The sequence below is a fragment of the Flavobacterium amnicola genome (assembly GCF_004122165.1).
Classification (GTDB): Bacteria; Bacteroidota; Bacteroidia; order Flavobacteriales; family Flavobacteriaceae; genus Flavobacterium; species Flavobacterium amnicola.
The window spans coordinates 115344-173014 of the sequence record NZ_SBKO01000003.1 but is presented as its reverse complement, the minus strand read 5'-3'; the positions used below and the strand labels follow the sequence as shown (position 1 = coordinate 173014).

Genomic DNA, 57671 nt, shown 5'->3' with positions numbered 1-57671 from the left:
GTTTTTAAACGAAAAATTACGAATGTTTATATCCTCTTTATTTTCTATATTCTTGTAAAAAAAAGTATAAGTATCACCTTCTTTTTGTACATAAATATCGCTCACACCTACTCTACCCAATCTTTCAAGAGGTGTTGTTGGTAAGACTTTAATTTGGCTAAATCCTGTCATCGCACAGAATAAAAACATAATAACGGTCAATCCTTTTTTCATAATACTAATATTTATAGGTTAAGTTCTGAAAGTCGAAAATACTATCTTTTTCATTTCATCAAACATTTTTAACAAAAACATATAAACATTTTTTGTTAAAAAGTCGATTTACAGAGAATTAGCCTTCATTTTCTTACCATTTCATTTTTTATTACTTTAGCCAAATGATTTCAGTGGTAATTATTGGATCCGGAAATGTAGCACAACATTTAATTTCGGCTTTCGTCAAAAGCGAAACTGTTGATGTTATACAAGTGTTTTCTAGAAATTTAGACGCAGACATTAAAAATTTTGAGGCTTCAAAAATCACAAACGATTTTGAACAGCTGAAAGAAGCAGATTTATACATTATATCGGTAACCGACACAGCTGTTCATGCAGTTTCCAATCAAATTCCGTTTGAAAAAAAATTGGTGGTACACACTTCTGGAAGTGTTGCAATTTCGGAATTAAACGAAAAGAACAAACGTGGTGTTTTTTATCCGTTGCAGACATTTTCCAAAAACAAATCGGTCGATTTTAGTGAAATTCCCATTTGTATAGAAGCCGAAAACGAAACCGATTATCAATTATTAGAAAAAGTTGGAAAATCAATATCTGAAAAAATTTTCAATATTAATTCAGAACAACGCAAAGCATTGCATGTTGCCGCTGTATTTTCATGCAACTTTGTGAATCATTTGTATGCAATCGGAAATAAAATTTGTGATGAAAACGAAATTCCTTTTGAAATTTTGCAACCTCTAATCATCGAAACGGCAAACAAAATCAAAACACTCACACCCGTCGAAGCACAAACTGGTCCAGCGAAACGCAACGACACACAAACGATAAACGCGCACTTGAATTTCCTTCAGGAGACAACTCAAAAGGAAATCTATAAAATACTAACCAAATCAATTATTGATAATGGCAAAAAGCTATAAAGAAATTATGAACGACATCACCACTTTTGTTTTTGATGTGGATGGCGTTTTAACCGATGGAACAGTACATATAACTCCAACAGGTGAAATGCTTCGCGAAATGAATATTCGCGACGGATTTGCCATGAAAGCTGCTATTGAAAGTGGGTACCATGTGTGTATCATTTCAGGAGGAAGTAACGAAGGGGTACGAATCCGATTAAAAAACTTAGGTATTAATGATATTCATCTAGGATCACCAGATAAAGTAAAAACCTTCAACGAATATACAAACGCATACAACATCAAACCCGAACAAGTATTATATATGGGTGATGATATCCCAGATTATCACATCATGCAATTGGTAGGCTTGCCAACTTGCCCACAAGATGCCAGCCCGGAAATCAAATCCATTTCAAACTACATTTCCCATATCAATGGAGGAAAGGGTGCTGTTCGCGACGTTATTGAACAAGTCATGAAGGTGCAAGGCAAATGGAATACTTATTTTAACGGAAAGTTTTTTTAAATCAAACACACAAATGAAATACCTCAACCTCATACGTTACAAAAACTTATTACTGCTTGCTTTTATGCAATTAGTCATTCTTTTTGGTTTTTTAAAAATGCAGGATATTCCTTTGGCTTTAGCGCTTTGGCAATACTATTTACTCATCATTTCAACCGTTTGTATTGCCGCTGGCGGGTATATTATTAATGATATTATGGACCAAGATGTTGATGGGATTAATAAACCTAAAAAAGCCATTGTGGGTCATAGCATTTCCGAAAATTTTGCCTACAACTTATATGTAGCCTTTTCTATTATTGGTGTCGGAATTGGTTTTTATTTATCAAAAATAATTGGTCGCCCTAATTTTGTGACTGTTTTCATTCTATGTGCGGCCTTACTGTATATTTATTCAACAAGTTTCAAACAAATAATGATTGTCAAAAATATTGTAGTCGCCTTTTTATTGGCTTTTAGTATTTTAATAATCGATTTGTTTATGATTTTTCCAGCTACAGACATGACCAATAGAGAACAAATGCTTCCCGTTTTTTCTGTTCTAATTGATTTTTCGATTATCGCTTTTATCATTAATCTGTTACGTGAAATGGTGAAAGATTTAGAAGATGTAAACGGTGATTACAACAACGGAATTCAAACATTACCTGTTGCTTTGGGAGTAGCAAGAACCACTAAATTAGTATTCGGATTAAGTTTTATTCCTACGATTTGTATTCTGTATTATATGTACGTCAATTTATTTGAATTACAATTTGCTACCGTTTACATTTTAGGATTTCTAATTGGCCCATTATTGTATTTTTCGATGAAAATCTGGTCGGCAAAAAACAAAAAAGAATATGCTCACTTAAGTGATGTTTTAAAACTCATTATCTTTTTAGGAATTATTGCCATTGCCGTGATCGGAATAAATATGAAATATTATGCTGCGCAATAAATTAAAAAACACCAAAATTATTCTAGCATCGGGGTCGCCTCGTAGACAACAATTTTTTAAAGAATTTGGTTTCGATTTTGAAATTCGATTAAAAGAAATTGAAGAAATTTACCCTGAAAACTTACAGCATCTTGAAATAACCGATTTTTTAGCAGAATTGAAAGCTGCCGCATTCGATAATGAACTACAAGACAACGAACTACTCATCACCAGCGATACCTTGGTCTGGCATAACAATCAAGCGTTGGGAAAACCCAAAGACTATGAAGATGCTTTTCAAATGCTTAAAAGTTTGGCCAATGCTACCCATGAAGTGATTGGATCCGTTTGTTTTAAAACAGCCACTAAAACAGAAATCATCAACGATGTAACCAAAGTTACTTTTGGAGATTTATCGGACGAAGCCATCCATTTTTATTTAGAAAACTACCAACCTTTTGACAAAGCAGGAAGCTACGGAATACAAGACTGGATTGGCCTTATTGGCATTTCAAAAATAGAAGGTTCCTATACAAATGTCGTGGGTTTACCCACTGAAAAAGTCTATCAATATTTGTTAAAATTATAATTTCAACTTTACTCATTCTATTTTTTGGCACAGTAATTGGATACTAATTATCAAACATAAACGTTTATATAGTACCCATAACTAAAAACCAATTAATATGAAAAATTTACAAATTATTATAGGAGCCATGTTGATGTCTTTTACATTGCAATCTAACGCACAAGTTTCTGTTAGTTTAAATATTGGCTCACGTCCTGACTGGTGCGGACACTATTATGAAGACAGAGTTCAGTATGTATATTTACCTGAATTAGAATGCTACTACGATAATTTTGCCGAAGTATACATTTATTATGGACCTCACGGATGGCTACGTTCTCGTTATTTACCAGAATATTGCCACGGATATGATATCAATAGAGCACATCGAGTAGTTATTGATTATAGAGGAAATTCCCCTTGGGCACATTTCAACCATCACAGAAATTATTACTGGAGAGATAACTACAGAAACTACCGTCAAGAATATTATGGCCCAAACTATAATCGAAGAGGTAACTATGTAGCCGTTTCCGACAGAAGAGACTATAGAAATTATGATAATGACCGTTATGAAAAAAGAGGAAATGGAAATGCACATGGTCATTATAAAAAAGACAATGATAACGACAGAGGAAACTCAGGAGGTGGGAACGGTCGTGGTCACGGAAGACGTTAATTCATCTACTTAATTAGAAATTCAGAGAACTTAGGTTCTCTGTTTTTTTTTATTTGAACTAGCAAGGAACAAAGCAATCTTAAATCATTTCTTTATCTTTGCAAAAAGATTTTAAATTGAGATATTTCCTAGAATTTGCATATAACGGGACCCATTACCATGGTTGGCAATACCAACCCAATGCGGTTTCGGTACAAGAAACATTAAACAAAGTCTTTTCAACATTACTGCAAGAAGAAATCGAAATTGTTGGCGCAGGACGTACCGATACTGGTGTTCACGCTTCACAAATGTATGGGCATTTCGATACTGAAAAAGAATTGGACATTGAAAAACTGACCTACAAAGCCAATTCCTTTTTACCAAAAGACATCTCCATTTTTAAAATCATTCCGGTTCACCATGATGCACATGCACGTTTTGATGCGACTTCAAGAACCTACCATTATCATATTGCTACCCAAAAAAATGTTTTTAATACCGAATTGGCTTGGTTTTATCATCATGATTTAGATGTTGATGCGATGAATGCAGCGGCCAAATTATTATTAGATTTTACCGATTTTGAATGTTTTTCCAAGACGAATACTGATGTTTTTACATACAATTGTAAAATAACTGAAGCCTATTGGAAAAAAGAAAACAATACCCTTATCTTTACCATAACTGCCGATAGATTCTTACGAAATATGGTTCGCGCCATTGTGGGAACTTTAGTTAATATTGGCTTACATAAAATTAATACCGACGATTTTATAAAAATAATTGAAAGTAAAAGTCGTAAAAAAGCTGGCTTTTCGGTACCCGCACAAGGATTGTTTTTAACAAAAATTACGTATCCATACATTAAACAAGAATGAAAGCATTTGATACCCGTTTATTCAAACGGATTTTAGAATATACAAAACCCTATAAATGGCGCTATAACAGTGTTATTGCATGGGCTATTTTGCTCTCTATTTTTGCTGCACTTCGCCCCTATTTATTGAAAGATATTATTGATGATTACGTTATCCCTAAAAAAGTAAACGGATTCATTATCATGACGATCATCATGGGAATTACGTTGTTTTTGGAAGTTTTAGCCCAGTTTTATTTTGTGTATTGGGCCAATGTTTTGGGACAAGATATTGTGAAAGACATCCGAATTAAATTATTCAAACATTTAACCAGTTTCAAAATAAGTTATTACGATCACGAACCTGTTGGCAAACTAATCACACGTTCGGTTTCTGATATTGAAGCCATCGCCCGAATTTTTAGTCAAGGATTGTTTATGATTATCTCTGACTTGCTCAAAATGGTCGTCATTCTTGGGTTTATGTTATATATGAATTGGAAATTGACGATGATTGTTGTGGCTGCCATGCCAATTTTGATCTACGCCACTCGTATTTTCCAAGTGAAAATGAAAGATGCTTTCGAAGAAGTTCGTAACCAAGTGGCCAATATGAATACATTCGTACAAGAACGTGTTTCAGGAATGAAAATCGTACAGCTTTTTACACGCGAAGAAACCGAATATAAAAAGTTTAAAGAAATCAATAATTTACACCGAAAAGCCTGGGTAAAAAACGTTTGGTACAACTCCATCTTCTTTCCAATTGCCGATATTATTTCTGCATTAACGTTGAGTTTAATCATTTATTTTGGTTCAATTTTAGTCTTAAAAAGGGATCCTGTAACCGAGTTGGGTGATTTAATGGCATTCAATATGTACATCGCCATCTTTTTTACGCCGTTGCGTCAAATTGCCGATAAATTCAACGAGATGCAAATGGGAATGATTGCAGCCAATCGTGTTTTTGAAGTATTGGATTCTGAAAAACATATCGAAAGCAACGGCACTCAAATGGCTCCAAAATTTGAAGGAAAAATCAACTTCGAAAATGTAACTTTTGGTTACAAACCGGATGAAGAGGTCTTGAAAAGCATCAATCTCTCTGTACATAAAGGGGAAACGATTGCTATAGTTGGAGCTACAGGTGCTGGAAAATCAACTATAATTAATTTACTGAACCGTTTTTACGATATTAAATCGGGAGCCATCTCTATTGATGATAAAAACATTCAAAATTTCACTTTAGACAGTTTACGCAAACAAATCGCCGTCGTGTTACAAGATGTTTTCCTTTTTGCCGACACTATTCACAATAATATTACACTGAATAACGAATCGATTTCAAGAGAAGAAGTCATTAAAGCCGCGAAAGAAATTGGTGCGCACGACTTTATTATGAGCTTGCCCGAAAATTACGATTATAATGTGAAGGAACGAGGCAATATGTTATCCTCTGGACAACGACAGTTAATTGCATTCTTGCGTGCCTATTTGAGTAATCCAAGCATTTTGATTTTAGACGAAGCCACATCCTCAATCGATGCTTATTTGGAAGAAATGATTCAAAAAGCGACGGTAACGTTGACCAAAAACCGTACTTCAATCGTCATTGCTCACCGATTGGCCACCGTAATTAATGCTGATAAAATTGTAGTATTAGACAAAGGAATTGTAGTAGAGGAAGGCAATCATCAAAACTTATTACAAAAAGAAGAAGGCTATTACAGAAAATTGTATGAAGCTCAGTTTATAAATCACGAAGAAGAAGAAGAAGAAATTAACCCTTAAAAAATGGAAAAGTTTTCAATTGAAATGGATGTAAGAGATTACGAATTGGATGTACAAAGCATCGTAAACAATTCGGTTTATCAAAATTATTTAGAGCATGCTCGTCATGAATTCTTACATCACCATGGAATTGATTTTGTTGAATTTGCTCAAAATAATATTTTATTGGTTGTCAAAAACATCGAAATGAATTTTAAAAATTCGTTGGTGAGTCGTGATAAATTCAAAATTGAAGTAGCTGCCGAAAAAGAAGGCAACTTAAAAGTCGTTTTTCACCAAAACATTATTAGAATTGCTGATAACAAAACTATTCTAACTGCAAAAGTAACGGGTGTGGCTATTAAAAAAGGAAGACCCGTAGCACCTGACACTATTCCGCAAATAGAACGTTTTTTAAATTAAAAAGAAGTTAATTTCACACATTCTACTGCTTCCTTCACATCATGAACGCGTAAAATTTTAGCTCCTTTGGTTAAAGCAATTGTGTTTAAAACTGTAGTGCCGTTTAGTGCTTTATCAGCTGTGGTTTCAAGCTTTTTGTAAACCATTGATTTTCTGGAAACACCTACAAGAATGGGCAATTCCGCCATTTGAAGTAACTCCAATTGTTGCATCAAGACAAAGTTTTGCTCGATTGTTTTGGCGAATCCAAATCCAGGATCTAAAATCAAATCATTAATTCCGAATTGTCTTGCTTTGGCGATTTTCTGAGAGAAATAAAATAATACTTCTTTCACAACATCTTCATAATCGGTTAATTGTTGCATGGTTTGTGGTGTGCCACGCATGTGCATCATCACATACGGTACTTGGTGCTTGGCAATCACTTCAAACATTTTTTCATCCAAACTACCAGCAGAAATATCATTGATCATTGCAGCACCATGCTCAATACAAAGGTTTGCTACTTCGCTGTGAAAGGTATCGATGGAAAGTAAAACCTTCGGGAAATTTTTCAAAATTAAATCGACCACAGGCAACACTCTTTTTTGCTCCATATCTGAAGAAAGAAATTCAGAACTTGGTCGACTTGATTGTCCACCGATATCAATAAATGTCGCGCCATCTGTCAGCATTTTTTCCACTTGACTCAAAATCAGTGCTTCCGAAGAAAATTTTCCACCGTCATAAAAAGAATCTGGGGTAATATTCAAAATTCCCATCACTTTGGGAGACGTTAAATCAATTAAATTTCCTTTACAATTTATTGTGGCCATTTGCATTTTATTAACAGCTTATTATTTAAAATTCGTTATTTTTGAACCAATTTGATACAAATATAAGACACTAATGAGTAATACCTCACAACAATACGACGCAATCATTACCACTTGCCGCGATTTATATAGTAAAAAAATGAAAGATTATGGAAGTGCTTGGCGTATATTACGTTTGCCATCACTTACGGATCAAATATTCATAAAAGCCCAACGCATACGCTCTTTACAAGAAAATGACGTTCGAAAAGTAGACGAAGGGGAAGTACCTGAATTTATTGGAATAATTAATTATTCTATCATGGCCTTAATTCAATTGGATAAAGGAGTTGCCGATCAACCCGATTTAGACGTGGAAGAAGCCGTAAAACTGTATGATGAAAAAATCAAATTGACCAAAGATTTGATGGAAAACAAAAATCATGATTATGGTGAGGCATGGCGTGATATGCGTGTGAGTTCGTTAACCGATTTAATTTTGCAAAAAATTCTTCGCGTAAAACAAATTGAAGATAACAAAGGAAAAACAATCGTTTCTGAAGGAATTGACGCCAATTACCAAGACATGATTAATTATGCAGTATTTGCCTTAATACTTTTGGAAGGAAATAATTAAACTATGAAAAAAAATCTATCCATCTTAATTAAAATAGTCATTTCGGCCTTGTTCATTGTTTCGGCAGTAGCCAAAATGTATCCATCTCCCTATTTTGCTATCTCTACTTTTGAAGTAAAACAATTGTATCCCTTAGGATTTTCAGAAGCAATAGCTCCTTGGTTTTCCAGAATATTAATCGGAATTGAATTGGCCCTGGGATTTTTAATTCTACAGAATAACTATCTGAAAAAAATTGTAATTCCGGCTACCATAGCCTTATTAGCCGTTTTTGTGGCACATTTGTCATATGAAACCTTTGTAAATGGTGGCAACTCTGGCAACTGTGGTTGTTTTGGTGAACTAATTCCAATGACACCTATTGAAGCGATTATCAAAAACATCATTGCCATTGGTTTACTGATTTGGTTGTATCTATTGGTGTCCGAAAAAACAGCTTCTAAATTTTGGCCATTAGCCGCGGTTACTTTGGCTACTATTGTCGGAATATTTTTGATAGCACCTATAAAATCGAATACGGAATTAGCGATGCCGATTGAAACTTTACCAACGGATAGCTTGACTACAGAAGTAATCGATTCGGGAGCCGTAAAAATGGATGCCGTTGAAAAACCGATAAAAGATTCTACAGCCAAAGAAACACCAAAAAAAGTGGAAGAAGTAGTCCTTAATGAGCCTGCAAAAAAGAAATCGGGGTATGCACAATTCTTTTCTAAAATCGATACTGGAAGAAAAACGTTATGTTTCTTCGTTCCGGGTTGTGACCATTGTCGATTAGCCGCTAAAGAATTAACCGAAATGAGGAAAATCAACAAAAATTTCCCAGAAGTTGTAATTCTATTTATGAATGAAGAAGCCGATTTAATCCCTGCTTTTTTCAAAGAAGCCGGTGCTGAATATCCATATAAAATCATCGAAATCATTCCGTTTTGGAAATTATTAGGAACTGGAAAAGATACACCTGGTGTAAAATATTTATGGAATGGTAACGAGTACAAATACTATTACGGTATTACCGAAAATCAATTCAATCCAAAAGATTATCAAGAGTTAATTAATAAATCATACAACGAATTAAAAAAATAATAAATCATGAAAAAACTACTTTGCTTACTTGCTGCTTTTGCCTTAAATATTTCGTGTACCAATGCACAAGACAAACAATTTTCAGATGAAGCTTTGGGACACAAACTTACGGATGGAAATGGAAATGAAATCGCTTTCAAAGACATACTTAAAAAACACGAAGGCAAAACTGTTGTTATTGAAGCTTGGGCTTCTTGGTGCAGCGATTGTGTCAAAAATATGCCGAAATTAAAAGAATTGCAGGCCCAAAACCCAAATGTTGCCTTTGTATTTCTTTCTGCCGATAAAACTCCAGAAGCTTGGAAAGTTGGAATTGAAAAACACGCAATTACAGGTGATCATTACTTAATGCCTGGAGGTATGAAAGGTGATTTCGGAAAAGCAATCAATTTAGATTGGATTCCGCGTTATATTATCTTAGACAAAACTGGAAAAATAAAATTATACCGTGCGATAGAAACTGACCATGAAAAAGTAAGCAACTTATTAAAAGAATTGAACTAATGAGACAAAAAATAGTAGCTGGCAATTGGAAAATGAATAAAAATGCCGAGCAAACCGAAGATTTGATCAATGAATTAATCCAAAAGTTACCTACCGATACACAAACTAAAATTATCATTGCACCAACGTTTGTCAATCTTGCCTCTGCGGTTGACCATACTGAATTTACTGCTATTGAAGTAGCCGCACAAAACATGCACCAAGCAGAAGGTGGCGCTTTCACAGGAGAAATTTCGGCCGATATGTTAAAAAGTATTGGAGTAACAACCGTTATTTTAGGACATTCAGAGCGTCGTGCTTATTTTCATGAAACGGATGCTTTGTTAGCCAATAAAGTAGATACCGCTTTAAAACATGATATGAAAGTCATTTTCTGTTTTGGTGAAGAACTAAAAGATAGAAGTACTAACAGTCATTTTAATATCGTTGAATTGCAATTGCGTGACGGTTTGTTTCATTTAACTGAAAGTGCATGGACCAATATTGTCTTGGCTTACGAACCGGTTTGGGCAATTGGTACTGGTGAAACCGCTTCACCAGCGCAAGCCCAAGAAATGCACCAATTTATTCGCGAAACGATTCGCAAACAATACGGAAGCGACATTGCCGAAAACGTTTCTATCCTTTACGGAGGGAGTGTCAAACCCGACAATGCCAAAGAAATTTTTTCACAGCCTGATGTAGACGGTGGATTAATTGGAGGGGCAGCTTTAAAAGCGGATGATTTTGTAGGAATTGTGAATGGCATCTAAATATCAAAAAGCTCATTGGAAATAGTATCTAATGAGCTTTTTTTTCAAACATTCAAAAAAAACAAACTTCACTTAACTAAAAAGTGTATGTTATTTTTCCTTTCATAAAAAAAGGAGTTCCTGGGGTAAAATGAATTTCTTCAACGCTTGTTGCTTCATTTTGCAACCTTGATTCGGTGGCAAACTGTGTTTCATTCCATTTGGTATTAAATAGATTTTCTACCGATATTCCAAAAATGAACTTTTGGTATTTATAATTCAAATTGACATCCGATACCATGTATCCTTTGGCTACAATAGAATTGTCTTCATTCGCTGGGCGTGTTTTCAAATAGCGATAATGAAATCCACCTGAAAACCCTTTGTAATCTGTGACACTAAAACCTCCAGTTCCAGTAAAATCGGGTGCCAACGGAATATAATCTTGACCATTTGGTGCATCATTACTTCTTGCGTAGGTATAATTTGCATCGGCATCAAAAAACAAATAGTTGGTCATCTGATAGCGCAATCCGAAATCAATTCCCATACGTTTTGATCGTCCGCTAGGTTCCACTACTCCAGCGTCACCAACATACACAAATTCTTGCTCCAAATCCAAAAACCACAGTGCTGAATTGACTACCAATCTAGAAAACGGTTTAAAAATCGTTCCTAAATCGGTTCCAAAGGCTGTAGGCAAAATCTTCTTTCCTGTTTGCGCTACCACTACTCTCGTATCATTCGAATGGAAACCCAAACCAGATTTTAAATAGAATTGCAAGTCATTATTTTGTGAAAAGATGAAATTCAATTTGGGAGAGAATTTTACCTTGTCTTCCGATTGTGTTGTATACTTCGCTACTAATTTATCTTGGTAATTAAACTTGAAATAATCCATTCGAATTGCTGGATTTATTTTTAGTTTTCCAAAATCAAATTCGGCATTTAAGTAAGAAAAAACATTCGTTTGATCAATGTCTCCTAACTTTATGTTTTGTAAGGTTTCATTTCGATTTAAGGTATGTGATAATTCGGTATTTTTTGTTTCATCGGCTCGAAAACCAAAACCAGCTTGTACTAAAGCATCGATGCTATTTATTTTTAATCTTTTATTTAGCTCCGAATTCAAACCATAAATATTTCTGTTTTCCTTTTGTTTGATCTGGTCACCATTGATGGGATCTTCTAAGAAAAAGGTAAAATTGGAAAACAATTCAAATTGATAATTAGAATAAAAAGCATTTGCTTTCAAAAAGGTATTCTCACTAATATTTTTAGTCAAAGACGCATTAAAATTGGTTCTGGAAGTGTTCCCTCCTTCGGTGTCATCTACCGCTCCAAATCGTGAAATCATTCCGTTATCAACCAAACGTTGCGGAATTTGTCCCGATGCATCCCATTTGCTTGTAAAACGAGAAGCCATGATGGAAAACTTACTATTTTCTGATATACTGTTGGTATATTTTCCAAAGAGATTCATTCGTTTAAAATTTTGAGGCGAATCGAAAGGACCATCGGTTAGTACATATTCGGTTGCCAAATACGCGCTTTGCTTTTTCTGATTTTCCAACAAATTAAAAATACCAACGGTTCTCATAGTATTAAACTGTCCGGCTTCAACAGACAAACTACTATTTTCAACTTTTTCCTTCGTTAAAAACGAGACATAGCCAGCTGTAGCAAAATCACCTTTGTTGGCATAATACGTTCCTTTTCCAAAATCTATTTTCTCGATCGTTTCAGGAATTACAAAATGTAGATCGGCATACCCTTGACCATGTGCGTGAGAAACCATATTGACAGGCATTCCATCTACAGACAATGCGATATCTGTTCCATGATCAATATCAAAACCTCTCAAAAATATTTGTTCTGCTTTTCCTCCTCCGGCGTGTTGACCAATAAACAAACCAGGTACTTTTCGTAAAATCTCTTGTGAAGAATTAACGGGTTTGGTTTGCAAATCAATTTTAGATAGTTCATTCATAGCTGAAATTTTGGAATGAATGATTACTTGATCTAAGGTATAGATATCAGACTCTAAAATAATTTCAGTAAGACCTTCGCTAACGCTAAAAGTATTTTTTTTATAACCTAAACCAGATACTTCCAAAAGATCACCAACTACAGTTTTGTCTATTGCAAAATTTCCAAATTCATCAGTATGGGCGTGACTTTGAGAATTTGTATTGATGATATAAGCATTATCAATTGGACTTCCGTTAACGTCGTGTATCGTTCCTTTTTTTATTTGAGAATAACTAGTAAACATCCAAAATAAAAAGAGAATTTTGGTATACGTATTCATTATAATTGATCTATTTTTTGTTGAAAACTTGGACCTAGTTCGAAAGTACTCGTTAATAGATCTTCTTTTATAGGTTGAACCAAATTACTCATTTTATTGGATTTGTAAATCATCGCCAAATGATAATTTAATTCGGGTTCAAATGATTTTCCAGCTACATGCTTTTGTGCAATTTCTAATGCTTTTTTATAATCGCCCAAATTATAATACGACCAAGCTAATAAATCGTAAGAATCTGGAGTGGGGCGGTTTTTGATTTCTTGATTTGCAATCGCCAATGCTATTTCTGCCGTGCTTGTATCGTCAGCAAAAATAAGTGCATTGTATTTATTATACATTACTCCATAATTATTTTTCTGAAGCATATTAAAATAATTCGACATGTACTTTTCTTTCTTTTCTTTATTGTTTTCATATTCAGCAATTTCAGATTTCATTAAATAAAAATCGGGTGAATTGTGTTTTTTAGAAATGATATTAATAATGCGGTTGGCTTCAGTGGTATTTTTTTCATGAGAAAAGGCTATCCAAGCAATTCCTTTCAAGGCATAGCTGTTATGAGGTTCTAACGCTAATGTTTTTAAATAATAATTATAGGATTTTTTAATTTGACCGGCATGACCATACATGTCTCCAAGGTTTGAGTAAGCCCATACTTTTAATCCTTCATTTTCATCTTTCTCAGCTCTCTTGGCTGCTTTTTCCATTAGTGAAATAGCTGTAGGTAAATCCCCAAGATGATCATTCCATTTGGCAATTCTAATTAAGAAATCAAATTCATTTGGATCCTGAATCGCCTTTAAATTTTTTTCTGCTTCAGCATAATTACCCAGTTCCATTTGCACATCAAAAAGTAATTTTTGAGTTGCTTTCTTTCCTTCTCCAATAGCTAAAGCTTTATTGGCAAGCACCAAAGCTTCTTTAAAACGATGCTGGGTAATGTAGTTACGAGCCAAAGCTCTAATCGTACCAACTTGAGTATATTTTAAGGCTTCATTCGATTGCAATAATAATTCTTCTGTTTTATAGATATAATTAATGTTACCCGTAATTTCAAATAATTTCGAATAATTGGATGCTATTTGAGATAAATACGAAATTTGATTGGGTGCAGCATCAAACTTTTTTTGCCAAAAATCGATTTCATTTTTAGCAAAATCTATAGATTTCGTTTCTTTTGACGCTAAATAGGCATCGTAGTCTTTTCGGTTTGTAATTTGATTGGATTCTTTTTCACAACTTACCATTAATAAAGTCATAACTAAAATAATCGCTAAATTGAATGTTTTCATTGTACTTGTTTTTTTTGTTTGTTTTTGTTTTGTTTGAAAAAAAAGAGCGCATCAGTAGGTCTGCGCTCTTTTTTAAAATACTTATTACCAAGCAGAAGCTAAGTAAGGAAATGAAGTCGAAAATGCTTTATCGTTAGCATCTACATTATCTGAAGTTAATCCAGGATTTGAACCACCAGTTGGTCCACCAAAAATTAATAATAGTTCCGTATCGATTACGTCGTCAGCAAGTGCACGACCTGTAAGAACGTTTACTCCATCAAAAAATGTAGTTGTTCCTGATTTCGCTACACCAAGCACATCTGTAGCTAAAAGCCCAGTAAATTGCGCCGCAGTTTGTCCTAATGCGTTAGTGGTATACCCAGGATTTAAAGCCAATAATCTTGATTGAAAAACAGATTGATAAGTCGCTCCCATTGTAGAAGGAGTTGTCATGTTAAAGTTATCTTTTGGAGTGCCTGATGCAATAAAAACGGTATTAATTGCGGGTCTAGCCATTTGATCCTTTTGTACATACGTTCCTGAAAAATCAGTTGCAGGAATTACAGGTGTCACAACAACATCATCATCATTATTACAACTCACTAAAACGGCTGTTGTAAGAATAGCAATTGCTAAAAATTTGGTTCTATTTGTTTTCATGTGAAATTTCTTTTAATTAATTATTTAAATTATTGTTTTTGTTTTGTTTCTGCCCAAACATTTATTGTTGAAGAAGAACCTAGCATTGTTTTTGGTACTTCAATAATAGTAGCTAAAACATTTGTTCCTGCGAACGTATCAGTACCTGGATTATTAAATCCACCTGCAGTTCCAGCAAGAATGGCTTTGTACTGATTTAAATCGAAAAAGAAAGGATCATCTCTTGGTCCTGCAAAAAATTTCATTCCATTTGAAGTAACTATATTTGGCGTTTTACCATATTTAGAAATTTCAACACTTCCTGCAGCAGCTGATGTTTTAACAGTACTTGAAGTCCCCGGAGTTCCAGGAGCTGTTGGTCCAAAGAAATACATTTTACTACCTCTTTTTATTGCTTGAATCACTAAATCTTCAATATTGTCTCCATTATTGTCGATATTAATTTCTGTCATTACATTTTCTTTAAATGTAGCACTTCCTGTAGCGCTAGGAGACAGTAATCCTTGAGTGTTCACAACAAATACCATGTTGCTTGTGTTTTCTCCTTGAAAAGCATAAACATCCGTGATGTCATTTCCATTACCTGTTACTGCTGGTGCATCAGCGTGATCGGCAGCAATTAACAATAGACCCGAAATCGCAACAAGCGACAGACCTAAATAAATTCTTGATTTTTTCATTTTGTATATTTTTTAATGATTATAAAGTGATATACGCAGAATTGTTTGGTATGGTTTTAAAAAAGGTTAAAATAATTTAGAAATATTGTTAAACCCTTATTATTCATAGTATTAAATACTTGTAATAGAATTCTTAGATTTATGGAAAAGTTTAATTAGATTTGTATAACTCAAAAAAATCTGATGTATGTCACAAGAAGATGTTTTACTATTAATACAAAAAAAAGACAATCGTGCTTATAATGTCTTATATGATATGTATGCCAAAAGTTTGTTTGCTATCATTTCAAATATAATTAAAGACAGAGAGGAGGCGGAAGATACCTTACAAGAAGTATTTATTAAAATATGGAAAAACATAGATTCTTACAATGAATCAAAAGGGCGATTTTACACCTGGATGTTAAATATTGCTAGAAACTCTAGTATTGATAAAATGCGTTCTAAAAATTTTAACAACTCTAAAAAAAACCTATCCTCCGAAAATTTCGTACATCTATTTGAAGACAATAACAAATTCATTAATAAGATTGATGCTATTGGAATTCAAGAATTTATTAAAAAGTTGAAACCAAAATGTATTGCTTTAATCGATTTATTATTTTTTAAAGGCTATACACAACAAGAAGCTTCTGAGGAATTAGAAATTCCTTTGGGAACGGTTAAAACTAATAATAGAAATTGTATTAACGATTTAAGAAACTTTTTGCAAGTATAATGGAAACAAAAGAATATATAGAATCCGGAATTTTAGAACTCTATGTGTATGGTTTATTAGAAGAAGACCAAAATATGGAGATCGCTGAAATGGCTAAAAAGCACAAAGAAATAGAAGACGAAATTACGTCTATTGAAAAATCTATTCTGGCGCTTTCTACCAGTTTTTCACCTTTTTTATCGGTTGAAAATTTCTCTAAAATTAAGTCCCAATTAGAAATTAAGCATGCGGCTAAGGTTATAGAATTAAAACCAAAATCTACTTCAAATTATATTGGTTGGGCAGCGGCAGCAGTTTTATTACTGGGTATTGGCTATTTATACAACCGACAAATTTCTTTTGAAAATGAAATTGTAACATTGGAAAAGGAAAAATCAAAATTAAATGAAGTGGTAGTGTCGACCGAAACGAAAAACAAACAAACCAACGAGGCGTTGACCGTTATTCGCGACGCCAAAAATACGGTTGTTGCCTTAGCTGGACAAACAGTCTCACCAAGTTCATCAGCAAAAGTATATTGGAACAAGGATACTCAAGTGGTGTATGTAGATGCTTCTGGATTACCAGAACCTCCAAAAGGAATGGTCTATCAAGTTTGGTCATTAAAATTAAAACCTACCTTAACACCAACAAGCATTGGTTTATTGGGTGATTTTAATGAAAATAATAGTCGCTTTTTCGCGGTTAGTAATACAGGAGATGCAGAAGCTTTCGGAATTACCTTAGAACCGGCGGGTGGAAGTAAATCACCAACAATGGAACAATTGTATACATTAGGAGCGGTGTAAAACACAACTCCATTATAAAAGAAAAAGCCAACCTAACGGTTGGCTTTTTTATATCTAATAAAAAGATCTTATTTATTTTTCTGAAACTTGACAAGCGCTAGAATGTACAACACTAAAGCTAGCATATAACAACCCAACTCAAGATATAAATTACTTACCGTTCGTGCTAACAACAAGGCTGAAGTAGCAAATAAAAACAAATGCAGCGGTTTAAAATTTTGTAACATAATTATTTGAAAAATGAATCTACAAATTCGTATTTGTTAAACACTTGTAGGTCATTAATACCTTCACCTACTCCGATATATTTTACAGGAATTTGAAATTGATCTGAAATACCAATTACCACACCACCTTTTGCCGTTCCGTCAAGCTTTGTAACCGCTAGACAGGTAACTTCTGTAGCTGCAGTAAACTCTTTGGCTTGTTCGAAAGCATTTTGACCGGTAGAACCATCTAAAACCAATAGTACATCATGAGGTGCATCTTCTACCACTTTTTGCATGACACGTTTCACTTTAGTCAATTCGTTCATTAAACCAACCTTATTGTGCAAACGTCCCGCAGTATCGATGATAACCACATCGGCATCTTGCGAAACCGCGCTTTGTAAGGTATCAAACGCAACCGAAGCAGGATCACTTCCCATTTGTTGTTTTACGATGGGCACACCTACTCTATCCGCCCAAATTTGCAATTGATCAATCGCGGCCGCACGGAAAGTATCGGCAGCTCCTAACACCACTTTATAACCTGCATTTTTAAATTGATTGGCAAGTTTACCGATGGTTGTTGTTTTACCAACACCATTGACACCTACCACCATAATAACATACGGTTTTTTGTTGGCTGGAATAGTGAATTCTGTTTCTTCCCCGGAATTCGTTTCCGATAATAAACTTGCAATTTCTTCGCGAAGAATTATATTCAATTCTTCCGTTCCTAAATATTTATCTTTCGAAACGCGTTCTTCAATGCGTTCGATGATTTTTAGAGTCGTATTTACACCCACATCAGAAGTTACCAATACTTCTTCTAAATTATCTAAAACATCATCATCTACTTTAGATTTACCGGCAACGGCTTTGGTCAATTTGGATAAAAAGGAGGTGCTTGATTTTTCAAGACCTTTATCTAGTGTTTCTTTTGCCTCATGACTAAGGCTCGAGTCTTTTTTTTCGGAAGAAAATAGTTTTTTAAAAAAGCTCATTTTAAGTTATGAATTATGAGTTATGAGTTTGTTTAATAGCAGCCTAGTGTTTGTAATTAGCCCTGATGGAAGCAAGCTACCGTGTAGCGCGAACAGCAGGAATTACTTTTAAAAAAAGTACTGTTGATTGGCTTCTAAAAATCAGTACAAATATAAAATAAAAAAGCTACTTCCCAAGGAAAGTAGCTTTAGTATATTGAATAGATAAGATTATTTCTTTTGTAAGAAAGTATCTACTTCTTCTGGAGACATGATTGCTTCAACAAATGTGTAAGCACCAGTTTTAGGTGATTTTACCATTTTGATTGCTTTAGATAATCTCTTAGAAGCTGTTTGTAACGTTGCAACGGTTTTCTTTGCCATGACTTATACTATTTTATTTGAAGATAAATACCTTCTAATTATTTAATCTCTTTGTGTACAGTTACTCTCTTTAAGATTGGATTAAATTTTTTAATCTCTAATCTGTCTGGAGTATTCTTTTTGTTTTTAGTCGTGATGTAACGAGACGTTCCAGCTACGCCAGAAGTTTTGTGCTCAGTACATTCTAAAATTACTTGGATTCTATTACCTTTCTTTGCCATCTTGCTATATAGTTATTTAGGAACAGATTATTTGATAAATCCGTCTGCTTGTGCTTTTTTAAGAACCGCAGAAATTCCGTTTTTGTTAATCGTTTTAATTGTAGAAGCAGCTACTCTTAGAGTAATCCATCTGTCTTCTTCAGGAAGGTAAAAACGTTTTTTAACCAAGTTAACAGAGAATTTTCTCTTAGTCTTGTTCATAGCGTGAGAAACGTTATTTCCTACCATCGCTCTTTTTCCTGTAAGGTCACAAACTCTTGACATTATCTTATCTTTTATCGTTATTCAAAATCAGGGTGCAAAGTAACAAAAAAGAAAACGATTACGCAAAATATTTTTATCAGTTTTTTAAAATTTCTTTATAAACCAACTCTAATCCTTTGTTTACCGCTCTATCAATGACTTTTTCACGAGGCTGACCGAAGTTAAATTCTTCGCAAAAAACCCCTTTTGGAGTGGCAATGGCTATAAAAACTGTTCCCACTTCGGCATCAGCATCGCCTTTTGTAGGTCCGGCGTTGCCAGTAGTAGCAATTGCATAGTCTGTTTGCAGTATTTTTTGAGCATTTAAAGCCATTTCAATTGCAACTTGTTCACTCACAACGGAGTAGTTTTTTATAACTTCTTCTGAAACGTGCAAAACGGTATTTTTTACCTCAGTGGCATAACTTACAATACTTCCTTTAAAATAGTTGGAAGCACCCGAAACGGAAGTCAACAGCGAGGCAATTTTACCTCCTGTACAACTTTCAGCAGTCGCAATAGTTTTCGATTGGGAAGTCAGCATTCGACCTAAAACCACTTCCAAAGTATCCTCTTCGTCTAAACCAATGAGACAATCGCTTATTTGTGGTTGTAGCAATTCAATTTGGTATTGAACCGCTTCCAATAAAACATTCTCATCCTTTCCTCTGGCTGTTAAACGCAATCGAACGCGTCCAGGACTAGGTAGATAAGCCAACTTAATAAATTCAGGTAAATTGTCTTCCCAAGATTCTATCCGTTCCGCTAATAGACTCTCCCCTACACCATATGTCAATAACGTTTTATGAACAATATAGGGTCGTTTGTATTTTTTTACAAGTCGTGGAATGACTTCATTTTCTGTTAAGTATTTCATTTCAAATGGAACACCTGGCAAGGAAATAAAAACAGTATTTTCTTTTTCCATCCACATTCCCGGAGCAGTTCCCACTTGATTGAAGAGCACTTCGGATTGAGAAGGAACCAAAGCTTGATCTTTATTTACTTGTGTAATTGGTCGCTTAAAATATTGCTCGATAAGTTGTGTTACATGTGCCAATACTTTTTCATCAGAAACCAAAGTATCCTGCATGTATTCGCACAATGTTTTTTTGGTAATATCATCTTTGGTAGGTCCTAAACCTCCTGTAATGACGACTACTTCCACTTTATTTTGAAGTTTTGAAAGCGTTTCTAAAATATGTTGTTTGTCATCTGAAATGGAAAGCATTTCGTGTACTCTCACTCCAATTTTATCCAACGATTTAGCAATAAATCCCGAATTGGTATCTACAATTTGACCAATTAGAATTTCGTCACCTATAGTTACAATAGCTGCTTTCATTTTTTAACATTTATGAATAAATACTTGGAAACAATAAGCGATAAACCTATTAAATACTGAAATCTTTCTTCACTTCTTCAAGTGCCGCTTCAATTCTAGTTTGTAGGCTTTTATAGACTTCTTTGATTTCTTTCTTTTTACCTTGATCACGAGTCCATTGTTCAATTTGAAGAATTTCTTCTTTAGCAGCATCCATCCCTAACAAATCTAATGTTGGTTTGGTTTTGTGTGCATAACTGTATGCCTGAGCATAATCTTTGGCTTTAATGCCAACCTTAATCTGTTTAACATCTTCAGGTACCTCTTCTACAAAAAGTGTGATAATTTGACGAACAAAATCAGCGTCGTCATCAGAAATTGCATATACTTTTGCTAAATTATAATGTATTGCCATTTATTTTATTTGAATCTTAAACATTTGTCTATTTTCTAAAAACCCTTCTAAAACATCATTTGGATTTATTTTTGCCACACCTGCCGGGGTACCTGTAAAAATAACATCTCCTTTTTTTAACGTAAAATACTGAGACACAACAGATATGATTTCATCTATTTTCCACAGCATTTGATTGGTATTTCCAGACTGAACAATTTGCGAATTGTTCCTTAACTCAAAGTTAATATTTTCTAGCGAATCGAATTCTTTTATCGATAAAAAGTCACTTATTACCGCTGAACCGTCAAAAGCTTTTGCTTTTTCCCATGGCAAACCTTTTTCTTTGAGCTTACTTTGTAAATCACGAGCCGTAAAATCAATCCCTAATCCGATTTCGTCATAATATTTATGAGCGAATTTAGGATCAATATATTTACCCACCTTATTAATTTTGACTAAAACCTCTACTTCATGATGTACATCATCCGAAAATTCAGGGATCACAAAAGGATGTTGTTTTAACAAAATAGAAGAATCCGGCTTCAAAAAGATAACCGGTTCATCTGGGCGTTCATTATTTAATTCCGAAATATGGTCAGCGTAATTACGACCTATACAGATTATTTTCATTCTAGTACAATTCTTTATTAGTTGACTTCGAGAGCCTCAGCCAACCGGTGACTGAGGCTCTCGAAGTCACCTTTTACTGTTTCGTATTTAACTTTCTTAATTTAATTCCTGTTAGCACTTTTTTAGTGTATAATGGAAAATCCGCATTTTGAATCCAACCGAAATAACCGGGCTCTTTATCCAACACTTCATCTACCAAAGCACCCTTATGTTTTCCAAACGTAAATATTTCTTGACCTTCGGCGTTTAAAGCAATAAAACCAGCAAAATCAACCGATTTCTTACGGGTTGTAAATTCAGAAAGCGATTTCATATCATTTTCCAATTCAGGATAACGTTCCAATTGGGCTTTTAGTATTTCATACGTTGCTTCCGTATCAGCTTCGGCGCTATGAGCATTTTCAAGGCTTTGCCCACAATAAAATTTATATGCCGCACTTAGGGTACGTTCTTCCATTTTATGAAAGATAGTTTGGACATCGACAGAAACACGATTTTTCATATCGAAATCGACTTCTGCACGTAACAATTCTTCCGCTAACAATGGAATATCGAATCGGTCCGAATTAAATCCAGCCAAATCCGAATCTTTAATCATATTATGAATTTGCGAGGCTAACTCCTTAAAAGTCGGTTCTCCGGCAACTTTTTCATTGGTAATTCCATGAACGGCTGTTGCGTGAGGTGGAATTGGAATCGTTGGATTGACTAACCAAGTTTTACTTTCTTTGTTTCCGTTGGGAAATATTTTTACTATAGCAATTTCTACAATTCGATCTCTGGCTACATCTATTCCAGTCGTTTCAAGGTCGAAAAAGCAAATTGGTCGATTGAGTTTAAGTTCCATTTTATTTATTTGAATAGCAAAGATAAAAAAACCCGATAGGTTACAACCTATCGGGTTTAATATTATTAATAGGATGTATTAAAAATCTCTATTTACATCAAAAGCTTCAAGATAATCGGCAACGCGTTTCACGAAGCTTCCTCCCAATGCACCATCAACAACTCTGTGATCGTAAGAGTGTGATAAGAACATTTTTTGACGGATTCCGATAAAATCACCTTCTGGAGTTTCAATAACCGCAGGCACTTTTCTAATCGCTCCTAACGCTAAAATACCTACTTGAGGTTGATTGATAATTGGTGTTCCGAAAACAGAACCAAAAGTTCCTACATTCGTTACTGTATAAGTTCCACCTTGCGTATCGTCTGGTTTTAATTTTCCAGCTTTGGCACGGTTTCCTAAATCATTTACTGCTTTTGCCATACCCACCAAGTTCAATTGGTCTGCATTTTTAATTACAGGAACGATTAAGTTTCCGTTTGGTAAAGCCGCCGCCATACCTAAGTTGATATTTTTACGTTTGATGATGAATTCACCATCAACAGAAATGTTCATTCCAGGGAAATCTTTCAAAGCTTTGGCAACAGCTTCCATCATGATTGGTGTAAACGTTAGTTTTTCACCTTCACGCTTTTCGAAAGCCGCTTTCACTTTATCTCTCCATTTCACAATATTCGTAACATCCACTTCGATGAACGATTGTACGTGTGCAGATGTTTGAACCGAAGCCACCATGTAACCAGAAATAAGCTTACGCATTCTGTCCATTTCTACAATTTCATCTCCACCGTTAACCGATACCGGAACTGCAGGTGTGGATGTTTGAACTGGAGCAGCGACTACCGCTGGAGCTGCTACTTTTGTAGCTGGCTGACTTCCTCTATTTTTGATATAATTTAATAAATCTTCTTTATTGACACGACCGTCTTTACCAGAACCTTGAATGGATTCTAATTCAGCCAATGAAATTCCTTCTTCTTTTGCTATATTTTTCACTAATGGAGAGAAAAATTTATCCGAATCAGAGAAATTTGCTGGAGCAACGGCTTCTTTTGCTGCTTCAACTGTTTTAGCCACTTCAGCCACTGGAGCAGCCACTACTTCCGCTTTAGGAGCTTCAGCCACTACAGCACCACCTTCCGTTTCGATGATAGCAATGGTTTGACCCACTTGTACTACGTCATCGGTATTGAAAAGAATTTCAACAAGTGTTCCCGCAACTTCAGAAGGCACTTCACTATCTACTTTATCCGTAGCAATTTCAAGTACTGCTTCATCCATTTCAATTTTATCTCCAACTTGTTTTAACCAGTTGGTAACGGTTGCTTCTGCAACACTTTCTCCCATTTTGGGCAATTTCAATTCAAACTTTGCCATATCTTTAAACTATAGTTGTGTTTTCGTATTTGGTTTGCAAAATTAACAATTTTTCATTCGCAATGTCACGAATCAGTCATTTTTTGTTAAATTAATTACTTGTCCGATATCGTTGGCATGATTACTTCCGATTAAAAATTCCGAATTCGGAATGTAGTTCTTGAAAGTGAGATTGTTAGCTTTGTATTTTTCCATAAAAGCAATTATTTCTTTGTATGAAAATGATTGGATATCGAAAATAATCTCAATATTTTGCTTTGGAATATTTTCGAATTGATTGAAATCATTTTTGATTTCATCGTATTTCAAATTCATGGAATGCTTTTCTTCCTTCGAGAAAAAAATGATTTTATCAGTTTTGCGAATCGTGTTTTTTTGCTGACTTTTCTTAACTATGGAAAAAACAAAAGCGCCTATTTTCATCAAAACATTAAATAGAAACGACCCTCCAAAATGCTTTTTATAAAAAAACTGCATCGCTTCTCGAAAGCGTTGGACATATTTTTCGTCACGAACCGTGCTTTCCCCTTTGTAATGAATGACTGAAGTTTCATGAAAGTAAAAATTCGAGTTACCACTTTTTAAAACCATATAACTCAAATCAATATCATCGGAATACATGAAACAGTTTTCGTCAAAACCACCCACTTCAAGATATAACTCTCGTTTCATAACCATAAAAGCACCGACTAAAATATCTACTTTTCCCGATTCACTTTCGGATAAGTGTTGTGCGTAATATTTATTGAACAAACTAGATTTTGGAAAAAATTGGTACAACCCAAAAATTTTGGTCAAGGCAACCCAAGGAGTGGGCACACCACGCTTGCATTCGGGAAGAAAATTTCCGGTGCCATCGATAAGTTTACAACCGATTATTCCTACACTTGAAGAGATTGCTTCGTACCTCGCAATGACTTTACTAAAAGTATCTTCCGCAACCACCGTATCAGGATTGAGAATACAAATGTATTCGCCTTTGGCTTCTGCCACACCAATATTGTTTCCTTTTGGAAAACCTAAATTTTCTTTATTTTCGATGAGTTTGACATTTGGAAAACGCTGTTTCATCATCGCGCAACTATCATCGGAAGAATTATTATCGACCACAATAATTTCACCATCAATGTCTTGAATTGCTTTTTGAACACTTAAAACACATTGCTCGAGAAAATAGCGGACGTTATAATTGAGGATAATTATTGATAATTGCATAATGCGAAAATAACTATTAATCACAAATAGTAAAAATTAACCCTGCTTAAAATTTTATTTCTACTTTTATAGTCAAATTATGTAAAAATCATGAAAATAGTCATTAAAACCATTCTACTATTATTTACCATTAGTGTCTGCTCACAAAATCAACTTGAAAAAGAATTCGACAAAAAAGAGGTTTACATTACTATGCGTGATGGTGTAAAATTATTTACCAGTATTTATATTCCTAAAGACATTTCTAAAACGAAAACATACCCTTTTTTAATGCAACGCACCTGTTATAGTGTTGCCCCTTATGGAGAGAACAAATTCCCTAGAAACTTAGGTCCAAACAAATTTTTAGCACAGGACAAATATATCTTTGTGTATCAAGATGTTCGTGGAAGATACATGAGTGAAGGAACTTTCACTAACATGACTCCACAAGTGGTTCACAAAAGCAAAAAAGACACAGACGAAAGTACCGACACTTATGACACTGTAGAATGGTTAATTAAAAATATCCCGAATAATAACGGCAAAGTGGGACAATATGGCACCTCCTACCCAGGATTTTACAGCGCTGTTGGTACATTGGCCAATCATCCTGCATTAGTGGCTTCTTCACCTCAGGCTCCAATTTCTGATTTTTTCTTTGACGATTTTCATCACAATGGCTCATTTTTAATGGGTTATTTCAAAACATTCCCCGTTTTTGGTGTTCAAAAAAACAAAGCAGAACAAGATGATTGGTACGAGAATCAATTGATTAAACCAACCTCTAAAGATGGTTCTCTCTTTTACAACGAGATGGGAACTCTAAAAGATGGTGTTGACAAATATTATAAAGACAATTTTTTCATGCAGGAAATCATGAATCATCCTAATTACGATGATTTTTGGCAAAAAAGAAACTTATTACCCCATTTAAAAAATATCAATCATGCGGTATTGACCGTTGGTGGATGGTTTGACGCCGAAGACCTTTACGGTCCTCTAAACATCTACAAAACCATTGAAAAAAATAATCCAAAAGCCAAAAACACTATCGTAATGGGACCTTTTTCACATGGTGGATGGGGTCGCGAAAATGGCAAACATTATCACAATGACATCTATTTTGGAGACAGTATTGCAACCCATTATCAAAGAAATGTAGAACAAAAATTCTTCCATCATTATTTGAAAGAAAATAAAAAAGAAGCAGTGTCTCTTCCTGAAGCCTACATGTTTGACACAGGAAAAAAAGTATGGAATGAATTTACAAGTTGGCCTCCAAAAAATGCTTCTAAACTTAAGTTTTACTTAGCCGACAATGCCAAATTAACTACTACAAAACCAGAACAAATTAATAATACCGAATATTTTAGTGATCCAAACAAACCCGTTCCAAGCAGCGTGAATTACGCAGACATGAATGGCTTCACCCCAAGAAATTACATGAGTGAAGACCAAAGATTTGCCGAAAACCGACCAGATGTAGCAGCTTTTAGCACTGATTATTTAACGGAAGATATGACGTTAGGTGGAGAGATTACTATTAATTTACAAATTTCAACCACCACAACGGATGCCGATTTTATAGTTAAGTTAATAGACATTTATCCTGTAGACGAACCTCAAAACAAAGATAAACCTAATGTTTTATTAGCCAATTACCATCAAATGGTTCGTAGTGAAATCATGCCCGCTCGCTTTAGAAACAGCTTCGAAAAACCAGAAGCCTTAATTCCTAATCAAACTACTACCGTTAAATTTAAACTGCAAGACGTATTGCATACGTTTAAAAAAGGGCATAAAATACAAATTCAGGTACAAAGCTCCTGGTATCCGTTGATGTATATCAATCCACAAGTATTTTTAGACAATCCTTATCTTGCTAAAAAGGAAGATTACACAAAAGGATTCATCAAGATTCAAAATCAAAGTGAAATTGAAGTCGATGTTTTAAAATAATAAAAAAGCTGTCTTAAAATGACAGCTTTTTTATTTCCTCATAATTAACTCAATCCAAAAGATTACTTTTGCAAAAAATTACTCTTGTGAATTACTTATCAGTAGAAAATATATCGAAGTCGTTTGGGGAACGCACCTTGTTTGAAAACATTTCATTCGGAATCAACAAAGACCAAAAAATCGCTTTCATTGCCAAAAATGGTTCAGGAAAAACTTGTATCATGAAAATCATCAATGGCGAAGACGAACCCGATACTGGGCAAGTTGTGGTGCGAAAAGACATCAAAATGGCGTTTTTGTCGCAAGATCATAATCTACAAGACGAGCTAACGATTGAAGAAAGTATTTTTGCTTCCGATAATGAAATTCTACACGTCATTGAACGTTATGAAAAAGCCTTAGAAAACCCAGAAGACACAGAGGCATATGAAAAAGCATTCGATGATATGGATCGTCACAATGCTTGGGATTTTGAAACGCAATTCAAGCAAATTTTGTTCAAATTAAAGCTAGAAGATTTTAAACTAAAAGTCAAAAACCTTTCTGGAGGACAGAAAAAACGTTTGTCCTTAGCCATTATTTTAATCAACCGTCCCGATTTGTTGATTTTGGATGAGCCTACCAATCATTTGGATTTAGAGATGATTGAATGGTTGGAAAGTTATTTTGCTAAAGAAAACATTACCTTGTTTATGGTGACACACGACCGTTTCTTTTTGGAACGTGTTTGTAACGAAATCATTGAATTAGACAACGGAAAATTATACCAATACAAAGGCAATTACTCGTATTATTTAGAAAAAAAAGAAGAACGCATAAGTTCTGAAAATGCGAGTATTGATAAAGCCAAAAACTTATTCGTAAAAGAATTGGAATGGATGCGTCGCCAGCCTAAAGCACGTACCACCAAATCAAAATCGCGTCAAGATGATTTTTACGTAATTAAAGAAAAGGCTGAAAGTCGACGTAAAGAAAACGTAATCGAGTTGGAAATCAATATGGAACGTATGGGAAGTAAGATTATCGAGCTTCACAAAATTTCAAAAAAGTTTGGCGACCATGTGATTTTGGATGATTTCAGTTTCGATTTTCAACGCGGTGCCAGAATTGGAATCATTGGTAAAAATGGAACCGGAAAATCTACGTTTTTAAATCTGCTAACAGGAACACTTCCGCTTGACGGAGGAAAAGTAGTAGTGGGTGACACTATAAAAATCGGGTATTACACACAAAGCGGTATCAATCCGAAGCCAGGTCAACGTGTCATTGATATAATTAAAGAATACGGAGAATACATTCCGCTAACGAAAGGAAAAATTATTTCGGCATCGCAATTGTTGGAGCGTTTCCTTTTTGATTCGAAAAAGCAATACGATTTTGTAGAAAAATTGAGTGGTGGCGAATTAAAACGTTTGTATTTGTGTACGGTTTTGATTCAGAATCCGAACTTTTTGATTTTAGATGAACCAACCAATGATTTGGATATTGTCACTTTAAACGTATTGGAAAGTTTCCTTTTGGATTATCCTGGCTGTTTGTTAGTGGTTTCACACGACCGTTACTTTATGGACAAGATCGTCGATCATTTGTTTGTATTTAGAGGCCAAGGTGAAATTGAAAACTTCCCTGGGAACTATTCTGATTTTAGAGCCTACGAAGACAGTGCCGACGTACAGCAAAAAGAAGACAACAAAGCAGAGAAAAAAGACTGGAAACAGCAGAATAATACTTCAGGATTGACTTTCAACGAGCAAAAAGAATTTCAAAAAATTGAAAGAGAAATCAAAGATTTAGAAATCAAGAAGAAAGAAATTGAACAACTGTTTTCAGATGGAAAAGTAGCCGATACTGATATAGAGAAAAAAGCAAACGAATTGCAGAATGTAATCAAAAAGATGGAAGAGAAAGAAGAACGTTGGTTTGAACTTTCTGCTAAGATTGAAGGATAAACAAGGGATAAGACAATAGTCAAAAGGCATAAGAATGTTACATATTATACAATCATACCTAAAATTCCTTTGGCACTCCAAAAACCAACACGGTGTCCATTCGCCGTTTGTGTTCAATTTAGTAACCAAATGTTTTTACGATAAAAGTGATTATCCTGAGTATAAAACACTAAAAGCCTACCGAAAGGATTTACTTCAAAACAATAACACTATTGAAGTAAACGATTTTGGAGCGGGTTCAAGAGTTTTCAAATCGAATTCAAGACAAATTTCGAAGATTGCAAAAACCGCTGGAATTACACCTAAACGTGCAGAATTGTTGTGCAGAATTGTAAATTATTTTCAACCGAAAACAATTTTAGAAATAGGGACTTCTTTAGGATTGGCCACTTCTGCCCTTTCGTTAGGCAATTCAAAAGCAAAAATTACCACACTCGAAGGATGTCCTGAAACATCGGCGATAGCGAAAAATCAATTTCAATCTTTCAATCTCAATAATATTGAATCCGTTGTAACTGAGTTTGAAACCTACTTTAAAAACTGTAAACCGTCAACTGTAAACTATCAATTCATCTACTTCGACGGCAATCATTCCAAAAAAGCCACTTTAGACTATTTTGAATTTTTATTGCCAACCATTTCTAACGAAACAGTTTGGGTTTTTGATGACATTCATTGGTCTTCAGAAATGGAAGAAGCTTGGGAAATCATAAAAAAGCATCCAAAAGTCACTGTAACAATTGATACCTTCCAATGGGGATTGGTTTTCTTTCGTTATGAACAAGAAAAAGAACATTTTACCATAAGAGTGTAACAAATTGAATGGAATGCCTACTTATAGGAAACTTCAAAAATCAAATGAGTCAAGCATTAATCAAAATAACCGATATCAAACGTGATTTTCAATTAGGAAATGAAACCATTAACGTTTTAAAAGGCATCGATTTGCAAATTAATAAAGGGGAATATGTGGCATTGATGGGACCTTCTGGTTCTGGAAAATCAACATTAATGAACCTTTTGGGTTGCTTGGACACACCTACTTCAGGTCAATACATATTGAATAACAAAGATGTATCTCAAATGGTAGATGATGAATTGGCTGAAATTCGTAATAAAGAAATTGGATTCGTTTTTCAAACCTTCAACCTTTTACCAAGAACAACTGCCTTAGACAATGTGGCTTTGCCGATGATTTATGCCGGATATTCTAAAAGCGATAGAAAAGCTCGGGCTACCGAAGTCTTGACACAAGTTGGCCTTGACGATCGTATGGACCACCAACCCAATCAACTTTCAGGGGGACAACGCCAACGTGTTGCCGTTGCCAGAGCCCTTGTAAATCGTCCTTCTATTATCTTAGCCGATGAGCCTACAGGAAACTTAGACAGTAAAACTTCGGAAGAAATTATGAAACTTTTTGGAGAAATTCATGCCAACGGAAATACTGTAATTCTAGTTACACACGAAGAGGAAATTGCTTCTCATGCCCATCGCATTATACGTCTTAGAGATGGATTAATTGAAAGCGACACTAAAAATAAATAATCACAATTTTACGTTAAAAACACCATCCTTATTTTACTTAAAATAAGGAACTCTATATTTTTGAATTTAATAAACTAAAATAATTTACAAACAAATGCTAAAAAAACTGACATTGACTCTAGCAACTGCATTAGTATCAGCTGTTGGTGTTGCCCAAAATCAATTTGAATGGAAGCAAGCTTCAGGTAATGGTTATACATACAAATTTGTAAGCAACGACCCAACCAAAGCGAGATTTTACACTTTAAAAAATGGGTTAACCGTAATTTTAAGTCCAACAAAAAAAGACCCAAGAATTCAAGCGTATATTGCGGTTAAAGCAGGAAGCAAGACCGACCCTTCAACCAATACTGGTTTAGCACATTATTTGGAGCACATGCTTTTCAAAGGAACAGATAAATATGGCTCTTTAGATTGGGCTAAAGAAAAAGTAGAATTAGACAAAATTGATGCGTTGTATGAAAAATACAACCAATCGAAAGACAGTACGGAAAGAAAAAACATCTATAAAGAAATTGATAAAGTTTCAGGTGAAGCAAGTAAATATGCTATTGCCAACGAATATGACAAATTAATGACTGCAATGGGAGCGCAAGGTACTAATGCCTTCACTTCTTTTGAACAAACCGTATATACTGATGATGTTCCAAGTAGTTCGTTAGACAAATATTTAGCGGTACAAGCAGAACGTTTCAGAAATCCAGTTTTACGTATTTTCCATACCGAATTAGAAGCGGTTTACGAAGAAAAAAACAGAACATTGGACAATGATGGACGTAAAGTTTTCGAAAACTTATTTGCTAGCTTATTCAAAAATCACAATTACGGTTTACAAACCACTATTGGAACGGTTGAACATTTAAAAAACCCTTCACTAGTAGAAATCAGAAAATATTTCCACAAATATTATGTTCCTAACAACATGGGAGTAATATTATCAGGTGATTTTAATCCGGATGAAGTAATTGCAAAAATTGATAAAGCTTTTGCTTATATGCAAGCCAAACCAATTGACAAATACACTTTTAAACCAGAAGCACCTATCACTGCTCCTATTATACAAGAAATTACTGGCCCAGATGCTGAAAATATAACTATTGGTTACCGCCTTCCAGGTAACAAAGACAAAGATGCGCTTTTAGCTGATTTAGTAGGCCAAGTTTTAACTAATGGGAAAGCAGGTTTATTAGACCTTAATTTGGTCAAAAAACAAAGATTACTTAGAGCAAGTGCTTTCACTTATACGTTGATTGATCACGGTATTTTATATTTATCTGCCGCACCAACTAACGGACAAACTTTAGAAGAAGCAAAATCTTTAGTTTTAGCAGAAATTGAAAATTTGAAAAAAGGAAATTTTGACGACAATTTGATTACTTCAATCATTAATAACATCAAAAAATCCAAAATTTACGAAACTGAAAAATACGCTGACCGAGCGAGTACTTTAATGGATGCTTTCACTTCTGAATTAGACTGGAAAGATCAAGTTGCGTATGTAAATGATTTATCAAAAATCAAAAAAGAAGACATCGTTGCTTTTGCAAACAAATACTTAGGAGAAAACTATGTGGCCATTTTAAAACGTAAAGGGGAAAACCAAAACAAAGTTAAAATCGAAAAACCACAAATTACGCCAGTAGAAACTAATGCTGACAAACAATCTGATTTCTTAAAACAAATCAATGCAATGCCAAGTAATGCATCGGCTCCTGTGTTTTTAGATTACGATAAAGACATTCAAAAATCTAAATTAGGAAATGCTGAAGTATTATATGTTGCCAACAAAGACAATGATATTTTCCGTTTGAAATACCGTTATAAAATTGGTTCTTTAAACGACTTAAAACAATCGTTAGCCTCTCAGTACATTCAGTTTTTAGGAACGGATAAAATGACTGCTGAAGAAATTTCAAAAGCGTTTTACAAAATCGCATGCAGTTTCACGATTACAACGGGTGAAGAATTCACTACGGTAAACATTGAAGGATTACAAGAAAACTTCGAAAACGCTATAAAATTATACGAAGAGGTTATCTCCAATGTGAAAGCTGATGATGTTGCATTAAAAGCATTAAAAGCTAGAATTGCAAAATCTAGAAAAGATAATAAAGCTAATAAAGGTGCTATCTTACAAGGCTTAACAAGTATTGCCATGTATGGTCCAAAAAACAAATTCAACAATAGTTTATCGAATGCAGAATTAGAGGCGCTAACTGCTCAAGAATTGATGGATCGAATCAAAAATCTAAACAATTACGAGCAAACTGTAGTGTACTATGGTCCAACCCCATTAAAAACATTGGTAAGTCAATTGCAAGCATTCCACAAAGTACCTACAACGTTCACTGCAACTCCTGCAGCTAAAGAATTCAAACAAATAGCACAAACTTCAAATCAAGTATTGTTTACTGATTATGACATGGTGCAAGCAGAAACACGATGGATCAGAAACACGGAAACTTTCGACCCAAATAAAAACACTATTGTAAACGTTTTCAACAACTACTTTGGTGGCGGAATGGGATCTTTAGTATTCCAAACTATTCGTGAAAGTAAAGCCTTAGCGTATAGCACATTTGGTTTTTATGTAGCTCCACAAAAGAAAGAAGACCAATATTATATGATGAGCTATGTTGGAAGTCAAGCAGATAAATTTAACGAAGCAACAGTAGCTATGAACGAATTGTTAACGAAGTTACCAGAAGTTCCTGCCAACTTAGATTTAGCTAAAATTCAAGTTAAAAAAGACATCCAAACCGAAAGAATTACTCAAGATAATATTATTTTCAATTATCTAAATGCGAAACAATTAGGATTGAAAGAAGATGCAAGAAAAAAATTATACGCTTCTGTTGATGGAATAGCAATGACTGATCTTAAAGACTTCCATAAGAATTATTTCTCTGAAAAACCGTATACTTATGCTATCGTTGCTTCTGAGAAAAAAGTAGCAATGGATGACATGAAAAAATTAGGTGAAGTGAAGAAAATCACATTAGAAGAAATTTTCGGATACTAATTACAACTGGTTTTATTAAATTAAAGACTGCTTTCGAGCAGTCTTTTTTTTCTTTTAAAAGGTATTGTTTTATTATCTTTGAAAAGCATTTTTTAGAAATTTACAACTAAATTAAATTTGGATACAATAAATTCAAAAACAACAATTCAATAAGAATTAATTATAGTTTACTTACAAATCAACGAATACACAAATAAACAAAAAAATGAAAGTCTATACCAAAACCGGAGATAAAGGCACCACGGCATTATTTGGTGGTACCAGGGTCCCGAAACACCATATCCGTATTGAAAGTTACGGCACCGTTGACGAATTAAATTCTTATATCGGACTGATACGTGATCAGGAAATCAATCCTTTGTATAAAAATGTCTTAATTGAGGTTCAAGACCGATTATTTACTGTGGGTGCAATTTTAGCCACTCCTCCTGAAAAGGAAGTTTTAAAAAATGGTGAAAAACGCTTACAAAATCTTGGTATCACAGAAGCCGATATTGAATATCTTGAAAAAGAAATCGATACCATGGAAACCGAATTACCACCTATGACGCATTTTGTTTTGCCTGGAGGTCACACTACTGTGTCATATTGTCATATTGCTCGTTGTGTATGCCGTCGCGCTGAGCGTTTAGCCACACATCTTAATGACATAGAACCTACAGATGAACTTGTTTTAAAGTATTTAAACCGACTTTCTGACTACCTTTTTGTCTTGGCACGAAAGTTGTCCCATGATTTGAACGCAAACGAGGTACAATGGATACCTAGAAAATAGTATCCAGCAAGCCGTATTCCGTTAGCAAAAAAGTACTGTTCTAAAAATAAATTGGTCCGTAACAACGCGTATTACGAAACCCTAAAAACAGGACATTAAGTATTAAAAAAACACGTTCTTAAAAAGATTTGAAAATAAATCAAAAAAAACTTGATTTTTTACGTAGAAAAATTATTTTTGCATAAATTAAAAATTTACAGCAATGTATTGGACATTAGAATTAGCATCTTATTTAAGTGATGCTCCGTGGCCTGCTACTAAAGACGAATTAATCGACTATGCCATTAGAACTGGTGCTCCACTTGAGGTGGTAGAAAACCTGCAATCTATTGAAGATGAAGGAGAAATTTATGAGTCAATGGAAGAAATTTGGCCTGATTATCCAACAGACGAAGATTATCTTTGGAATGAGGATGAATATTAATCATACAACCTACTAAAAAAGTCTCATTGGAGACTTTTTTTTTGGTTATTTTTGCACACATTATAAACAAACCATTATGAGCTTCATAAACAGCATATTAAAAGCATTTGTTGGCGACAAATCAGAAAAAGACGTCAAAGCCATTCAGCCTATTATTACTAAAATAAAATCTTTCGAAAGTAGCCTTCAAGCACTTTCAAACGATCAATTAAGAGCAAAGACTGCCGAGTTCAAAGAAAAAATAAAACAAGCTCGCGCAGACAAAGACGCTAAAATTGAAAAACTAAAAAGCGAAGTAGAAGCCATCGTTGATATCGATGCTCGTGAGGAAGTATATCTTCAAATCGATGCTTTGGAAAAAGAAGCATATGAAATTTCAGAAAAAACATTAAACGACATTCTTCCAGAAGCTTTTGCTGTAGTAAAAGAAACGGCTCGTCGTTTTAAAGAAAATACAGAAATTACAGTTACGGCAACTCCTAAAGACAGAGAATTATCAGGTTCCAAACCTTACATTTCGATTCAAGGAGATAATGCTGTTTGGTCGAATTCTTGGGATGCGGCTGGAAAAGCCATCACTTGGGATATGATTCACTATGATGTGCAAATGATCGGTGGTGTAGTTTTACATCAAGGTAAAATTGCCGAAATGCAAACTGGGGAAGGAAAAACGTTGGTAGCTACCCTACCGTTATATTTAAATGCATTAACTGGAAATGGTGTACACTTAGTAACCGTGAATGATTACTTAGCACGTCGTGATAGTACCTGGAAAGCACCTTTATTCGAATTCCACGGAATGACAGTTGATTGTATCGACAATCACCAACCGAATTCTGATGCTCGTAAAAATGCTTATAATGCCGATATCACCTACGGAACAAATAACGAATTTGGATTCGATTATTTGCGTGATAATATGGCGCATTCGCCAAATGATTTGGTGCAACGCAAACACAATTATGCCATTGTCGACGAGGTCGATTCAGTATTAATTGATGATGCTCGTACGCCATTAATCATTTCTGGTCAAGTTTCCGATGGTGACCGTCACGAGTTCAACGAATTAAAACCAAAAATTGAAGATTTAGTTGGAATTCAACGTCAATTAGCCAATGGCTTCTTAACCGAAGCTAAAAAATTAATTGCGGCAGGAAATACCAAAGATGGAGGGTTCCAATTATTAAGAGCACACCGTGCCTTACCAAAAAATAAAGCGTTAATCAAATTCTTATCGGAAGAAGGTGTAAAACAATTACTTCAAAAAACCGAAAATGAATACATGGCAGACAACAACCGTAAAATGCCGGCTGTTGATGAAGCCTTGTACTTTGTTATCGAAGAAAAAAACAATCAAGTTGAATTAACCGAAAGCGGAATTCAAGAATTGTCAAAAAATACCGATCCAACCTTCTTCGTTTTACCAGATATCGGAACAGAAATTGCCCGTATCGAAAAAGAAAACCTTTCAAAAGAAGAAGAAGCAGAACAAAAAGAACATTTATTTGCTGACTTCTCGGTAAAAAGCGAGCGTATCCATACGTTAACGCAATTACTTAAAGCATATACCTTGTTTGAAAAAGACACCGAGTATGTGATCATGGAAAACAAAGTCATGATTGTAGACGAGCAAACGGGTCGTATCATGGATGGTCGTCGTTATTCTGATGGTCTACACCAAGCGATTGAAGCGAAAGAAAATGTAAAAATTGAAGACGCTACGCAAACTTACGCTACTATTACACTTCAAAATTACTTCCGTATGTACAACAAACTGGGAGGTATGACAGGTACAGCAGTAACAGAAGCTGGTGAATTTTGGGAAATATACAAATTAGACGTAGTAGAAATTCCAACAAACAGAGGAATTTCTCGTATTGATAAAGAAGATTTAATTTATCGTTCGGTTCGTGAGAAATTCAACGCCGTTGCAGAAGATGTACAACAACTTTCAGCAGCAGGAAGACCAGTATTAATTGGTACAACTTCAGTTGAAATCTCTGAATTATTAAGTCGTATGCTTAAAATGCGTGGTGTAGAACACAACGTATTAAATGCTAAATTACACAAACAAGAAGCACAAATCGTTGCTGAAGCTGGTAAACCAGGCGTAGTAACCATTGCCACCAATATGGCAGGTCGTGGTACCGATATTAAATTGACTGACGAAGTAAAAAAAGCAGGTGGTTTAGCGATCATTGGTACCGAGCGTCACGATTCTCGTCGTGTAGACCGTCAGTTACGTGGTCGTGCAGGTCGTCAAGGAGATCCAGGAAGTTCTCAATTCTATGTTTCATTAGAAGATAACTTAATGCGTTTGTTTGGTTCGGATCGTGTGGCGAAAATCATGGACAGAATGGGCTTGAAAGAAGGTGAAGTAATTCAGCATTCAATGATGACCAAGTCTATCGAAAGAGCGCAGAAAAAAGTAGAAGAAAACAACTTTGGAACTCGTAAGCGTTTGTTAGAATATGATGACGTGATGAACTCACAACGTGAAGTAGTATACAAACGTCGTCGTCATGCTTTACACGGTGAGCGTTTAAAACTGGATATTGCTAACATGATTTATGATGTGTGTGATGCCATTGTAGAGAAAAATAAATTATCGAAAGATTTCAAAAACTTCGAGTTCGAATTGATTCGTTTCTTATCGATTACTTCACCTGTTTCTGAAGCTGATTTCGCGAGATTGACAGATATTGAAATTACTGGAAAAGTATATCATGCAGCAAACGAGTATTACATTGCTAAAAATGAAAGAGATGCCAAAGAGGCCTTCCCTATTATTAAAAATGTATTCGAAAATCCAAACAATCAATTCGAGCGTATTATTGTTCCTTTTACTGACGGAATTAAAACCTTAAATGTGGTGACCGATTTACCAAAAGCCTACGAAAGCCAAGGTAAACAATTGGTAGCCGATTTCGAAAAGAACATCACTTTAGCGATTGTAGACGAAGCGTGGAAAAAACATTTACGTAAAATGGACGAGTTGAAACAATCGGTTCAATTAGCCGTTCACGAACAAAAAGATCCATTATTGATTTATAAATTCGAAGCCTTCAATTTGTTCAAAAAGATGTTAGACGGAATTAACAAAGAAGTAATTTCTTTCTTGTTCAAAGCCGATTTACCATTACAGAACAACATTCAGGAAGCGCACGAAGAAGTCCGTCGCGAAAAATACAACGAAATCAAAGACGACGTGTTGAATATGGAAGAACAAGCCGAGCGTAATCGTGAAGCGGGGAACACACAACCACAACACCATCAAGTAACGGAAACGATTGTACGTGACCAACCGAAAATCAACCGTAATGATAATGTAACCATCAAACACATTATGAGTGGAAAAACGGAAACGATGAAATTCAAGAAAGCAGAAAGCATGTTAGCTTCAGGCGAATGGATTTTGGTTCACGAATAATTTAAATTATCACAATAAAACAATCCCTAATTACCATTTGTAGTTAGGGATTTTTTATATTTGAAAATGAAAAAAATTACCGCTCTACTCCTATTATTCAGCCTATCCCTTTCGGCACAAATAGAAAAAGATATCAAGCTGTTAGACAAAAGCAGAAATCGTGAAATTCCAGTGGCAATATATCTACCAAAGAAAATTCAAAATACACCTTTAGTTATTATTGGGCACGGCTATAACTTTAATAATCCAGGCGCCAACAAAGGCTATTCGTTTATAGCCAAAGCATTAGCCCAAAAAGGCTATTTGGTTGCCAGTATCCAACACGAATTACCAACTGACCCAATAATGCCAGCTACCGGAGACATTCAGGTGGTGCGAAAACCATTTTGGGAAAGCGGCGCTGCCAATATTTTATATTTGATAAAGGATTTTAAAAAGCGTTATCCAAAATTAAATTTCAATAAAATCATCTTAATCGGACATTCTATGGGTGGCGATATTTCAACAACTTTTACTCAAAAATATCCCAAATTGGTATATAAGCTGATAACTTTAGACCAACGAAGAGTAGCTTTCCCTAGAACGGACAACCCTAAAATTTATTCGTTGCGTTCGAGTGATCAAGTGGCAGATGAAGGCGTACTACCATCCGATGAAGAACAAAAAAAATTCAATATTACGATTCAAAAACTACCCAATACCATTCACAATGATATGAATGACCATGCCAATGCTATTCAGAAAAAGGAAATGTTGGATTGGATTTTAAAATTCACACTAAACTAACATGAATCCATCTTGTCCGCTTTGTCATAACACTAGTGCACTATTTTGTGATTACAAATCTAGAATCTATTTAGAATGCGGTACTTGCAAAGGCATTTTTTTACATCCTGACCAATACATGGATTTTGAAAACGAAGAAAAACATTACCGTTTTCACAATAATGATGTTGAAGACCAAGGATACCAAAACTTTGTTTCCCCGATTACGAATGGAATTTTGACCGATTTTTCGAAAGAAGATTTTGGATTAGACTTTGGAGCAGGAACCGGCTCAGCAATTACAAAAGTGCTTCGTGACAATAGTTATCAAATCGTTGAATACGATCCCTATTTTCATCCGTTTCCCGATGTATTAGAAAAACAATACCATTACATTGCCTGTTGCGAAGTCATAGAACACTTTCATCATCCTGACAAAGAATTCGGATTATTACAAAAACTTTTGCAACCTAATGGAAAATTGTATTGTATGACGCATTTAAATAGTCCAGAAATCGATTTTTCAACTTGGTATTACAAAAATGACCATACCCACGTTTTTATGTATCAGAAAGAAACTATGGCATGGATTGCCAAAACCTTTGGCTTTGCGGAAGTAAAAATTGAAAACCGATTGATTGTTTTTTCAATCTAATATTACTTTCTTCCAAAATCAAGTTGGCCACGAATACACTAATTAATTTAAAAAAAGTTCCAACTCAAAAATTATTCGTGAATTCATAGTCAAAAGATTTATATATAATATTGTACCCTTATCTTTGTATAAATATTTTTTCATATGCCGAATACTGAAACCTACACTCAATTTTTCCAAACCGTTCGAAATAGTATTGAAAACAAAACCTTTGCAAAATTGACTTTGGCTAAAACCATAGGGCAACCCGAATTGCAAAATATTTATATTAGAACAGCGGTTGAAGATGGTGTTTTAAAATTATCGGTGACGCATAAAATCTACAAAGAGGGTTTACAGGAAATTGAGAAGATTGTTGATTTGGACCAATTGGAAGCGGAAGCCATTCCGTATATCAACAATCCGTTTATGTCGGTGTTACTCTTCACTACTGAAGCCGATATCACCATGAAACTCAATAAAAAAAGAGTGGCTTCCATTACAGAACAACCACCCACTTTTAAGAATGCTGATGCGGTATTATTAGACTTTTACAATTCTAAATAATTATAAATTCTCAGGCAAAATTTTCCCAGGATTCATGATGTTATTCGGATCAAAAATGTATTTAATTTGTCCCATCAGTTCCAAATGACTTTTCGAAAAGCGAATGTCCATATAGTTTTTTTGCACTAGACCAATTCCATGTTCACCGGAAAGTGTCCCTTTTAACGACACCGTCAATTCAAAAATTTCACGGATGCCTTTAGGCACTTCTGTCTTCCAATTCTCGTCCGACATATTTCCTTTGATGATGTTCACATGTAGGTTTCCATCACCGGCATGACCATAACAAACCGATTGGAATCCGTATTTAGTTCCAATGGTTTTGATTCCTTTCAATAAGGTTGGCAATTCATATCGAGGCACTACAGTATCTTCTTCCTTATACACCGAATTTGCTTTAACAGCTTCGGCTACTGAACGACGCATTTTCCATAAGGCATTTTTTTGCTCTTCGGTATCAGCAAACAAGACTTCATCAATTTCAAATTGCTCGACCACTTCCATGATTTTTTCGGCTTCTAGCATTAAAATTTCAGGATAATTACCATCGACTTCAATCAATAAATGCGCTTGATGTTCCGGTTGAATGGTCACACTTATTCCATCCACAAATTTTAAAGTCCAATCAATGGCATCGCGCTCCATAAATTCTAAGGCGCTTGGTACAATTCCCGCTCTAAAAATGGCTGAAACCGCTTCACAGGCTTGCTCTGCTTTAAAAAATGGAACCAGCATTAGTACATTATGATTGTTTTTTGGCCACAATTTCAGTACTGCTTTGGTAACAATTCCAAGCGTGCCTTCACTGCCCACCATCAGTTGTGTTAGATTATAACCTGTTGAGTTTTTTAAGGTATTGGCACCCGTCCAGATGATTTCACCGTTAGGCAATACCACTTCTAGATTCAACACATAATCTTTAGTTACCCCATATTTTACGGCTCTTGCTCCACCGGAATTTTCAGCAATATTTCCTCCAATAAAACAACTTCCCATACTACTTGGATCGACTGGATAAAACAAGTTTTTTTCGGCCACAGCATCACGCAGTACTTGCGTAATCACACCTGGTTCGGTAATTACTTGTCCGTTTTTTTCATCGATTTCAATGATTTTGTTTAGTCTTTCAGTAGACAAACCAATTCCTTTCAAGATACACAAAGCGCCACCGCTCAAACCGGTACGTCCACCAATGGGAACAACAGCGGTATAATAGGTATTGGCCAATTTCATAATGGCAGAAATTTCTTGAGCATTCGCGGGTTTTACTACCACATTGGGCGGAAAACTCAAATCTTCGGTTTCGTCGTGACCGTAATGTTTACGGGTTTCTTCGTCAGTAAACACATAGTGTTCGCCAACTACTTGTTGGAGTTTGTATAGAAGTTCGGGTGCAATTGACATTTTATATTTTTTTTTCGCTTTCTAATTTAATATGATTTAAAACTCTTTCATGTATTCTATGTATGATAAAATCTGACCAAACTTCCCAATAAAATTCGGGTTGAATAGCTACTTTATAAAAAGTAGTTCCTTCTAATTTGGTTTTATTATCTGTCATTTCAATTAATTTAAATTGACCTTTGTAAGAACGAAAATAGCCATCTAAATGAGGGGGATGAATATCCCAAAACGGATTCCATTCATTCATAGGAATTGGTTGTTTTACAACATTGAATTGTAATAAATTAGGCTCATCCCAAGTTGTAATTGGCTCCACAAAACTACCTGTAGTAAAATTACAATATCGAATTGCTCCAACCCCTTTTCCTTTTATTGTGGCATCGGTTGGATAAGAAATTCCAGTTTTAAAAATTAATTCTTTTGGTTCGGGAATCTTATTAAAAGTTACTACATTTTTCCATACTTTTTCTACTGAAGAATTTACAACAATTGTAGTTGTTACTGGAATCAATGTTGGTTCTTTTTTTACATAATCAAACCCCATAAAACTGAATGAAAAAAATAATAAAATTATAGTAATATTACTGCTAGATATTTTTTGTTTTACACTTAAAAAATACCCCAAATAGGAACCTATCCAAGTCAATAACATAAAAATTGGTAATGACATTATAATACAAATTATTCCTTCAAAAGCAAATAATAGCAATCCCAAACATGAAAAAGCAAGAGTTACAAAACCCAATTTAGAGCTTTTCTTTTTTGAAATTCCATCCGCTTTACCAACGATAAATGAAGGCAAAAAGCCAATAAGAACGGGTGCAAAAACAAATACCGACCAGCCATAACTTTTAAAAAATTCAATTGAAAAATACCCTAATAAAAAAGTAATTAAAATTGTTACTATAATTGAAATGGCTTCTATTTGTTTTTTCATTGAAATCTAATTTCAACAAATTTAATAAACTTAACCACAAGGAATGCAAAGATTTGTAGCAAAGTTGTACCCCTAGCCCCGATAAAAGCGGCATCCTTTTTGTTTTGGTGGCTTCGAGAACCTCAGCCACCAAAGACGAGAACCTCAGCCACCGAAACAAAAAGATATAGCGGATAGCGGGAAATCGCTTCAAAAAATTCTTATTTTTACAGAAAAGAATACACTTTGAACCAGAATTCTAAAAAATCGGCCTTAAAAGAAAACGATGGCATCGAGCAACCCGATAGCATTAGTGCGAAATCTGTGGTTCAAATTCAACATTTTAGAAAGCGGCAACCTTCTGCAAACGAATTAATTACTGCTATTTTAAACGGAGATAAAACGGCTTTGAGTCGCGCCATTACATTAGTTGAAAGCACAAATCCGGAACATTTAGAAAAAGCCAATGAGGTCATTCAAGGTTGTTTACCACATGCTAATAAATCGGTTCGAATTGGAATTACTGGTGTTCCCGGTGTTGGGAAAAGTACGTTTATTGAAGCTTTTGGAAAATATTTGACTTCACTTGGAAAAAAAGTGGCTGTTTTGGCGGTGGATCCGAGTAGTTCGATTTCACATGGTAGTATTTTGGGGGATAAAACCCGAATGGAAGAATTGGTAAAGGATGAAAATGCTTTTATACGTCCGAGTGCTTCCGGAGAGAGTTTGGGTGGTGTGGCTCGAAAAACGCGTGAAAGTATTATGTTGTGTGAAGCCTGTGGGTTCGATACCATTTTAATTGAAACGGTGGGTGTGGGTCAAAGTGAAACGGCTGTGCACAGTATGGTGGATTTCTTTTTACTTTTAAATTTGGCTGGTGCTGGAGATGAACTGCAAGGAATTAAACGCGGGATCATGGAAATGGCCGATTTGATTGTGATCAATAAAGCCGATGGCGATAATATTACGAAAGCCAAATTGGCGAAAACCGAATACAATAGAGCTTTGCATTTATTTCCTATGAAGAATTCGGGTTGGTCTCCAACGGTCACTACTTGTAGTGCTATTGAAAAAGAAGGCATTGATTCGGTTTGGAAGATCATTGAGGAATATTTCCATTTGACTAAAGAAAATAACTATTTCAATACCAAAAGAGCCAATCAGAATCAGTATTGGTTAATGGAAACAATTAATGACCAATTGAAAAATAACTTTTATAACAATCCTGAGATTATTCAATTATTGGAAGAAAACAAAAAAGCAGTGTCAACCAATGAAATTTCACCGTTTGCTGCTGCTTTTTTGTTACTAAAAAAATATTTTAAATAATATCCTTTTGATTTTTTAGTGGATATATAACGATTCTTTTGAAGGAATTGAGATAAAGTTTAAGGTTCCGTCTGCCATTCCAGGCACTACTAATTTATTTTTAAAAACGGTAAAATCAGCTGGTCCATTGATAAAATCATCCATTTTGAAAACACCAATTTTATTATCTGCCAGTGTCATTGTAGCTAAAATTCCTTTTTTCTCAAAAGCCATCCAATTCGAAAAATAAACTACGCCTTCATAAATATGAATCCCATCGTAATACCCTTCAATGGAAGTAATTTGTGTGAATTTGTTGTCATTCAAATTAATGTATCCAATGATTCCGTTTTGACTTCCGTTGGTTCCGAAACCATTTACGTATAAACGAGACGCTGCTTTATCCACATACAATCCGTTAACACCTGGTACTTCTTTTTCAATTACAACTTCTGAGAATGTTTTGCTGGCCAAATCTACTTTAAAAAGTTTGCTTACATCGGTTGCCGAAACATAAAGTGTATTTTTATCGAATACCGCAATATCATTCAAAAATGACGTTTTCCCATTAAAGTCAATGTCGTATAATTTATCTCCTGTATTGACATCAAAAGCCATTACTTTATCAATATCCGTTAAAAACAATACATTTCCATCTACTGCTAGCCCTTTAGGAGCATGTAATGTTTCTCTAACAAAATAAGGATTAACAATTTTCCCTTCTTTATCTAATTTCAAGATTTTACCGTCTCCATCTTTGTCTTTTGGACTTAAAGTCACACCAATATCGGCAATAAAAAGATGATCATCATGACTTACTACGCTTTCAATATGATGAAAACCACGTACCGTTTTTATGCTTTGCGCATTTACAGCACCAATTCCTAAAACAGCAGTTAAAACTGCATAAATTTTTCTCATTTCTCTCATTACATTTTGTGTTTATTAATTTTTACTTGGGGTTATTCTCAGTGATAATTTTAAATTTTCCAATCGTTCTTCAAATGAAAATGCCTTAGGTAGTGGATTTTCAACTTGTTTGAAAAATGCTATTAACGCCTCAGAATGTATTGTACTTCGGTTAATTTTTAAATCGTAATGCACCAATTTGGTCCACAATACCGCTTTTACATTTGTTTTATTTTCATCCCACATTATGGCTTCGACCACAAGAGATTTGTCGGTAAAGCTTATTAATTGCGATTGAATCACAACCGTCTCCATTAAAGTGGCAGGATATAAATAAGCAATTTGATTTTGTGCCACGACCCAGCCTAGTCCTTGCTCTCTGACTATTTTATGAACGTCAAAATCATACGATTCTAAAAGCTGGTCTTCTCTTGCATTGATAATGTAATCAATGTATTTGGAATTATTCAAATGATTGAACGGATCACAATCCGGAAATCTAATTTTGACTTTACTTTCGATTATTTTATCCAATTCTTTCATTCCATTATATTTATAAAAAATACCAAATGGTATATTTTTTTGTAAATTTTTTTACTTTTTTATAGAAAGTACGTAACGTTCCAGATAATCCATTGAAGAATTAAGAGAATTCATTTTTTTTGTCACTTTGGCTTGTAAAATACCCCCTTGCATAATCGAAATAAACACAGAAATGAATTCATTAATATTCAAATCTGACTTTATTTCACCGCTACTAATTCCGTTATTAATATGATTTTCAAGAGAATTTTTCCAAAAATTATAAGCCCCTTCTACTTTATCTCGTAGTAATGGGTGCGTATCATCGGCCTCAGTTGATGTATTTGTAACTGGACAACCAGAAATCAAAATGGGATTCGTCAAAAAATTTCGGTACGTTTCCGGGTAGACTAATAACTTCTCAACCACAGTCTCTTTAGCGTCCATTTTACTTCTAATGTATAACACCAAACGTTCAAAATTGTAATCAAAAGCAGCCAAAGCCACCTGATCTTTATTTTCGAAATTACCGTAAATACTACCTTTAGTCAATCCAGTTGCCTCAATCAAATCATTAATAGAAGTCCCTGCATATCCTTTGGTATTGAATATGCAAGCTGTTTTTTCTATTATATATTGCTTGGTACGATCTGCTTTTGACATTTTAACTTACGCTGTAAAGCACAAAGGTATAAAAAATACCGATTGGTATTAAAATAATTTCTAAAAAAAGAGTTAAAGTTTTTAACCCTAACTCTTTGTACTTTAATAGAATATAAAAAATTACTCTTCGTATCGTTCCATTTCGCGATCATAGAATTCGCCTGCCAATGTAATTAAATGTTCCATTTCAGCTTCCATTTCGTGTTCGTCTTCGTCATCTAATTCTTCGATAAATTCAACCGAATCATCTTTCAAATTAATTAAAAAACGTGGGTATTCTAAATGAATGATAAAAATATCATCGGGAAAATCAGAGTTGTCTGCTAAAACGAATTTTGGTAATTCCATATATTATAAGGATTTAAGATTAAGTAATTAGGATAAAATTCCTAATCTAAATGATGATGAACTATTAGTTTTTTTGATAATTTATTGAAGCGAAGATACAAAAAAAGTGCGGCAACCGTTAAACCGGCAAGCAAGCCAATCCAAACCCCGATTGCTCCCATTCGTGCTTTGTTGCCTAGATAAATTGAAATAGGAAATCCTACAACCCAATAGGCTACAAAAGTAATATACATCGGAATTTTTACATCTTGAATGCCGCGTAAAGCTCCTAAAACGACTACTTGTACGCCGTCAGAAATTTGAAAAATAGCCGCAATGATCATCAAATTAGAAGCAATTGATATCACTTCTGCATTGTCTTTTAACTGTAAAACATTTTCGGTATTGACGAACAATTCCGGTAATATATTGTGCAATAGAACAAATAACAAAGCGAAAGTTCCTTGCACAATTATGGCTAACAAAAAGATAGAACGTGCTACAATTCGCAACTTAATAAAATCGCCAATTCCTTTTTGATTTCCGATTCTAATCGTTCCAGCCACACTTAAGCCCAACACAAACATGAAAGTGAATGTTGCCAATGTTAATGCAATTTGATTGGCGGCCTGACTGGTTTTTCCAATGGTACCACACAACCAGATAGCTCCTGTAAACAAAGCCACTTCAAAAAACATTTGCATCGCCGAAGGCAATCCCAAACTGATAATTTTTTGCGTCATTGATTTCCCTATTCCTTTCAAACTAAATCCGTCAAAATAGGGTTGAAATTTAGCTTTCGATTTTAAAGCAAAATGAATATAAATCAACATGATACAACGTGAAATAACCGTTCCTACTGCAGCTCCCATCATGCCCATTTTAGGAAAAATCCAAACCCCGTAAATCAAAACAATATTCAATAGTAAATGCACCACATTACAAAGTAGATTTGCCCACATGGCGTATTTGGTCTCCCCTTTTCCATCGGCAAACTGTTTGTATCCTTGAAAAATAATCAGTGGAATTAAAGAAAAAGCAACTAAATCTAGAAAGGGTTTTGCTAATGCTACTACTTCCTTCGGCTGTCCCATATACACAATCAAAGGCTTCGCTATGTAAATTAATCCGAATAACGAAAATCCTAATATCGTACACAAAACCAATCCGTGATGAAACACGCTTCGTCCTTTCACCAAGCTATTTTCACCATCAGCTTCTGCAATAAGCGGTGTAATCGCTGTCGAGAAACCAATTCCAAGTGACATTCCAATAAACACAAAACTATTGGCCAAAGACGCCGCCGCTAACTCGGTAGCTCCCAATTTACCAACCATAACATTATCTACAATACCCACAAGCGTATGCCCCAACATTCCCAATATAATAGGATATGCCAGTTGAATATTCTCTTTGAATTCTCGAGTATAAGTAGAAAGTTTCATTTTAGAAATTTTGACAAAAATACAATAATTAACAAGGATTCCGAGTTAAATAAAAACACTTTAAATCAATAAAAATATGAATTCTAAAGGAAAGTCTTTATTCTTAATCCTCTTCATTTTAGCAACAACAACCGTCTTCGGACAAAAAAAAGTAGGTGATATGCGTCTTGGCTATGGCATTAGTGGTGGCATCACTATGAATAATTATTCAGGGGCTGTTGGCATAGACGGACGCTTTCAATATGATATCACTTTAAAGACTTCTTTAATTGGAACCACCGGTTATACCCATTTTTTCAGCAATGAACTTCCCGATTTGGCATATGTACCAGCAAAAGTAGGTTTCAAATCCCATATAGGAGAACAAGTGTATGTTTTAGGCGAAATTGGCGCTGGCTTTAGTACTACCGGAATGGGTATTTCTCCCCTTTGGAATCCAGGAATTGGCATCGCCACCAAACACATCGATATTAGTTTACGCTATGAAAACTTGCAAAAATTCGATACCGGACAATTCGCCTTGCGATTGGCTTATGGTTACAAACTTTAACCTTCCAATTGTTTCTTAAATTCTGCAAAATTGGCTTTTACTTTTTCGTCTAATTCCGGTTCTTTGACATCGGTATATTTTTGCATTTCTTCCCAAATAATTTTTCCTACCATATAGCGCGCCATTTCTTTGTCATCAGCAGGAATGATAAACCATGGTGCGTTTGGTTTGGACGTTTTATTAATGGCTTCTTCGTAGTAGTTCATATAATCGTCCCAACGTTCGCGTTCTTTTAAATCGCCAGGCGAAAATTTCCAATGATGTTCGGCTTCTTCCAAGCGACGTAACAAACGTTTGCGTTGTTCTTCTTTACTCATGTAAAAGAAAAATTTTAAAATAATCGTGCCGTTTTGTGTAATGTGCTTTTCAAAATTATTGATTTGCTCAAAACGGTTTTCCCAAAATTGCGGTGTAATGTCTTCTACTTTTTCGATTCCAGGTAAATTTTCATTCAAAATATATTCCGGATGTACACGAGTCACCAGTACATTTTCATAATGTGTTCGATTAAAAACGGCAAACTTCCCTTTTTCAGGTAAAGCCAAATAATGACGCCACAAATAATCGTGCTCCAATTCCGTTGAATTAGGTGTTTTAAAACTATGTACCAATACCCCACGTGGATTAAATTCTTTGAAAACTTCACGAATCAAACTGTCTTTTCCCGAAGTGTCCATCCCTTGCAAACAAATAAGTACGCCATAGCGGTTGTGGGCATACATAACGTCTTGCCATTCACTCAAGGGCTTTTGAACTTCATCCAATAAAATTTCTTTTGCTTTGTCTTTCAAATCGTTGTCCAATTCTGTCGGAAAATCTTTCAACTGAAAAGATTTGGTAATTTTAAAATCGTCTGGATTAAAAACAGCCATAGTTTTGATTTATATTTGTTAGTAGAATAGTAAATATATGGAAAAATTTCAACTTTTAGCTTACCTTACTCTCAAAGGAATTGGTTCTGCCAGTGGCATTCTACACTATAACGATTCGCTTTATATCATTTCCGATAACAGTTCGTATTTGTATGAATATCAAATTATAGATAAGAATTTACATAAAATTGAACTAGTTGAAAATCCACAGGAAAACATTGCAAAAAAAGACAAACCCGATTTTGAAGCAATTACTAGAGAAGGCAATAACTTACATATTTTTGGTTCTGGTTCTACAAAAAATAGAAATCGAACGTTTTCGTACCATCTTGAAAATAAAAAAATAAAAGAGAAAGATTTAGGTCCGATTTATCAAAATATCAAAACCAAATTCAATATTTCAGATGATGATTTGAATATTGAAGGGGCTTTATTTTATAGAAAAGAATTATTGTTGTTTCAACGCGGAAATGGTGCAAATTCTAAAAACGGAATTATTAAAATAGGCATAGAACCCGATGAAATAACATTTTTTCCAATACAATTACCGAAGATCAAACATGTAGAAACCAGTTTTACAGATGCCATTTTGGTTGACAAAAAGATTTATTTCCTTGCCGCTGCCGAAGATACCACGTCCACTTATGAAGATGGTGAAGTATTGGGAAGTATTATTGGACGTATTGATTTAGAAACCTTTCAATTAGAGAAATCAATTCAAATTACCGACAAACATAAATTTGAAGGTCTGACGCTCTACCAAAAAAATAAAGAAGAGCTCACTTTTTTACTTTGTGAAGACAACGACACGGAAGATTTGAATGCTACTATTTACAAGTTGGTTTTGAACACAAAATAAGCAACCTAAGATTGAAATTATGAATCCAAATTCTGATCGTGAAATTTTTAGTTCGAGAGTTTTAAATCATCCTATTGAAACTGTTTATGAAGCATTTTCAAATCCAAAACATTTAAAAAATTGGTGGGGACCAGAAGGTTTTACCAATACAATTCATGAATTTGATTTAAAGCTTGGCGGAAAATGGATTCTTACCATGCATGGTCCTGAAATTGGTAATTATGAAAATTCATCTGTTTTTAAAATAATCGAACCACTTAAATTAATTGCTTGGACAAGAGTGTCACAACCCTATTTTGACATGGAAATTGGTTTTAAAAAGGAAGATGATTCAAAAACAGAGATTTCCTTTTTGATGATTTTTGATACCATTGAGGGCTGTGAAAAAATTAGAAAATTTGCGGAACCGAAAAATGAAGAAAATTTTGACAGATTGGAAAAAGAAATTTTAAATATGGTAAAGTGAGTTAAACCTTTACCTATCAACGAATTTTAATAAAATCAAAAACGGTGCTTTGCAGTAAAAATTATTTTTTTTACATCCTTCCCAACCTTTTTATAAATATTGTTCTCTTTAGTTATAAAGACATTCATTGTGATAAACGAAAATCTAATAATCGCCTGTAAAAAAATGCACCGAGACGCACAACGTCAGGTGTATGAGATACTAGCACCCAAATTATATCGGGTGTGTAAGCGCTATCTCAAAAAAGAGGAAGAAATTGAAGAAGTATTGGCCGATGCCTTTTACATCATTTTTACCAAAATGGATCAGTTGAAAGAAATTGGTGCCTTTGAAGGTTGGGCTCGAAAAATTGCAGTGAATCAATGCTTGCATCAATTGAAGAAAAATGTGAATTTCAATTTGTATTTGGAAGACCATTCGTTCAAAATTCAGCCACAAAGCGCCACGGATACCCAATTGGAAGAAGAAGACTTATTGAATTTACTCAATTTTATTCCGGAAGGTTGCAAAACGGTTTTCAATTTGTTTGCTATTGAAGGTTTCGGGCACAAGGAAATTGCCGCTATGCTAAATATTTCGGAAGGCACTTCCAAATCACAATTGAATGCGGCAAAATCAAAATTAAAAGATTTAGTAAACAATCTTTATTATCAAAAAGCAAAGTAATGGAACATCAAGATAATTTATTCGAACAATTTAAAAAGGCAGCCGATACCTCGGAAACCAAAGATTTTCCTGGAATGGAAAAAGTATGGTCGCGCGTAGATGCCAAACTCGATACGCAAGTGTATGTCGAACAAAAAGGAACTAACACTTCCTGGAAAAAGTTTGCCATTGCGGCTTCTGTAGTAGTGGGAACTATGTTTGCTTATCAATTTTTAAAAGAAGAGGAAAAAACAATACCAACGCCGCAAAACACGGTTGTGGTCAATGATTCTATTTCTTCTGCCATTGAAAATGATTCAACAGCAATTGTTGCGGCGCAAAACGAAAGTCCGTTGGATAAAGTAAAAGCAGAAAAAGTTTTAGAAATACAACTAAACAATCCAACTCCTGTAGCAGTCAATGAAATTTCGGCAGCAACAATGGAAGAAAAAGTAGAGGCCGCAGCAAGTCCTATGGAAGCACCTTCCAAGGATAAAAAAGAGGATGATTCTTTTTCAAAAGGTCAAATGTACGGAGCCGTTGGCGTGAAACAAGCTAAAGCAGCCGAAGAAGTCGCTGACCTTAGACAAGATTCGGAAAGTAAAAAACAAGTCGCAAGAAAAGCAGCGCCTTTGGTAGTCGTGGATGGAAAAGCAACGGATAAAAAAGTTTCTGACATTCAAAATTCAGAGGATTTAGAAACCATCGTTGAATTGAAAAACCCGCTCTATATTATTAACGGAGTAGAATATACCGAGAAGGAAATGTTTGGGCCCAACCCTTCTTCTCCTTATTATCCGCTCAACAAACAAGAAATCGAATCGATAACCATTTATCAAGACGATGAAGCCATTGAACGTTATGGTGAAAAGGCTAAAAACGGTGTGGTTATTGTCAAAACTAAAAATGGGAAACCCATAAAATCTACTAGATAGTCTAGAAAAATCATTATTAACAACAAAAAAATTAAGCCATGAAAAATTTCAAAATTATTTCATTAGGGATTGCTATGCTTATAAGTGTCGTAGCATTAGCACAGGAGAAAACTATTACTGGAACAGTTTCTGACGCATCTGGACCCTTACCTGGCGTAAATGTTATGGTAAAAGGAACGCAGAGAGGAACTGCTACATTATTTGACGGGACATATACCATCAAAGCCAAAGAAGGAGAAACTTTAGTGTATAGCTTTATGGGCATGCGAGATGCTCAACGCGTGGTAGGAAAAGCTAACGTAATCAATGTAGTATTACAAGATGATTCCAAAGCATTAGGTGAAGTCGTAGTTACTGCGGTCGGATATAGAAAAGAAAGTAGAGCCGATCGAAATTCGAAAAAAGTAAAATCTGTGCATCAAGTATTGGGAAGTCCTATTTCTGGAGTTCAAATAAGTCACGACGACAAAGGTTTTTATTTTGGTCGCGATAAAAAGCATGAAGGGACTAAAAACAATCCAAACGAAAACGAGGATTATGGAGTATTATTAGAAAACGTATTTGAAAGTCCGAAGCAATCGCCGCTTTCCACTTTTTCTATCGATGTCGATAATGCTTCTTATACCAACATTCGTCGTTTTATCAATAACGGACAAAAAGTGCCAACCGATGCGGTGCGTGTGGAAGAAATGGTGAATTTTTTCAAGTATAAATATGCACAACCAAAAGGTGAAGATCCGTTTTCAATTACGACCGATTATAGCGATTGTCCGTGGAATCCGAACAACAAATTGGTTCGCATTGGATTACAAGGCAAAAACATTCCAACAGATAATCTTCCTAATTCGAACTTTGTCTTTTTAATTGATGTTTCAGGTTCGATGAGCGATGAAAACAAATTGCCTTTACTAATTCAATCAATGAAAATTTTAGTAAACGAATTGCGTGCAGAAGATAAAGTTTCGATCGTTGTGTATGCTGGAGCAGCAGGATTAGTACTTCCACCAACCAATGGAAACAAAAAGGAAACCATCATCAATGCCTTAGAACAATTAAACGCTGGTGGAAGTACCGCTGGTGGTGCTGGAATTCAATTGGCTTATAAAATTGCCGAAGAAAATTTCATTAAAGGAGGAAACAATCGTGTGATCTTAGCTACTGACGGTGATTTTAACGTAGGCGCTTCATCCGACAATGATATGGAACGATTAATTGAAGAAAAAAGAAAATCAGGGGTATTTTTAACCTGTTTGGGTTACGGAATGGGGAATTACAAAGACAGTAAAATGGAAACGTTAGCCGATAAAGGAAACGGCAACTATGCCTATATCGATAACATTCAAGAAGCCAATCGTTTTTTGAGTAAAGAATTTAAAGGCTCGATGTTTGCGATTGCCAAAGATGTAAAAATCCAAATTGAATTCAATCCGAAACATGTACAATCGTACCGTTTGATTGGCTATGAAAACAGAAAATTACGTCCGGAAGATTTTAAAAATGATGCCATCGATGCGGGCGAATTAGGAAGTGGTCATACCGTAACGGCTTTGTATGAAATCATTCCGACTGGAGTAAAAAGCAAGTACTTTGATGAACCCAACGATTTAAAATATTCCAAAGTGAATTCAAATGAAAACAATTATAGTGATGAATTGGCAACAATCAAATTCCGTTATAAAAAACCAGATGGTGAAAAAAGTATTGAAATGGTAAGCACGATTGCCAATCAAGCGAAAACTATAGAAAAAGCTTCTGATGATTTCAAATTTGCGACTGCTGTAGCCTGGTTCGGATTAAAAATGAGAGAATCAAAATTAATTAGTACCAGTACAACGGAAGACATTAAGAATCTTGCTAAACAAGGATTATCAAATGATACAGATGGTTACAAAGCCGAATTGATTCGATTAATTGAAAATGTACGATTGTAGTTGTGTTTTATATAGTTTGGTTAGATCCCTAAGAATTAAATTCTTAGGGGTTTCTATTTTGTGTTGAAATTTTCGCAAATATTTAACATTTTTATTAAAAAATAGGCATGTGTTTTGTTTCAATAACAAGAAAAAACTTATTTAAAAATCCTTTAAACAATTTGGTATGAAAAAGCCTTTCCTTATGCTAGCTGGACTAGCATTGTTCTTTGCATCGTGTAAAGAAAATCAATACATAGATCAATCGGAAGCAGCCAGTGAAATTATAGTCACAGATGCAATGAATGAAGTCCCTGAAATGTATACTCCCGAAAGTAAAAACCAGGAAAGTTATGCCGAAATAGAGGAAAATAAGTTTGAAAACCCCAAGACAAAACCCCTATCCACGTTTTCAATAGATGTTGATAATGCTTCTTATACCAATATCCGTCGATTCATTAATAACGGACAAGAAATTCCTAAAGACGCTGTTCGTTTAGAGGAAATGATGAATTACTTCTCCTACAATTATCCGCAACCTAAAGACCAACATCCATTCTCCCTAAATACAGAATACAGTGATTGTCCTTGGAATTCAGAACATAAACTGATAAAAATTGGACTTCAAGGCAAAAAAATAGCAACGGACAATCTTCCTGCTTCAAATATTGTTTTCTTAGTAGATGTTTCAGGTTCTATGAGTGATGAAAATAAACTCCCATTATTAAAAGAGTCTATGAAAGTTCTTGTAAAGGAGTTACGTTCTGAAGATAAAGTCTCTATTGTAGTTTACGCAGGTGCAGCTGGAATGGTATTACCTCCAACTCCAGGAAATGAAAAAAGTAAAATTATGAATGCCTTTGATGACTTAACAGCTGGTGGAAGCACTGCTGGAGGTGAAGGAATCGAATTAGCCTACAAAATTGCAGAGGAAAATTTTATAAAAGATGGAAATAACAGAATTGTTTTAGCAACAGACGGCGACTTTAATGTAGGTGCTTCATCTGATAAAGAAATGGAAAACTTAATTGAAGAGAGACGTAAAACTGGCATCTTTTTAACTTGTTTAGGCTACGGTATGGGAAATTATAAGGATAGTAAAATGGAGGTCCTAGCTAATAAAGGAAATGGAAATTATGTCTACATAGACAACATGCAAGAAGCCAATCGCTTTTTAGGAAAAGAATTTAAAGGATCAATGTTTGCTATTGCTAAAGATGTAAAAATTCAAATAGAGTTTAATCCTAAATATGTGCAATCGTACAGATTAATTGGCTACGAAAACAGAAAATTAAACGATGAAGACTTTAAAAACGATGCCATTGATGCTGGCGAATTAGGAAGCGGGCATACTGTAACTGCTTTATATGAAATTATCCCAACAGGAGTTGAAAGCAATTATACTCCTTCAAAATTAAAATATACTTCTAATGAAACTGTGAGTACATCAAATTCTGATGAGTTGGCTACAATTAAATTCCGTTACAAAAAACCAGATAGAGAAAAAAGTATCGAAATGGTACAAGTTATCCCGAATACCTCTAAATCATTAAAAGCTACAAGTCCTGATTTCAAATTTGCTTCATCAGTAGCTTGGTTTGGGATGAAACTACGAGATTCAAAATATATCGAAAATAAAGAAATCGAAGATATTGTTAGTCTTGCAAAAGAAGGACTTGACAATGATTCTGAAGGTTATAAAGCTGAATTTATTAGACTAGCAAAAAGTGCTAAAATCTAGAGATGAATGATAAAAAAAGGGATGAAATTCATCCCTTTTTACTTTAGTTTATTTTTCTATTTCTTTCAAGCTTTCCATTTTTTTGTGAGCTAAGAAACCTTTGATGTCTTCAAAATGTTCTTTGACACGTTTATGACCAAACTCAAAAACTTTTTCGGCCAAGCCATCCAAGAAATCACGGTCATGTGATACTAAAACCAAGGTCCCGTCAAAATCTTTCAAAGCATCTTTAATAATATCTTTGGTTTTCATATCCAAGTGATTGGTAGGTTCATCCAAAATTAAAAGGTTTACAGGCTCTAACAATAATTTAATCATGGCCAAACGTGTTTTTTCGCCACCCGAAAGTACTTTTACTTTCTTTTGAATATCATCACCTTTGAACATAAAGGCTCCCAATAAATCTTTTATTTTCGTTCGCATATCTCCTACTGCAATGGCATCAATGGTTTCAAAAATGGTCATTTCGCCATCGAGTAAAGCGGCTTGATTTTGGGCAAAATAACCAATTTGTGAATTATGACCAATTTCCAATCTACCTCCGTCAATATCAATTTCTTTCATTATGGCTTTAATCATGGTCGATTTACCTTCCCCATTCTTTCCTACAAAAGCCACTTTTTGTCCACGTTCAATTACTAAATTAGCGTCTTTAAAAACCACGTGATCGCCATACGATTTTGTCAAGTCTTCCACCACAACTGGATATTGTCCGGAACGAGGCGAAGGCGGAAATTTAAGCTTTAAAGCCGAAGAATCGACCTCATCGACCTCCACAAGCACTAATTTCTCCAACATTTTCACACGAGATTGCACCGCATCCGTTTTGGAAAATGTTCCTCTAAAACGATCAATAAAAGCTTGATTATCAGCAATAAATTTTTGTTGTTCGTCGTAGGCTTTTTGTTGGTGCACTCTTCTGTCTTTACGCAATTCCAAATAATGCGAATACACCGCTTTATAATCGTAAATTCTACCCATTGTTACTTCAATGGTTCTATTGGTAATATTATCAACAAAGGCTCTATCGTGGGAAATAATCATTACCGCTTTGGCTTGATTGATTAAGAAATCTTCTAACCATTGAATACTCTCCATATCCAAGTGATTGGTAGGCTCATCCAATAAGATCAAATCAGGCTTTTTCAACAGAATTTTGGCCAATTCGATACGCATACGCCAACCTCCTGAAAACTCGGAAGTTTTACGGTTAAAATCTTCGCGTTCGAAACCCAATCCTTTTAATACTTTTTCGACTTCCGCTTCATAATTCACTTCTTCAATCGAATAGTATTTTTCTGAAAGTTCTGAAACACGTTCAATCAACTTCATATACGCATCGCTTTCGTAATCGGTACGAATGGTTAATTGTTCATTGATTTCGTCAATTTCTGCTTTCATATCCAAAACATCCGCAAATGCTTTAGAAGTTTCTTCCATTACCGTACAGTCATCTTTGGTCAACAAATGCTGTGGCAAATAGGCAATAACTGCATCACTTGGTGCTGAAATATTACCGCGAGTCGGTTTGTTTTCCCCTGCCACAATTTTCAACAACGTCGATTTCCCTGCACCATTTTTACCCATAAGGGCAATTTTATCATTTTCATTGATGGCAAAAGTTACGTCACTAAAAAGTGTGGTTCCGCCAAATTCAACGGCGATGTCGTTTACTGTAATCATATTAAGATTGTTCGATTATTCGATTTTTTGAAGGTGCAAAGATAGGGGAATTAATAAAATAAAAAAGACCACTTTAGAGTAGTCTTTTCATATTTTTTTTACAAATTAAGTACTTTAAATACTCAATCGGAATTCTTCAATTACAGGATTTGCTTTTCCGAAATCGGTTTCTTGAATAAAAAGTTCAACAGCTTGATCGGCAGTACCAAAACCCGAAACTCTTCCGGATTGTATGTTGTTTTTAGCTATTGTATTTACGCCTGCTTCTTCTAATTTAACTTGTAAGGCTTGTGCTAAAATTTCACTTCCTGAAAACACCTTCATTAATCCCATACTCTTATTTTAATATTTGTTGTAATTCTTTTAAATACTCTACATTGTCATTCATCTTGGAATGTCCTTGTCCTTTTAATGTAAAAAACTTATCGTTTTTCTTTAATAATTTGCTCAATCGTACCGCATGATTATACCCAATGACCGCGTCTGTAGTGCCGTGAAAAATAAAAATAGGTGCTTTTATTTTAGGGATAAAATTATTCGTCATGAAAGCGAATTTTTTCAGGAAATCTGGAAAAAAGGGAGCTCTTTCAGAAGACAATTCGGT

Annotated in this window: 60 protein-coding genes (2 of these 60 cut by a window edge); 33 read left to right on the top strand and 27 right to left on the bottom strand. The window is 34.7% G+C overall.

From position 1 onward, the window contains the following. Nucleotides 1-213, bottom strand: the 5' end (the start) of a protein-coding gene (locus EQG63_RS09095) for a hypothetical protein (protein WP_129436059.1). Its footprint begins 231 nt before the window's first position; only the first 213 of its 444 coding nucleotides appear in the window; it begins with the start codon at nucleotides 211-213; its stop codon lies off the left edge, out of view. Between the two features lie 164 nt (nucleotides 214-377). Between EQG63_RS09095 and EQG63_RS09090 the strand changes: the two genes are divergently transcribed. The 8 genes from EQG63_RS09090 to EQG63_RS09055 all read left to right on the top strand — a co-directional run bounded on the left by EQG63_RS09090 (nucleotide 378) and on the right by EQG63_RS09055 (nucleotide 6847). Continuing rightward, nucleotides 378-1139, top strand: coding sequence for a Rossmann-like and DUF2520 domain-containing protein (locus EQG63_RS09090; RefSeq protein ID WP_129436058.1), 762 nt, complete (start codon nucleotides 378-380; stop codon nucleotides 1137-1139). Further along, on the top strand, nucleotides 1123-1650 hold the full coding sequence (locus tag EQG63_RS09085) for a KdsC family phosphatase (protein ID WP_129436057.1): 528 nt from the start codon (nucleotides 1123-1125) through the stop codon (nucleotides 1648-1650). Before EQG63_RS09090 ends, EQG63_RS09085 begins: the two co-directional genes overlap by 17 nt. 13 nt (nucleotides 1651-1663) lie before the next feature. Then, nucleotides 1664-2590 carry a geranylgeranylglycerol-phosphate geranylgeranyltransferase gene (locus tag EQG63_RS09080; RefSeq protein WP_129436056.1) on the top strand — a complete coding sequence of 309 codons (927 nt, stop codon included), beginning with the start codon at nucleotides 1664-1666 and terminating at the stop codon, nucleotides 2588-2590. Further along, on the top strand, nucleotides 2577-3158 hold the full coding sequence (locus tag EQG63_RS09075; protein ID WP_129436055.1) for a Maf-like protein: 582 nt from the start codon (nucleotides 2577-2579) through the stop codon (nucleotides 3156-3158). Before EQG63_RS09080 ends, EQG63_RS09075 begins: the two co-directional genes overlap by 14 nt. A 97-nt stretch (nucleotides 3159-3255) precedes the next feature. Continuing rightward, nucleotides 3256-3816, top strand: a complete 561-nt coding sequence (locus tag EQG63_RS09070) for a hypothetical protein (protein ID WP_129436054.1) — start codon at nucleotides 3256-3258, stop codon at nucleotides 3814-3816. 116 nt (nucleotides 3817-3932) lie between these two features. Next, complete coding sequence (truA, locus tag EQG63_RS09065; RefSeq protein WP_129436053.1) at nucleotides 3933-4676, top strand: tRNA pseudouridine(38-40) synthase TruA; 744 nt, start codon at nucleotides 3933-3935, stop codon at nucleotides 4674-4676. Beyond that, nucleotides 4673-6445, top strand: a complete 1773-nt coding sequence (locus EQG63_RS09060) for an ABC transporter ATP-binding protein (protein ID WP_129436052.1) — start codon at nucleotides 4673-4675, stop codon at nucleotides 6443-6445. Before truA ends, EQG63_RS09060 begins: the two co-directional genes overlap by 4 nt. 3 nt (nucleotides 6446-6448) lie before the next feature. Further along, the gene (locus EQG63_RS09055) at nucleotides 6449-6847 is read left to right on the top strand and encodes an acyl-CoA thioesterase (protein WP_129436051.1); all 399 of its coding nucleotides are present in this window, start codon (nucleotides 6449-6451) and stop codon (nucleotides 6845-6847) included. Here the strand turns inward: EQG63_RS09055 and folP are convergent. Continuing rightward, nucleotides 6844-7668 carry a dihydropteroate synthase gene (folP, locus tag EQG63_RS09050; RefSeq protein WP_235827826.1) on the bottom strand — a complete coding sequence of 275 codons (825 nt, stop codon included), beginning with the start codon at nucleotides 7666-7668 and terminating at the stop codon, nucleotides 6844-6846. The genes EQG63_RS09055 and folP overlap by 4 nt on opposite strands. A 67-nt stretch (nucleotides 7669-7735) precedes the next feature. Here folP and EQG63_RS09045 point away from each other — a divergent pair, with 67 nt between their 5' ends. Genes EQG63_RS09045 through tpiA form a run of 4 tightly spaced genes read left to right on the top strand, consistent with a single transcriptional unit; the run spans nucleotide 7736 to nucleotide 10620 of the window. After that, nucleotides 7736-8278 (top strand): DUF1599 domain-containing protein, encoded by a 543-nt coding sequence (locus EQG63_RS09045; RefSeq protein ID WP_129436050.1) that lies wholly within the window; start codon nucleotides 7736-7738, stop codon nucleotides 8276-8278. A 3-nt stretch (nucleotides 8279-8281) separates the two neighbouring features. Beyond that, the gene (locus tag EQG63_RS09040) at nucleotides 8282-9364 is read left to right on the top strand and encodes a MauE/DoxX family redox-associated membrane protein (protein WP_129436049.1); all 1083 of its coding nucleotides are present in this window, start codon (nucleotides 8282-8284) and stop codon (nucleotides 9362-9364) included. Nucleotides 9365-9370: 6 nt separating this feature from the next. Further along, nucleotides 9371-9868, top strand: a complete 498-nt coding sequence (locus EQG63_RS09035; protein WP_129436048.1) for a TlpA family protein disulfide reductase — start codon at nucleotides 9371-9373, stop codon at nucleotides 9866-9868. Continuing rightward, nucleotides 9868-10620 carry a triose-phosphate isomerase gene (gene tpiA / locus EQG63_RS09030; RefSeq protein WP_129436047.1) on the top strand — a complete coding sequence of 251 codons (753 nt, stop codon included), beginning with the start codon at nucleotides 9868-9870 and terminating at the stop codon, nucleotides 10618-10620. Before EQG63_RS09035 ends, tpiA begins: the two co-directional genes overlap by 1 nt. Nucleotides 10621-10696: 76 nt before the next feature. Here tpiA and EQG63_RS09025 read toward each other — a convergent pair whose 3' ends face one another. The 4 genes from EQG63_RS09025 to EQG63_RS09010 form a co-directional block, all read right to left on the bottom strand. Continuing rightward, nucleotides 10697-12910: a TonB-dependent receptor gene (locus EQG63_RS09025; protein ID WP_129436046.1), complete on the bottom strand. Its 2214-nt coding sequence runs from the start codon at nucleotides 12908-12910 to the stop codon at nucleotides 10697-10699. Beyond that, entirely contained in the window at nucleotides 12910-14202 is a 1293-nt protein-coding gene (locus EQG63_RS09020; RefSeq protein WP_129436045.1) for a UDP-N-acetylglucosamine--peptide N-acetylglucosaminyltransferase SPINDLY family protein, read from the bottom strand. The genes EQG63_RS09025 and EQG63_RS09020 overlap by 1 nt, the downstream gene beginning before the upstream one ends. An 84-nt stretch (nucleotides 14203-14286) precedes the next feature. Continuing rightward, nucleotides 14287-14844 (bottom strand): DUF4331 family protein, encoded by a 558-nt coding sequence (locus EQG63_RS09015; protein ID WP_129436044.1) that lies wholly within the window; start codon nucleotides 14842-14844, stop codon nucleotides 14287-14289. Between the two features lie 29 nt (nucleotides 14845-14873). Continuing rightward, a complete protein-coding gene (locus tag EQG63_RS09010) occupies nucleotides 14874-15524 on the bottom strand; it encodes a DUF4331 family protein (RefSeq protein ID WP_129436043.1) in 651 nt (216 codons plus the stop codon). Between the two features lie 187 nt (nucleotides 15525-15711). On the opposite strand from EQG63_RS09010, the gene EQG63_RS09005 reads away from it, so the two are divergent. After that, the gene (locus EQG63_RS09005; RefSeq protein WP_129436042.1) at nucleotides 15712-16242 is read left to right on the top strand and encodes an RNA polymerase sigma factor; all 531 of its coding nucleotides are present in this window, start codon (nucleotides 15712-15714) and stop codon (nucleotides 16240-16242) included. Further along, nucleotides 16242-17030 (top strand): anti-sigma factor, encoded by a 789-nt coding sequence (locus EQG63_RS09000; protein ID WP_129436041.1) that lies wholly within the window; start codon nucleotides 16242-16244, stop codon nucleotides 17028-17030. The genes EQG63_RS09005 and EQG63_RS09000 overlap by 1 nt, the downstream gene beginning before the upstream one ends. A gap of 229 nt (nucleotides 17031-17259) precedes the next feature. Here EQG63_RS09000 and ftsY read toward each other — a convergent pair whose 3' ends face one another. From ftsY to EQG63_RS08950, 10 genes are all read right to left on the bottom strand, one after another. After that, the gene (gene ftsY, locus EQG63_RS08995) at nucleotides 17260-18240 is read right to left on the bottom strand and encodes a signal recognition particle-docking protein FtsY (RefSeq protein ID WP_129436040.1); all 981 of its coding nucleotides are present in this window, start codon (nucleotides 18238-18240) and stop codon (nucleotides 17260-17262) included. A 210-nt stretch (nucleotides 18241-18450) separates the two neighbouring features. Next, nucleotides 18451-18603: a DUF4295 domain-containing protein gene (locus tag EQG63_RS08990; protein ID WP_129436039.1), complete on the bottom strand. Its 153-nt coding sequence runs from the start codon at nucleotides 18601-18603 to the stop codon at nucleotides 18451-18453. A gap of 38 nt (nucleotides 18604-18641) precedes the next feature. Then, nucleotides 18642-18824, bottom strand: coding sequence for a 50S ribosomal protein L33 (gene rpmG / locus EQG63_RS08985; RefSeq protein WP_017495179.1), 183 nt, complete (start codon nucleotides 18822-18824; stop codon nucleotides 18642-18644). A 27-nt stretch (nucleotides 18825-18851) separates the two neighbouring features. Continuing rightward, nucleotides 18852-19088: a 50S ribosomal protein L28 gene (gene rpmB / locus EQG63_RS08980; protein WP_073309425.1), complete on the bottom strand. Its 237-nt coding sequence runs from the start codon at nucleotides 19086-19088 to the stop codon at nucleotides 18852-18854. Between the two features lie 76 nt (nucleotides 19089-19164). Next, a complete protein-coding gene (locus tag EQG63_RS08975) occupies nucleotides 19165-20412 on the bottom strand; it encodes a CinA family nicotinamide mononucleotide deamidase-related protein (RefSeq protein WP_129436038.1) in 1248 nt (415 codons plus the stop codon). Between the two features lie 49 nt (nucleotides 20413-20461). Then, entirely contained in the window at nucleotides 20462-20806 is a 345-nt protein-coding gene (locus tag EQG63_RS08970) for an Hpt domain-containing protein (RefSeq protein WP_129436037.1), read from the bottom strand. Beyond that, complete coding sequence (locus EQG63_RS08965; RefSeq protein ID WP_129436036.1) at nucleotides 20807-21418, bottom strand: fumarylacetoacetate hydrolase family protein; 612 nt, start codon at nucleotides 21416-21418, stop codon at nucleotides 20807-20809. It abuts the gene before it with no gap. Between the two features lie 73 nt (nucleotides 21419-21491). After that, the gene (locus EQG63_RS08960; protein WP_129436035.1) at nucleotides 21492-22265 is read right to left on the bottom strand and encodes a 3'-5' exonuclease; all 774 of its coding nucleotides are present in this window, start codon (nucleotides 22263-22265) and stop codon (nucleotides 21492-21494) included. A 78-nt stretch (nucleotides 22266-22343) separates the two neighbouring features. Further along, a complete protein-coding gene (locus tag EQG63_RS08955; protein WP_129436034.1) occupies nucleotides 22344-23642 on the bottom strand; it encodes a dihydrolipoamide acetyltransferase family protein in 1299 nt (432 codons plus the stop codon). Nucleotides 23643-23714: 72 nt separating this feature from the next. Continuing rightward, nucleotides 23715-24857 (bottom strand): glycosyltransferase family 2 protein, encoded by a 1143-nt coding sequence (locus EQG63_RS08950; protein ID WP_129436033.1) that lies wholly within the window; start codon nucleotides 24855-24857, stop codon nucleotides 23715-23717. Nucleotides 24858-24947: 90 nt separating this feature from the next. Between EQG63_RS08950 and EQG63_RS08945 the strand changes: the two genes are divergently transcribed. The 11 genes from EQG63_RS08945 (at nucleotide 24948) to EQG63_RS08895 (ending at nucleotide 39912) form a co-directional block, all read left to right on the top strand. Beyond that, nucleotides 24948-26798, top strand: coding sequence for a CocE/NonD family hydrolase (locus EQG63_RS08945; RefSeq protein WP_129436032.1), 1851 nt, complete (start codon nucleotides 24948-24950; stop codon nucleotides 26796-26798). A gap of 86 nt (nucleotides 26799-26884) precedes the next feature. Then, nucleotides 26885-28747 carry an ABC-F family ATP-binding cassette domain-containing protein gene (locus EQG63_RS08940; protein WP_129436031.1) on the top strand — a complete coding sequence of 621 codons (1863 nt, stop codon included), beginning with the start codon at nucleotides 26885-26887 and terminating at the stop codon, nucleotides 28745-28747. A 34-nt stretch (nucleotides 28748-28781) separates the two neighbouring features. Continuing rightward, nucleotides 28782-29561: an O-methyltransferase gene (locus EQG63_RS08935; RefSeq protein ID WP_129436030.1), complete on the top strand. Its 780-nt coding sequence runs from the start codon at nucleotides 28782-28784 to the stop codon at nucleotides 29559-29561. A 44-nt stretch (nucleotides 29562-29605) separates the two neighbouring features. Further along, complete coding sequence (locus tag EQG63_RS08930) at nucleotides 29606-30295, top strand: ABC transporter ATP-binding protein (RefSeq protein ID WP_129436029.1); 690 nt, start codon at nucleotides 29606-29608, stop codon at nucleotides 30293-30295. 94 nt (nucleotides 30296-30389) lie between these two features. Then, complete coding sequence (locus EQG63_RS08925; RefSeq protein WP_129436028.1) at nucleotides 30390-33317, top strand: M16 family metallopeptidase; 2928 nt, start codon at nucleotides 30390-30392, stop codon at nucleotides 33315-33317. A gap of 205 nt (nucleotides 33318-33522) precedes the next feature. Further along, nucleotides 33523-34092: a cob(I)yrinic acid a,c-diamide adenosyltransferase gene (locus EQG63_RS08920; RefSeq protein WP_129436027.1), complete on the top strand. Its 570-nt coding sequence runs from the start codon at nucleotides 33523-33525 to the stop codon at nucleotides 34090-34092. Between the two features lie 202 nt (nucleotides 34093-34294). Further along, on the top strand, nucleotides 34295-34516 hold the full coding sequence (locus EQG63_RS08915; protein ID WP_002986941.1) for a DUF2795 domain-containing protein: 222 nt from the start codon (nucleotides 34295-34297) through the stop codon (nucleotides 34514-34516). A 76-nt stretch (nucleotides 34517-34592) separates the two neighbouring features. Continuing rightward, nucleotides 34593-37946 carry a preprotein translocase subunit SecA gene (gene secA / locus EQG63_RS08910; protein WP_129436026.1) on the top strand — a complete coding sequence of 1118 codons (3354 nt, stop codon included), beginning with the start codon at nucleotides 34593-34595 and terminating at the stop codon, nucleotides 37944-37946. Between the two features lie 66 nt (nucleotides 37947-38012). Beyond that, nucleotides 38013-38732 (top strand): alpha/beta fold hydrolase, encoded by a 720-nt coding sequence (locus EQG63_RS08905; protein WP_129436025.1) that lies wholly within the window; start codon nucleotides 38013-38015, stop codon nucleotides 38730-38732. Between the two features lies 1 nt (nucleotide 38733). Then, complete coding sequence (locus tag EQG63_RS08900) at nucleotides 38734-39366, top strand: class I SAM-dependent methyltransferase (RefSeq protein ID WP_129436024.1); 633 nt, start codon at nucleotides 38734-38736, stop codon at nucleotides 39364-39366. Between the two features lie 144 nt (nucleotides 39367-39510). Then, on the top strand, nucleotides 39511-39912 hold the full coding sequence (locus EQG63_RS08895) for a hypothetical protein (protein ID WP_129436023.1): 402 nt from the start codon (nucleotides 39511-39513) through the stop codon (nucleotides 39910-39912). Here the strand turns inward: EQG63_RS08895 and EQG63_RS08890 are convergent, their stop codons facing one another. Next, nucleotides 39913-41316, bottom strand: a complete 1404-nt coding sequence (locus EQG63_RS08890) for an FAD-binding oxidoreductase (protein ID WP_129436022.1) — start codon at nucleotides 41314-41316, stop codon at nucleotides 39913-39915. It lies immediately after the preceding gene. Between the two features lies 1 nt (nucleotide 41317). Beyond that, nucleotides 41318-42253: an SRPBCC family protein gene (locus EQG63_RS08885; protein ID WP_129436021.1), complete on the bottom strand. Its 936-nt coding sequence runs from the start codon at nucleotides 42251-42253 to the stop codon at nucleotides 41318-41320. A gap of 225 nt (nucleotides 42254-42478) precedes the next feature. Here EQG63_RS08885 and meaB point away from each other — a divergent pair, with 225 nt between their 5' ends. Next, entirely contained in the window at nucleotides 42479-43561 is a 1083-nt protein-coding gene (gene meaB / locus EQG63_RS08880; RefSeq protein WP_129436020.1) for a methylmalonyl Co-A mutase-associated GTPase MeaB, read from the top strand. A gap of 15 nt (nucleotides 43562-43576) precedes the next feature. Here meaB and EQG63_RS08875 read toward each other — a convergent pair whose 3' ends face one another. The 5 genes from EQG63_RS08875 to EQG63_RS08855 all read right to left on the bottom strand — a co-directional run bounded on the left by EQG63_RS08875 (nucleotide 43577) and on the right by EQG63_RS08855 (nucleotide 47406). Then, nucleotides 43577-44461, bottom strand: coding sequence for an NHL repeat-containing protein (locus EQG63_RS08875; protein ID WP_129436019.1), 885 nt, complete (start codon nucleotides 44459-44461; stop codon nucleotides 43577-43579). A gap of 24 nt (nucleotides 44462-44485) precedes the next feature. Next, a complete protein-coding gene (locus EQG63_RS08870; RefSeq protein ID WP_235827825.1) occupies nucleotides 44486-44992 on the bottom strand; it encodes an acyl-CoA thioesterase in 507 nt (168 codons plus the stop codon). Nucleotides 44993-45043: 51 nt separating this feature from the next. After that, nucleotides 45044-45634, bottom strand: a complete 591-nt coding sequence (locus EQG63_RS08865) for a TetR/AcrR family transcriptional regulator (protein WP_129436018.1) — start codon at nucleotides 45632-45634, stop codon at nucleotides 45044-45046. 120 nt (nucleotides 45635-45754) lie between these two features. Next, nucleotides 45755-45982 carry a hypothetical protein gene (locus EQG63_RS08860; protein ID WP_129436017.1) on the bottom strand — a complete coding sequence of 76 codons (228 nt, stop codon included), beginning with the start codon at nucleotides 45980-45982 and terminating at the stop codon, nucleotides 45755-45757. A gap of 41 nt (nucleotides 45983-46023) precedes the next feature. Then, nucleotides 46024-47406, bottom strand: a complete 1383-nt coding sequence (locus EQG63_RS08855; protein WP_129436016.1) for an MATE family efflux transporter — start codon at nucleotides 47404-47406, stop codon at nucleotides 46024-46026. A gap of 76 nt (nucleotides 47407-47482) precedes the next feature. Between EQG63_RS08855 and EQG63_RS08850 the strand changes: the two genes are divergently transcribed. Next, complete coding sequence (locus EQG63_RS08850) at nucleotides 47483-47956, top strand: hypothetical protein (RefSeq protein ID WP_129436015.1); 474 nt, start codon at nucleotides 47483-47485, stop codon at nucleotides 47954-47956. Here EQG63_RS08850 and EQG63_RS08845 read toward each other — a convergent pair. After that, nucleotides 47953-48828 (bottom strand): PPK2 family polyphosphate kinase, encoded by an 876-nt coding sequence (locus tag EQG63_RS08845; protein WP_129436014.1) that lies wholly within the window; start codon nucleotides 48826-48828, stop codon nucleotides 47953-47955. The genes EQG63_RS08850 and EQG63_RS08845 overlap by 4 nt on opposite strands. 37 nt (nucleotides 48829-48865) lie before the next feature. Between EQG63_RS08845 and EQG63_RS08840 the strand changes: the two genes are divergently transcribed. The 6 genes from EQG63_RS08840 to EQG63_RS08815 all read left to right on the top strand — a co-directional run bounded on the left by EQG63_RS08840 (nucleotide 48866) and on the right by EQG63_RS08815 (nucleotide 55384). Beyond that, nucleotides 48866-49687, top strand: coding sequence for a DUF6929 family protein (locus EQG63_RS08840; protein ID WP_129436013.1), 822 nt, complete (start codon nucleotides 48866-48868; stop codon nucleotides 49685-49687). A gap of 19 nt (nucleotides 49688-49706) precedes the next feature. After that, entirely contained in the window at nucleotides 49707-50153 is a 447-nt protein-coding gene (locus tag EQG63_RS08835) for an SRPBCC domain-containing protein (protein ID WP_129436012.1), read from the top strand. A 165-nt stretch (nucleotides 50154-50318) separates the two neighbouring features. After that, nucleotides 50319-50819 (top strand): RNA polymerase sigma factor, encoded by a 501-nt coding sequence (locus tag EQG63_RS08830; protein WP_164974490.1) that lies wholly within the window; start codon nucleotides 50319-50321, stop codon nucleotides 50817-50819. Next, entirely contained in the window at nucleotides 50819-51733 is a 915-nt protein-coding gene (locus EQG63_RS08825) for a hypothetical protein (RefSeq protein ID WP_129436010.1), read from the top strand. The genes EQG63_RS08830 and EQG63_RS08825 overlap by 1 nt, the downstream gene beginning before the upstream one ends. Before the next feature lie 38 nt (nucleotides 51734-51771). Then, nucleotides 51772-53664: a vWA domain-containing protein gene (locus tag EQG63_RS08820; protein ID WP_129436009.1), complete on the top strand. Its 1893-nt coding sequence runs from the start codon at nucleotides 51772-51774 to the stop codon at nucleotides 53662-53664. A 166-nt stretch (nucleotides 53665-53830) separates the two neighbouring features. Continuing rightward, a complete protein-coding gene (locus EQG63_RS08815; protein ID WP_129436008.1) occupies nucleotides 53831-55384 on the top strand; it encodes a vWA domain-containing protein in 1554 nt (517 codons plus the stop codon). Nucleotides 55385-55432: 48 nt separating this feature from the next. On the opposite strand, the gene EQG63_RS08810 is transcribed toward EQG63_RS08815, so the two are convergent. From EQG63_RS08810 to EQG63_RS08800, 3 genes are all read right to left on the bottom strand, one after another. Further along, on the bottom strand, nucleotides 55433-57067 hold the full coding sequence (locus tag EQG63_RS08810; protein WP_129436007.1) for an ABC-F family ATP-binding cassette domain-containing protein: 1635 nt from the start codon (nucleotides 57065-57067) through the stop codon (nucleotides 55433-55435). A gap of 114 nt (nucleotides 57068-57181) precedes the next feature. Next, a complete protein-coding gene (locus tag EQG63_RS08805; RefSeq protein ID WP_129436006.1) occupies nucleotides 57182-57400 on the bottom strand; it encodes a putative signal transducing protein in 219 nt (72 codons plus the stop codon). A gap of 4 nt (nucleotides 57401-57404) precedes the next feature. Beyond that, nucleotides 57405-57671: the end of an alpha/beta hydrolase gene (locus tag EQG63_RS08800; RefSeq protein ID WP_129436005.1), read on the bottom strand. It continues 543 nt past the right edge of the window; the window shows 267 of its 810 coding nt (coding positions 544-810); the start codon falls outside the window, past its right edge; it ends in the stop codon at nucleotides 57405-57407.

Coding starts and splice junctions, on each gene's coding strand:
- EQG63_RS09090 (WP_129436058.1), top strand. CDS start 378: ATGATTTCAGTGGTAATTATTGGATCCGGAAATGTAGCACAACATTTA.
- EQG63_RS09085 (WP_129436057.1), top strand. CDS start 1,123: ATGGCAAAAAGCTATAAAGAAATTATGAACGACATCACCACTTTTGTT.
- EQG63_RS09080 (WP_129436056.1), top strand. CDS start 1,664: ATGAAATACCTCAACCTCATACGTTACAAAAACTTATTACTGCTTGCT.
- EQG63_RS09075 (WP_129436055.1), top strand. CDS start 2,577: ATGCTGCGCAATAAATTAAAAAACACCAAAATTATTCTAGCATCGGGG.
- EQG63_RS09070 (WP_129436054.1), top strand. CDS start 3,256: ATGAAAAATTTACAAATTATTATAGGAGCCATGTTGATGTCTTTTACA.
- EQG63_RS09060 (WP_129436052.1), top strand. CDS start 4,673: ATGAAAGCATTTGATACCCGTTTATTCAAACGGATTTTAGAATATACA.
- EQG63_RS09055 (WP_129436051.1), top strand. CDS start 6,449: ATGGAAAAGTTTTCAATTGAAATGGATGTAAGAGATTACGAATTGGAT.
- folP (WP_235827826.1), bottom strand. CDS start 7,668: ATGCAAATGGCCACAATAAATTGTAAAGGAAATTTAATTGATTTAACG.
- EQG63_RS09045 (WP_129436050.1), top strand. CDS start 7,736: ATGAGTAATACCTCACAACAATACGACGCAATCATTACCACTTGCCGC.
- EQG63_RS09040 (WP_129436049.1), top strand. CDS start 8,282: ATGAAAAAAAATCTATCCATCTTAATTAAAATAGTCATTTCGGCCTTG.
- EQG63_RS09035 (WP_129436048.1), top strand. CDS start 9,371: ATGAAAAAACTACTTTGCTTACTTGCTGCTTTTGCCTTAAATATTTCG.
- tpiA (WP_129436047.1), top strand. CDS start 9,868: ATGAGACAAAAAATAGTAGCTGGCAATTGGAAAATGAATAAAAATGCC.
- EQG63_RS09025 (WP_129436046.1), bottom strand. CDS start 12,910: ATGAATACGTATACCAAAATTCTCTTTTTATTTTGGATGTTTACTAGT.
- EQG63_RS09020 (WP_129436045.1), bottom strand. CDS start 14,202: ATGAAAACATTCAATTTAGCGATTATTTTAGTTATGACTTTATTAATG.
- EQG63_RS09015 (WP_129436044.1), bottom strand. CDS start 14,844: ATGAAAACAAATAGAACCAAATTTTTAGCAATTGCTATTCTTACAACA.
- EQG63_RS09010 (WP_129436043.1), bottom strand. CDS start 15,524: ATGAAAAAATCAAGAATTTATTTAGGTCTGTCGCTTGTTGCGATTTCG.
- EQG63_RS09005 (WP_129436042.1), top strand. CDS start 15,712: ATGTCACAAGAAGATGTTTTACTATTAATACAAAAAAAAGACAATCGT.
- EQG63_RS09000 (WP_129436041.1), top strand. CDS start 16,242: ATGGAAACAAAAGAATATATAGAATCCGGAATTTTAGAACTCTATGTG.
- ftsY (WP_129436040.1), bottom strand. CDS start 18,240: ATGAGCTTTTTTAAAAAACTATTTTCTTCCGAAAAAAAAGACTCGAGC.
- EQG63_RS08990 (WP_129436039.1), bottom strand. CDS start 18,603: ATGGCAAAGAAAACCGTTGCAACGTTACAAACAGCTTCTAAGAGATTA.
- rpmG (WP_017495179.1), bottom strand. CDS start 18,824: ATGGCAAAGAAAGGTAATAGAATCCAAGTAATTTTAGAATGTACTGAG.
- rpmB (WP_073309425.1), bottom strand. CDS start 19,088: ATGTCAAGAGTTTGTGACCTTACAGGAAAAAGAGCGATGGTAGGAAAT.
- EQG63_RS08975 (WP_129436038.1), bottom strand. CDS start 20,412: ATGAAAGCAGCTATTGTAACTATAGGTGACGAAATTCTAATTGGTCAA.
- EQG63_RS08970 (WP_129436037.1), bottom strand. CDS start 20,806: ATGGCAATACATTATAATTTAGCAAAAGTATATGCAATTTCTGATGAC.
- EQG63_RS08965 (WP_129436036.1), bottom strand. CDS start 21,418: ATGAAAATAATCTGTATAGGTCGTAATTACGCTGACCATATTTCGGAA.
- EQG63_RS08960 (WP_129436035.1), bottom strand. CDS start 22,265: ATGGAACTTAAACTCAATCGACCAATTTGCTTTTTCGACCTTGAAACG.
- EQG63_RS08955 (WP_129436034.1), bottom strand. CDS start 23,642: ATGGCAAAGTTTGAATTGAAATTGCCCAAAATGGGAGAAAGTGTTGCA.
- EQG63_RS08950 (WP_129436033.1), bottom strand. CDS start 24,857: ATGCAATTATCAATAATTATCCTCAATTATAACGTCCGCTATTTTCTC.
- EQG63_RS08945 (WP_129436032.1), top strand. CDS start 24,948: ATGAAAATAGTCATTAAAACCATTCTACTATTATTTACCATTAGTGTC.
- EQG63_RS08935 (WP_129436030.1), top strand. CDS start 28,782: ATGTTACATATTATACAATCATACCTAAAATTCCTTTGGCACTCCAAA.
- EQG63_RS08930 (WP_129436029.1), top strand. CDS start 29,606: ATGAGTCAAGCATTAATCAAAATAACCGATATCAAACGTGATTTTCAA.
- EQG63_RS08925 (WP_129436028.1), top strand. CDS start 30,390: ATGCTAAAAAAACTGACATTGACTCTAGCAACTGCATTAGTATCAGCT.
- EQG63_RS08920 (WP_129436027.1), top strand. CDS start 33,523: ATGAAAGTCTATACCAAAACCGGAGATAAAGGCACCACGGCATTATTT.
- EQG63_RS08915 (WP_002986941.1), top strand. CDS start 34,295: ATGTATTGGACATTAGAATTAGCATCTTATTTAAGTGATGCTCCGTGG.
- secA (WP_129436026.1), top strand. CDS start 34,593: ATGAGCTTCATAAACAGCATATTAAAAGCATTTGTTGGCGACAAATCA.
- EQG63_RS08905 (WP_129436025.1), top strand. CDS start 38,013: ATGAAAAAAATTACCGCTCTACTCCTATTATTCAGCCTATCCCTTTCG.
- EQG63_RS08900 (WP_129436024.1), top strand. CDS start 38,734: ATGAATCCATCTTGTCCGCTTTGTCATAACACTAGTGCACTATTTTGT.
- EQG63_RS08895 (WP_129436023.1), top strand. CDS start 39,511: ATGCCGAATACTGAAACCTACACTCAATTTTTCCAAACCGTTCGAAAT.
- EQG63_RS08890 (WP_129436022.1), bottom strand. CDS start 41,316: ATGTCAATTGCACCCGAACTTCTATACAAACTCCAACAAGTAGTTGGC.
- EQG63_RS08885 (WP_129436021.1), bottom strand. CDS start 42,253: ATGAAAAAACAAATAGAAGCCATTTCAATTATAGTAACAATTTTAATT.
- EQG63_RS08875 (WP_129436019.1), bottom strand. CDS start 44,461: ATGAGAAAAATTTATGCAGTTTTAACTGCTGTTTTAGGAATTGGTGCT.
- EQG63_RS08870 (WP_235827825.1), bottom strand. CDS start 44,992: ATGAAAGAATTGGATAAAATAATCGAAAGTAAAGTCAAAATTAGATTT.
- EQG63_RS08865 (WP_129436018.1), bottom strand. CDS start 45,634: ATGTCAAAAGCAGATCGTACCAAGCAATATATAATAGAAAAAACAGCT.
- EQG63_RS08860 (WP_129436017.1), bottom strand. CDS start 45,982: ATGGAATTACCAAAATTCGTTTTAGCAGACAACTCTGATTTTCCCGAT.
- EQG63_RS08855 (WP_129436016.1), bottom strand. CDS start 47,406: ATGAAACTTTCTACTTATACTCGAGAATTCAAAGAGAATATTCAACTG.
- EQG63_RS08850 (WP_129436015.1), top strand. CDS start 47,483: ATGAATTCTAAAGGAAAGTCTTTATTCTTAATCCTCTTCATTTTAGCA.
- EQG63_RS08845 (WP_129436014.1), bottom strand. CDS start 48,828: ATGGCTGTTTTTAATCCAGACGATTTTAAAATTACCAAATCTTTTCAG.
- EQG63_RS08840 (WP_129436013.1), top strand. CDS start 48,866: ATGGAAAAATTTCAACTTTTAGCTTACCTTACTCTCAAAGGAATTGGT.
- EQG63_RS08835 (WP_129436012.1), top strand. CDS start 49,707: ATGAATCCAAATTCTGATCGTGAAATTTTTAGTTCGAGAGTTTTAAAT.
- EQG63_RS08830 (WP_164974490.1), top strand. CDS start 50,319: ATGCACCGAGACGCACAACGTCAGGTGTATGAGATACTAGCACCCAAA.
- EQG63_RS08825 (WP_129436010.1), top strand. CDS start 50,819: ATGGAACATCAAGATAATTTATTCGAACAATTTAAAAAGGCAGCCGAT.
- EQG63_RS08820 (WP_129436009.1), top strand. CDS start 51,772: ATGAAAAATTTCAAAATTATTTCATTAGGGATTGCTATGCTTATAAGT.
- EQG63_RS08815 (WP_129436008.1), top strand. CDS start 53,831: ATGAAAAAGCCTTTCCTTATGCTAGCTGGACTAGCATTGTTCTTTGCA.
- EQG63_RS08810 (WP_129436007.1), bottom strand. CDS start 57,067: ATGATTACAGTAAACGACATCGCCGTTGAATTTGGCGGAACCACACTT.
- EQG63_RS08805 (WP_129436006.1), bottom strand. CDS start 57,400: ATGGGATTAATGAAGGTGTTTTCAGGAAGTGAAATTTTAGCACAAGCC.